The sequence below is a fragment of the Pseudomonas sp. R2-37-08W genome, assembly GCF_003851705.1.
Classification (GTDB): Bacteria; Pseudomonadota; Gammaproteobacteria; order Pseudomonadales; family Pseudomonadaceae; genus Aquipseudomonas.
Window position 1 is genome coordinate 1,329,316 of the sequence record NZ_CP027728.1, and the last position, 53,828, is coordinate 1,383,143.

General features: G+C 58.9%; 64 protein-coding genes and 4 pseudogenes (1 of these 68 running past the window's edge). 58 read left to right on the top strand and 10 right to left on the bottom strand.

Features of this window, described 5'->3' with window-relative positions; translation table 11 throughout:
• Positions 1–467: 467 nt before the first annotated feature.
• The 29 genes and pseudogenes from C4J93_RS05905 (at position 468) to C4J93_RS06040 (ending at position 24,379) form a co-directional block, all read left to right on the top strand.
• On the top strand, positions 468–812 hold the full coding sequence (locus C4J93_RS05905) for a phage holin family protein (RefSeq protein ID WP_124428830.1): 345 nt from the start codon (positions 468–470) through the stop codon (positions 810–812).
• Positions 813–1,017: 205 nt separating this feature from the next.
• Positions 1,018–1,619: pseudogene (locus C4J93_RS05910) on the top strand (terminase small subunit).
• A 3-nt stretch (positions 1,620–1,622) separates the two neighbouring features.
• On the top strand, positions 1,623–3,647 hold the full coding sequence (locus C4J93_RS05915) for a phage terminase large subunit family protein (RefSeq protein ID WP_124428831.1): 2,025 nt from the start codon (positions 1,623–1,625) through the stop codon (positions 3,645–3,647).
• A 1-nt stretch (position 3,648) separates the two neighbouring features.
• On the top strand, positions 3,649–3,855 hold the full coding sequence (locus C4J93_RS05920; RefSeq protein ID WP_059397074.1) for a phage head-tail joining protein: 207 nt from the start codon (positions 3,649–3,651) through the stop codon (positions 3,853–3,855).
• Entirely contained in the window at positions 3,855–5,336 is a 1,482-nt protein-coding gene (locus C4J93_RS05925; protein WP_124428832.1) for a phage portal protein, read from the top strand. The genes C4J93_RS05920 and C4J93_RS05925 overlap by 1 nt, the downstream gene beginning before the upstream one ends.
• The gene (locus C4J93_RS05930; RefSeq protein WP_124428833.1) at positions 5,333–6,475 is read left to right on the top strand and encodes a head maturation protease, ClpP-related; all 1,143 of its coding nucleotides are present in this window, start codon (positions 5,333–5,335) and stop codon (positions 6,473–6,475) included. The genes C4J93_RS05925 and C4J93_RS05930 overlap by 4 nt, the downstream gene beginning before the upstream one ends.
• Positions 6,472–6,810 carry a head decoration protein gene (locus C4J93_RS05935; protein WP_124428834.1) on the top strand — a complete coding sequence of 113 codons (339 nt, stop codon included), beginning with the start codon at positions 6,472–6,474 and terminating at the stop codon, positions 6,808–6,810. Before C4J93_RS05930 ends, C4J93_RS05935 begins: the two co-directional genes overlap by 4 nt.
• A gap of 62 nt (positions 6,811–6,872) precedes the next feature.
• A complete protein-coding gene (locus C4J93_RS05940; RefSeq protein ID WP_124428835.1) occupies positions 6,873–7,868 on the top strand; it encodes a major capsid protein in 996 nt (331 codons plus the stop codon).
• Between the two features lie 2 nt (positions 7,869–7,870).
• Complete coding sequence (locus C4J93_RS05945; RefSeq protein WP_124369982.1) at positions 7,871–8,191, top strand: hypothetical protein; 321 nt, start codon at positions 7,871–7,873, stop codon at positions 8,189–8,191.
• Entirely contained in the window at positions 8,188–8,847 is a 660-nt protein-coding gene (locus tag C4J93_RS05950) for a hypothetical protein (protein WP_124428836.1), read from the top strand. The genes C4J93_RS05945 and C4J93_RS05950 overlap by 4 nt, the downstream gene beginning before the upstream one ends.
• Positions 8,847–9,362: a hypothetical protein gene (locus C4J93_RS05955; RefSeq protein ID WP_078820565.1), complete on the top strand. Its 516-nt coding sequence runs from the start codon at positions 8,847–8,849 to the stop codon at positions 9,360–9,362. The genes C4J93_RS05950 and C4J93_RS05955 overlap by 1 nt, the downstream gene beginning before the upstream one ends.
• A gap of 29 nt (positions 9,363–9,391) precedes the next feature.
• A complete protein-coding gene (locus tag C4J93_RS05960) occupies positions 9,392–9,925 on the top strand; it encodes a phage baseplate assembly protein V (RefSeq protein ID WP_056783628.1) in 534 nt (177 codons plus the stop codon).
• Between the two features lie 57 nt (positions 9,926–9,982).
• Complete coding sequence (locus tag C4J93_RS05965; RefSeq protein WP_124428837.1) at positions 9,983–10,252, top strand: hypothetical protein; 270 nt, start codon at positions 9,983–9,985, stop codon at positions 10,250–10,252.
• 5 nt (positions 10,253–10,257) lie between these two features.
• Entirely contained in the window at positions 10,258–10,584 is a 327-nt protein-coding gene (locus C4J93_RS05970) for a GPW/gp25 family protein (RefSeq protein WP_078820567.1), read from the top strand.
• Complete coding sequence (locus C4J93_RS05975; RefSeq protein ID WP_046071194.1) at positions 10,581–11,462, top strand: baseplate J/gp47 family protein; 882 nt, start codon at positions 10,581–10,583, stop codon at positions 11,460–11,462. The genes C4J93_RS05970 and C4J93_RS05975 overlap by 4 nt, the downstream gene beginning before the upstream one ends.
• Position 11,463: 1 nt before the next feature.
• Positions 11,464–12,153 (top strand): phage tail protein I, encoded by a 690-nt coding sequence (locus tag C4J93_RS05980; protein WP_124428838.1) that lies wholly within the window; start codon positions 11,464–11,466, stop codon positions 12,151–12,153.
• Complete coding sequence (locus C4J93_RS05985; protein WP_124428839.1) at positions 12,150–14,036, top strand: phage tail protein; 1,887 nt, start codon at positions 12,150–12,152, stop codon at positions 14,034–14,036. The genes C4J93_RS05980 and C4J93_RS05985 overlap by 4 nt, the downstream gene beginning before the upstream one ends.
• 55 nt (positions 14,037–14,091) lie before the next feature.
• Positions 14,092–14,436, top strand: coding sequence for a phage tail assembly chaperone (locus C4J93_RS05990; protein WP_256657780.1), 345 nt, complete (start codon positions 14,092–14,094; stop codon positions 14,434–14,436).
• Positions 14,437–14,538: 102 nt separating this feature from the next.
• Positions 14,539–15,705 (top strand): phage tail sheath family protein, encoded by a 1,167-nt coding sequence (locus C4J93_RS05995; RefSeq protein WP_124428840.1) that lies wholly within the window; start codon positions 14,539–14,541, stop codon positions 15,703–15,705.
• Between the two features lie 12 nt (positions 15,706–15,717).
• Positions 15,718–16,221, top strand: coding sequence for a phage major tail tube protein (locus C4J93_RS06000; protein WP_056783396.1), 504 nt, complete (start codon positions 15,718–15,720; stop codon positions 16,219–16,221).
• 14 nt (positions 16,222–16,235) lie between these two features.
• Positions 16,236–16,463, top strand: a pseudogene (locus C4J93_RS27310) (phage tail assembly protein); the annotation flags it as partial.
• Between the two features lie 87 nt (positions 16,464–16,550).
• The gene (locus C4J93_RS27315; protein ID WP_059397108.1) at positions 16,551–16,835 is read left to right on the top strand and encodes a phage tail assembly protein; all 285 of its coding nucleotides are present in this window, start codon (positions 16,551–16,553) and stop codon (positions 16,833–16,835) included.
• Positions 16,836–16,985: 150 nt separating this feature from the next.
• Positions 16,986–20,135 carry a phage tail tape measure protein gene (locus C4J93_RS06010; RefSeq protein ID WP_124428842.1) on the top strand — a complete coding sequence of 1,050 codons (3,150 nt, stop codon included), beginning with the start codon at positions 16,986–16,988 and terminating at the stop codon, positions 20,133–20,135.
• 9 nt (positions 20,136–20,144) lie between these two features.
• Positions 20,145–20,990: a phage tail protein gene (locus tag C4J93_RS06015; RefSeq protein ID WP_124428843.1), complete on the top strand. Its 846-nt coding sequence runs from the start codon at positions 20,145–20,147 to the stop codon at positions 20,988–20,990.
• A complete protein-coding gene (locus C4J93_RS06020) occupies positions 20,965–21,171 on the top strand; it encodes a tail protein X (RefSeq protein ID WP_059397059.1) in 207 nt (68 codons plus the stop codon). The genes C4J93_RS06015 and C4J93_RS06020 overlap by 26 nt, the downstream gene beginning before the upstream one ends.
• An 81-nt stretch (positions 21,172–21,252) precedes the next feature.
• The gene (locus C4J93_RS06025; protein ID WP_124428844.1) at positions 21,253–22,299 is read left to right on the top strand and encodes a phage late control D family protein; all 1,047 of its coding nucleotides are present in this window, start codon (positions 21,253–21,255) and stop codon (positions 22,297–22,299) included.
• 48 nt (positions 22,300–22,347) lie between these two features.
• On the top strand, positions 22,348–22,911 hold the full coding sequence (locus C4J93_RS06030) for a glycoside hydrolase family 19 protein (protein ID WP_124428845.1): 564 nt from the start codon (positions 22,348–22,350) through the stop codon (positions 22,909–22,911).
• The gene (locus C4J93_RS06035; protein ID WP_124428846.1) at positions 22,893–23,435 is read left to right on the top strand and encodes a lysis system i-spanin subunit Rz; all 543 of its coding nucleotides are present in this window, start codon (positions 22,893–22,895) and stop codon (positions 23,433–23,435) included. Before C4J93_RS06030 ends, C4J93_RS06035 begins: the two co-directional genes overlap by 19 nt.
• 149 nt (positions 23,436–23,584) lie before the next feature.
• The gene (locus tag C4J93_RS06040) at positions 23,585–24,379 is read left to right on the top strand and encodes a DNA adenine methylase (RefSeq protein WP_124428847.1); all 795 of its coding nucleotides are present in this window, start codon (positions 23,585–23,587) and stop codon (positions 24,377–24,379) included.
• Between the two features lie 5 nt (positions 24,380–24,384).
• Here the strand turns inward: C4J93_RS06040 and C4J93_RS06045 are convergent, their stop codons facing one another.
• Positions 24,385–25,086 (bottom strand): SOS response-associated peptidase family protein, encoded by a 702-nt coding sequence (locus tag C4J93_RS06045; RefSeq protein WP_124428848.1) that lies wholly within the window; start codon positions 25,084–25,086, stop codon positions 24,385–24,387.
• Between the two features lie 100 nt (positions 25,087–25,186).
• On the opposite strand from C4J93_RS06045, the gene C4J93_RS06050 reads away from it, so the two are divergent.
• The gene (locus C4J93_RS06050) at positions 25,187–25,612 is read left to right on the top strand and encodes a LexA family transcriptional regulator (RefSeq protein ID WP_122749465.1); all 426 of its coding nucleotides are present in this window, start codon (positions 25,187–25,189) and stop codon (positions 25,610–25,612) included.
• Positions 25,605–26,882 (top strand): translesion error-prone DNA polymerase V subunit UmuC, encoded by a 1,278-nt coding sequence (gene umuC / locus C4J93_RS06055; RefSeq protein WP_124428849.1) that lies wholly within the window; start codon positions 25,605–25,607, stop codon positions 26,880–26,882. The genes C4J93_RS06050 and umuC overlap by 8 nt, the downstream gene beginning before the upstream one ends.
• 24 nt (positions 26,883–26,906) lie before the next feature.
• Here the strand turns inward: umuC and C4J93_RS06060 are convergent, their stop codons facing one another.
• The 3 genes from C4J93_RS06060 to C4J93_RS06070 all read right to left on the bottom strand — a co-directional run bounded on the left by C4J93_RS06060 (position 26,907) and on the right by C4J93_RS06070 (position 29,330).
• Positions 26,907–27,935 (bottom strand): hypothetical protein, encoded by a 1,029-nt coding sequence (locus tag C4J93_RS06060; protein ID WP_124428850.1) that lies wholly within the window; start codon positions 27,933–27,935, stop codon positions 26,907–26,909.
• Positions 27,936–28,477: 542 nt separating this feature from the next.
• Complete coding sequence (locus C4J93_RS06065) at positions 28,478–28,849, bottom strand: hypothetical protein (RefSeq protein WP_124428851.1); 372 nt, start codon at positions 28,847–28,849, stop codon at positions 28,478–28,480.
• A complete protein-coding gene (locus tag C4J93_RS06070) occupies positions 28,842–29,330 on the bottom strand; it encodes a Panacea domain-containing protein (protein WP_124428852.1) in 489 nt (162 codons plus the stop codon). The genes C4J93_RS06065 and C4J93_RS06070 overlap by 8 nt, the downstream gene beginning before the upstream one ends.
• Positions 29,331–29,593: 263 nt before the next feature.
• Between C4J93_RS06070 and C4J93_RS06075 the strand changes: the two genes are divergently transcribed.
• Positions 29,594–30,328, top strand: a complete 735-nt coding sequence (locus tag C4J93_RS06075; RefSeq protein WP_124428853.1) for an XRE family transcriptional regulator — start codon at positions 29,594–29,596, stop codon at positions 30,326–30,328.
• 43 nt (positions 30,329–30,371) lie between these two features.
• Here C4J93_RS06075 and C4J93_RS06080 read toward each other — a convergent pair whose 3' ends face one another.
• On the bottom strand, positions 30,372–31,703 hold the full coding sequence (locus C4J93_RS06080; protein ID WP_372238146.1) for an IS4 family transposase: 1,332 nt from the start codon (positions 31,701–31,703) through the stop codon (positions 30,372–30,374).
• Positions 31,704–32,353: 650 nt separating this feature from the next.
• Here C4J93_RS06080 and C4J93_RS06085 point away from each other — a divergent pair.
• The 22 genes and pseudogenes from C4J93_RS06085 (at position 32,354) to recX (ending at position 47,035) form a co-directional block, all read left to right on the top strand.
• Positions 32,354–32,692, top strand: a complete 339-nt coding sequence (locus C4J93_RS06085) for a phage holin family protein (protein WP_124357270.1) — start codon at positions 32,354–32,356, stop codon at positions 32,690–32,692.
• A gap of 19 nt (positions 32,693–32,711) precedes the next feature.
• A complete protein-coding gene (locus C4J93_RS06090; protein ID WP_124366020.1) occupies positions 32,712–33,227 on the top strand; it encodes a hypothetical protein in 516 nt (171 codons plus the stop codon).
• 3 nt (positions 33,228–33,230) lie between these two features.
• The gene (locus C4J93_RS06095; RefSeq protein WP_124366021.1) at positions 33,231–33,839 is read left to right on the top strand and encodes a phage baseplate assembly protein V; all 609 of its coding nucleotides are present in this window, start codon (positions 33,231–33,233) and stop codon (positions 33,837–33,839) included.
• Positions 33,840–33,851: 12 nt separating this feature from the next.
• Entirely contained in the window at positions 33,852–34,184 is a 333-nt protein-coding gene (locus C4J93_RS06100) for a phage baseplate protein (protein WP_124361531.1), read from the top strand.
• Positions 34,181–35,176, top strand: a complete 996-nt coding sequence (locus C4J93_RS06105) for a baseplate J/gp47 family protein (protein ID WP_124428854.1) — start codon at positions 34,181–34,183, stop codon at positions 35,174–35,176. The genes C4J93_RS06100 and C4J93_RS06105 overlap by 4 nt, the downstream gene beginning before the upstream one ends.
• Entirely contained in the window at positions 35,173–35,811 is a 639-nt protein-coding gene (locus tag C4J93_RS06110) for a phage tail protein I (RefSeq protein ID WP_124428855.1), read from the top strand. The genes C4J93_RS06105 and C4J93_RS06110 overlap by 4 nt, the downstream gene beginning before the upstream one ends.
• Positions 35,808–36,340: pseudogene (locus tag C4J93_RS06115) on the top strand (hypothetical protein). The gene C4J93_RS06110 and the pseudogene C4J93_RS06115 overlap by 4 nt, the downstream one beginning before the upstream one ends.
• A 26-nt stretch (positions 36,341–36,366) precedes the next feature.
• Complete coding sequence (locus tag C4J93_RS06120) at positions 36,367–36,987, top strand: hypothetical protein (protein ID WP_124366025.1); 621 nt, start codon at positions 36,367–36,369, stop codon at positions 36,985–36,987.
• A 12-nt stretch (positions 36,988–36,999) separates the two neighbouring features.
• On the top strand, positions 37,000–37,257 hold the full coding sequence (locus C4J93_RS06125) for a tail fiber assembly protein (protein WP_124428856.1): 258 nt from the start codon (positions 37,000–37,002) through the stop codon (positions 37,255–37,257).
• A gap of 87 nt (positions 37,258–37,344) precedes the next feature.
• The gene (locus C4J93_RS27080) at positions 37,345–37,518 is read left to right on the top strand and encodes a hypothetical protein (RefSeq protein WP_164484513.1); all 174 of its coding nucleotides are present in this window, start codon (positions 37,345–37,347) and stop codon (positions 37,516–37,518) included.
• Between the two features lie 2 nt (positions 37,519–37,520).
• A complete protein-coding gene (locus C4J93_RS06130) occupies positions 37,521–38,687 on the top strand; it encodes a phage tail protein (protein ID WP_124428857.1) in 1,167 nt (388 codons plus the stop codon).
• On the top strand, positions 38,687–39,193 hold the full coding sequence (locus tag C4J93_RS06135) for a phage major tail tube protein (protein WP_124366028.1): 507 nt from the start codon (positions 38,687–38,689) through the stop codon (positions 39,191–39,193). The genes C4J93_RS06130 and C4J93_RS06135 overlap by 1 nt, the downstream gene beginning before the upstream one ends.
• Positions 39,194–39,245: 52 nt before the next feature.
• Positions 39,246–39,827: a phage tail assembly protein gene (locus tag C4J93_RS06140; protein WP_124361539.1), complete on the top strand. Its 582-nt coding sequence runs from the start codon at positions 39,246–39,248 to the stop codon at positions 39,825–39,827.
• A gap of 128 nt (positions 39,828–39,955) precedes the next feature.
• Positions 39,956–42,175, top strand: coding sequence for a phage tail tape measure protein (locus tag C4J93_RS06145; RefSeq protein WP_124428858.1), 2,220 nt, complete (start codon positions 39,956–39,958; stop codon positions 42,173–42,175).
• Complete coding sequence (locus tag C4J93_RS06150) at positions 42,175–42,558, top strand: phage tail protein (RefSeq protein WP_124428859.1); 384 nt, start codon at positions 42,175–42,177, stop codon at positions 42,556–42,558. The genes C4J93_RS06145 and C4J93_RS06150 overlap by 1 nt, the downstream gene beginning before the upstream one ends.
• The gene (locus C4J93_RS06155; RefSeq protein WP_124361542.1) at positions 42,551–42,763 is read left to right on the top strand and encodes a tail protein X; all 213 of its coding nucleotides are present in this window, start codon (positions 42,551–42,553) and stop codon (positions 42,761–42,763) included. Before C4J93_RS06150 ends, C4J93_RS06155 begins: the two co-directional genes overlap by 8 nt.
• Positions 42,764–42,772: 9 nt before the next feature.
• Complete coding sequence (locus C4J93_RS06160) at positions 42,773–43,774, top strand: contractile injection system protein, VgrG/Pvc8 family (RefSeq protein WP_124428860.1); 1,002 nt, start codon at positions 42,773–42,775, stop codon at positions 43,772–43,774.
• Between the two features lie 21 nt (positions 43,775–43,795).
• Positions 43,796–44,353 (top strand): glycoside hydrolase family 19 protein, encoded by a 558-nt coding sequence (locus C4J93_RS06165; protein WP_124428861.1) that lies wholly within the window; start codon positions 43,796–43,798, stop codon positions 44,351–44,353.
• Positions 44,341–44,835: a lysis system i-spanin subunit Rz gene (locus tag C4J93_RS06170; protein WP_124428862.1), complete on the top strand. Its 495-nt coding sequence runs from the start codon at positions 44,341–44,343 to the stop codon at positions 44,833–44,835. The genes C4J93_RS06165 and C4J93_RS06170 overlap by 13 nt, the downstream gene beginning before the upstream one ends.
• Positions 44,836–44,916: 81 nt before the next feature.
• Positions 44,917–45,417, top strand: a complete 501-nt coding sequence (locus C4J93_RS06175; protein ID WP_124428863.1) for a CinA family protein — start codon at positions 44,917–44,919, stop codon at positions 45,415–45,417.
• A gap of 83 nt (positions 45,418–45,500) precedes the next feature.
• Positions 45,501–46,559: a recombinase RecA gene (gene recA / locus C4J93_RS06180; RefSeq protein ID WP_005785454.1), complete on the top strand. Its 1,059-nt coding sequence runs from the start codon at positions 45,501–45,503 to the stop codon at positions 46,557–46,559.
• 8 nt (positions 46,560–46,567) lie between these two features.
• The gene (gene recX / locus C4J93_RS06185) at positions 46,568–47,035 is read left to right on the top strand and encodes a recombination regulator RecX (RefSeq protein ID WP_124366036.1); all 468 of its coding nucleotides are present in this window, start codon (positions 46,568–46,570) and stop codon (positions 47,033–47,035) included.
• A 60-nt stretch (positions 47,036–47,095) separates the two neighbouring features.
• Here recX and C4J93_RS06190 read toward each other — a convergent pair.
• Both C4J93_RS06190 and C4J93_RS06195 read right to left on the bottom strand, forming a co-directional pair.
• A pseudogene (locus C4J93_RS06190) lies at positions 47,096–48,207 on the bottom strand (TIGR00730 family Rossman fold protein).
• Positions 48,208–48,491: 284 nt separating this feature from the next.
• Positions 48,492–48,926: a PA3611 family quorum-sensing-regulated virulence factor gene (locus C4J93_RS06195; protein WP_124428864.1), complete on the bottom strand. Its 435-nt coding sequence runs from the start codon at positions 48,924–48,926 to the stop codon at positions 48,492–48,494.
• 178 nt (positions 48,927–49,104) lie between these two features.
• Here C4J93_RS06195 and C4J93_RS06200 point away from each other — a divergent pair, with 178 nt between their 5' ends.
• From C4J93_RS06200 to C4J93_RS06210, 3 genes are all read left to right on the top strand, one after another.
• Positions 49,105–49,824, top strand: coding sequence for a tRNA-uridine aminocarboxypropyltransferase (locus tag C4J93_RS06200; protein WP_124428865.1), 720 nt, complete (start codon positions 49,105–49,107; stop codon positions 49,822–49,824).
• Positions 49,825–50,075: 251 nt separating this feature from the next.
• A complete protein-coding gene (gene erdR / locus C4J93_RS06205) occupies positions 50,076–50,726 on the top strand; it encodes a response regulator transcription factor ErdR (RefSeq protein WP_124361551.1) in 651 nt (216 codons plus the stop codon).
• 75 nt (positions 50,727–50,801) lie between these two features.
• Complete coding sequence (locus C4J93_RS06210) at positions 50,802–51,164, top strand: diacylglycerol kinase (RefSeq protein ID WP_124361552.1); 363 nt, start codon at positions 50,802–50,804, stop codon at positions 51,162–51,164.
• 3 nt (positions 51,165–51,167) lie between these two features.
• On the opposite strand, the gene C4J93_RS06215 is transcribed toward C4J93_RS06210, so the two are convergent.
• Positions 51,168–52,094: a LysR family transcriptional regulator gene (locus tag C4J93_RS06215; protein ID WP_010212678.1), complete on the bottom strand. Its 927-nt coding sequence runs from the start codon at positions 52,092–52,094 to the stop codon at positions 51,168–51,170.
• A gap of 124 nt (positions 52,095–52,218) precedes the next feature.
• On the opposite strand from C4J93_RS06215, the gene fpr reads away from it, so the two are divergent.
• On the top strand, positions 52,219–52,998 hold the full coding sequence (fpr, locus tag C4J93_RS06220) for a ferredoxin-NADP reductase (RefSeq protein WP_003189055.1): 780 nt from the start codon (positions 52,219–52,221) through the stop codon (positions 52,996–52,998).
• 120 nt (positions 52,999–53,118) lie between these two features.
• Here fpr and tsaA read toward each other — a convergent pair whose 3' ends face one another.
• Together tsaA and C4J93_RS06230 are read right to left on the bottom strand one after the other, a co-directional pair.
• Positions 53,119–53,814 (bottom strand): tRNA (N6-threonylcarbamoyladenosine(37)-N6)-methyltransferase TrmO, encoded by a 696-nt coding sequence (gene tsaA, locus C4J93_RS06225; RefSeq protein WP_124428866.1) that lies wholly within the window; start codon positions 53,812–53,814, stop codon positions 53,119–53,121.
• Positions 53,815–53,817: 3 nt separating this feature from the next.
• On the bottom strand, positions 53,818–53,828 hold the final stretch of the coding sequence (locus C4J93_RS06230) for a DUF1456 family protein (RefSeq protein WP_124361554.1). The gene runs 451 nt beyond the window's last position; only the last 11 of its 462 coding nucleotides appear in the window; its start codon lies beyond the right edge, outside the window; the stop codon is at positions 53,818–53,820.

Here is a 53,828-nt window from a genome sequence, read left to right on the forward strand (position 1 = left end):
CTGCCATATAGCGAAGTTGGACAGGCGCAGGCCGCGCCGTTGTTGGGCTGTCCTACCGTCCAACCTGCACACGCCCCACGCACACATGAGCATAGCGGGCACTTAGTCGCGCTCATGGCGCGCACGCGTGCTTTTAGCTTTCTCTCTATACACAAGAGAAAAGTAAAAAAGGTAGGACAGTAGGGCAGAGCCCCGAATTTAGGGGGCTGTAGCTGTCCTACTTCGATTCAGCATAGTGGGACAGTAGGACAGCGCCGGAGGCGCTTGAAGCCGAATAAAAGATATTCACCGACATTGCCAGGACGTTGACCAGATATTGGCCGGGTGGCATTAAAACAGGCTTGCTGCCACCGGAATCCGCCTGTAAAAAGTAGTCATCTTCGATAGGTGCGACCGCAAGCAGCGGGACACACCACCACACCAAACCCGGCCACTGCGCCGGGTTTTTGCGTTTATGGGGTAAGGCAATGACGAACGAGCAGCAAGCGCTTATTGAGATGCCGGTCTGGATGGTGATCCTTCTGTCCCTGGTCGGAGGAATTTCCGGTGAGGCATGGCGAGCCGATAAAGCGGGGGCAAGCGGTTGGTCCTTGGTCCGCCGTTTGGTGCTTCGATCCGGGGCCTGCGTTGTCTGCGGGCTTTCAACCATGATGTTGCTGCACGCTTCGGGCATGTCGGTCCTGGCAGCGGGTAGCATCGGGTGCCTCACCGCGATGGCCGGGGCCGACGTTGCCATCGGGCTGTACGAACGCTGGGCTGCCAAGCGGTTGGGCGTGTGCGATGTGCCGCCCTCGGGCAGCGGTCAGGCATGATGCGCTGGAGGCCACGTAATACGTGGTCTGTAGCGGGGCGCGTCAAAATGGTGCGCCGAAAGTTGCCGGGGACCCTGGCGGCATTCGAGGGACACGGGGCATGAAACCCGCGGGAAAGCGTTAGCGGCAGGGCTGCCAGCTTACTGAAATTCAATCCATTGAAATTGAAAGGTTTCCATTGAAAAGCCGTTGAAAAGGAGGGCTTATGACGGATCCATTGTTCCTGTCTAAAAGTGCTTTCGCGGCTCGCATCGGCAGGACGCCGAGCTACATCACCTGGCTCAAAGGCAACAACCGGTTGGTGCTGTCGCCGGACGGCAAGATGGTGGACGTGCTGGCAACCGAAGCACTGATCATCGAAACCGCCGACCCCAGCAAGACAGCCGTAGCGGCTCGACACCAACAGGACCGGATTCAGCGTGACGTTTACAGTCAACTGTCCCCCTGGCCGAGCCGACTAACACGGCTGCGCCGCAGCAGCCTAATGCTGTCGGCGCCAAGGGCCACGACTTCCAAAAGGCTCGCGCCATGCGCGAATACAACCTGGCGCAGTTGGCCGAGATCGAGCTGCACAAGGCGCAGGGCTCCCTGGTCGCCAGGGATGCCGTCGAGCTGGGCGCTTACAACGCCGGGCGCCATCTGCGGGACCAGTTGTTCGGCCTACTGCCTCAGCTGTCCCACAAGTTGGCAGTGATGACCGACCCCTGGGACATCGAAAAACACCTGACGGCGACACTCCGTAAATCACTGGAAGAGGCTGAGCGCATGTCCTCGTCCGACCTTGAACGAGCAATGACAACGAGCTGACCTATGACCACGGAATTTCCTGACGGGGACCGTGCGTACCGTGAGGCGTATTTCCGTGGGCTGCGACCCGACCCAGACCTCTGGATTGACGAATGGGCCGACGAATACATGCGCATCCCGCGTGATACCGGCGCCCCTGAACCGGGCCAGTACCGCACCGACCGGACGCCGTATGCCCGCGAGCCGATGCGTTGCCTGTCACCGGCCCACCCTTGCCGGCGAGTGGTCACCATGGTGGCTTCGCAGTTGATGAAAACGCAGATCGCCTTGAATTGGATGGGCGGGCTGATCCACATGGCACCGTCCAACATCTTGGCGCTGTTACCCAGCCTGAGCCTGTCCAAGCGCGTTTCTGGGCGGATCAGCAAAACGATCAAGGCAACCCCGGAGCTGGCAAAGCGGGTAGCGGCCAGCCGCTCGCGGGATGCCCGCAACACCATGGACACCAAGGAGTTCGAGGGCGGCGCCTTGTACGTCACGACTGCGGGCTCTGCGGCCAACTTGTCTGAGCTGTCGGCACGCTACATCTACGGCGACGAGGTTGACCGTTGGGAGAACGACGTCGGCCAGGAAGGTGACCCCATCGTGCTGGCGGAAACGCGTGCTACCAACTTTGGCCGCAACGCCAAGATCTACTTCTCCAGCTCGCCGACGATCAAGGGTGCCTCGCGGATCTCGGACCTGTTCGAGTCCAGCGACCAGCGTTACTACTACGTGCCATGCCCCACCTGCGGGCATATGCAGGTGTTGGAGTGGGAGCGGTTGCTCTACAGCAAGGACTACAGCACGGTTCACTACCAGTGCGCCGCGCCTGAATGTGATGTGCTGATCGAGGAGCATCACAAGACCGACATGCTCGCCCGTGGTGAGTGGCGAGCCCATGGCAGCGGCGATGGCAAGACGGTGGGTTTCCACCTGAACGCGCTCTATTCGCCGATTGGTTGGAAGGACTGGGCCTCCCTTGCCGAGGAGTTCGAGGACGCCAAGAAGGCCCAGGCCAAAGGTGACATGGGCCTGATGCAGGTCTTCTACAACACCCGCCTCGCCAAAGTCTGGGACAGCGCGCAAGAGCAAACCAAGGCAGAAGTGCTGGTCGCTCGGGCGCGGCTGGAGACCTACACCCTCGGCAGCATGCCGGTGGGCGTGCTGATGCTGACCGGCGCCGTCGACGTCCAGGCCAACCGCCTGGAGTTGATGGTGATGGGTTTTGGTGTCGGCATGGAGCGTTGGGTGGTCGACCACCAGGTGATCTGGGGCGACCCAGCTGATGAACGCACCTGGGCGGTGTTGGACGAAAAGCTCAAGGTTCGATACCGGCATCCATGCGGTGTGGGCTTGGCGATCCTGGCGACGGGCGTCGACTCCGGCGGTCACCACACCGACGAGGTTTACCAGTTCTGCCGGGTGCGGCGTTGGCGCAACATCTTCGCCATCAAGGGCGCGAGCAAGCCCGGTAAGCCGGTGATTGCTCAGCGGCCGTCCATGGTTGATGTGACCTGGAAGGGCCAGACCGAACGCGGCGGCGCCGAGCTGTGGTTTGTCGGTACCGACACCGCGAAGGACTGGATCTACAACCGCTATGCCTTCGAGGACGGCCCTGGTTCGCTGCACTTTGCCAACGACCTGCCGGACGAGTTCTTCGCCCAGTGCGTTGCTGAGCGCAAGGTCGCCCGATACGTCAAAGGCTACAAGCGTATCGAGTGGGTCAAGGGCAAGGCAGAGCGCAACGAGGCGCTCGACCTGATGGTGTATTGCCTGGCGATGGCGCATTACCTTGGCATCAACCGGTACCAGGAACACGACTGGGAGCGGGTAAGACAGGCGCTGGCTCAGTCCGGTTTGTTCGACGATGTGTTGGGCGTCAAGCCCGTGCAGGGCGAGCCCGTCGACGCTGACGAAACACCGGCACCAGTTGCGGCGCGTCAGTCGCTACCCGCACCGCCACCTGCTGCACCTGTCGCCCAACCGCGACACGCTGCACCCCCTCAACGCCGCAGCTCCACCAGCGGTTACCTGAAGAGACGCTGATATGTCGTTTACCCCGAAGCACCTCGAAGCCATCGAGCGCGCCATTGCACGCGGTGAAAAGACCGTGCGCTACAGCGACCGCACGGTGGAATACCGTTCCATCGACGAACTGCTCAAGGCTCGTGACGAGATCCGCACGTCGCTGAGTCAAGCCGCCGGGCCGCGCTCTCGCGTGGTTCGGCTCATGCATGGAGGCAAAGGACTCTAATGGCACGACACTATCCGACGCTGACCCGTAATGGATTCTTGCTGCCGTCGAACATCAAGGCCAGTTACGAAGGCGCGGGTGAGGGCCGACGCTCGGCCAGTTGGGAAGCCACCGACAACGGCATCAACAGCATCAACACCCCGGCTCTGCGTAACCTGCGGGCGCGTTCACGGGCGGCGGTGCGCAATGACCCGTACGCCTTCAACGTCATCGACAAGCGCGTCAGCAACCTGATCGGCACAGGCATCACGCCCAGGCCGACCACGGATGACGCGGAACTGCGCAAACTCCAGCAGCAGTTGTGGGAGGACTGGGTTGACGAAGCGGACGCTGATGAGCTGACCGACTTCTACGGCATGCAGGCCCTGGTGGCGCGCACGGTTGAAACGGCCGGTGAGTGCTTTGTGCGGTTGCGGCCGCGCAGCCTCAGTGAGGGGTTAGCGGTGCCGCTACAACTGCAGGCGCTGGCACCTGAGTTTGTCCCACATGACAAGTTCGAAACGGCCAAAAACGGCAACGTCATCCGCGCCGGGATCGAGTTCAATCCGGCCGGCAAGCGTGTGGCGTACTGGATGTACTTGTCGCACCCACGCGATTCGTCGTCGTTAAACGTCGGTTACAACCAGCTGGTGCGCGTACCGGCGACACAGGTGCTGCACATCTTCGAACCGATGGAGCCTGGGCAACTGCGCGGCGTGCCGCGTCTGGCGCCGGTACTGAAACGCCTGCGCAGCCTGGACAACTACGATGACGCGGTGTTGTTCCGCCAGGAGGTGGCGAACCTGTTTGCAGGTTTCATCAAACGACCGGCACCGGAAACGGGGCAGCAACCACGCGACCCTGTCACGGGGCAACCTCTGACCACCGACCGCGACGGCTTCACACCGATGGTGGCCCTGGAGCCCGGCACCATGCAGGAGCTGGGGCCAGGTGAGGAGGTGGAATTCTCCAAGCCACCGGACGCCGGCAACAACTACCCGGACTTCATGCGGCAGCAGTTGATGGCAGCGGCGGCGGGTTCGGGCACGCCGTACGAGATCCTCACCGGCGACATGCGCGAGGTCAACGACCGGGCGCTGCGGGTCGTGCTCAACGAGTTCAGGCGGCGGCTGGAGCAGCTGCAATTCGGCGTGTATGTGCATCAACTGTGTCGCCCGGTGCGTGCCGCCTGGATGGACATGGCGGTGCTATCCGGTGCCCTGGTGCTGGAGGACTACGCCCAACGTCGGCGCGAATACCTGCGCACACGCTGGGTGCCACAAGGCTGGGCCTACATTCAGCCGGTGCAGGACGTTCAGGCGCGGCGGATGGAAGTGCAGGCGGGCTTCGGTTCGCGCAGCGAGATGTGTCTGCGCAACGGCTACGACGCGGAAACCATCGACGCGGAAAACGCGGCCGACCTCGCCAGGTCCACGGAACTGGGCCTCAACTACACCACGCTTGATGCCATCGAGCCGATTGATGACAAGGAACAACCATGAGTAAAAAAACGATCCCGCGCATTTATGACAAGGCTGGCAAACAGGTAAAAGTCGCGGATAAAAGTTGGTACACCTTCCAGGCCAGCGGCGAAGCCGAGCAACAGACCATTGAGGTGTTTGTATACGGCGAGATCGGCACCTGGGGTGTCAGCGCTAATCAGTTTGTTCAGGACCTACGGGCCATGGATGACGGTACTTCCCCGGTCGTTGTGGCGTTCAACAGCATCGGCGGCGACCTGTTCGACGGACTGGCGATTCACAACGCGCTGTCGCGCTTGGGCGAGCGCTGTACCGGGCGCATTGATGCGCTGGCGGCCAGCGCGGCCAGTGTCGCCGTGTGCGGCGCTCACCGGGTGGTGATCGCGGCCAATGCCATGCTGATGATCCACAACCCCTACACCTTTACCGGTGGTGATGCCGAGGACTTCCGGCGTGTCGCCGACGTGCTGGACCAGACGCTGGAAGCGATTATTGCGGCCTACAAGTCCAAAGCGCCGGACATTGATGAGGCCGAGCTGCGGCGCATGGTCAACGCCGAGACCTGGTTGACCGCCAATGAGGCGGTGGCGCTAGGCCTTGCGGATGAAGTGGGCGACGGGCTGAAGGTGAAAGCCTGTCTCGGTCAAGGCAGCGTGTTGCAGCGCTTCCAGAATGCCCCGGCTGAATTGCTGGCCCAGTTGGACGAAGAGCCCGAAGTCGAACCGGCTGATCCCGTAAACCTTCCGGATCCAGTACCCGTATTAGACGCTGCCGGATTGGCGTTGATGGTCACCAAGGGGTGTGCGGCGGCAGGCATCAGCAACCTGGTGGACCCGATACTCGCTTCGACGAAGCTGGAAAGCGAAGCGGTAGTCACTGCGGCGCTGACAAAGGCGAAAGCGCTGCACGGCTTGTGCGTCGCAGCACGATTGCCGGAACTGACCGGTGAGTTCCTGGCCGCTGGCCTGGATGAAGCAGCTGTCAGGGCGCGCCTGTTCGACAAGCTGGTCAGCAGCGGCGGCGGTTTTGAAATCAACAACAGTCTGCCGCTGGACAATGACCCGGCACCCACTATCAAGGCCAAACAGGTCGACAGTAATTCAATCTGGGCAAGCCGGCAGGCGGCACAGAACGGAACCTCGAAAGGAGTAAGAGCATGAAAATCGAATCGATGCACGCAGGCGAGTTCCTGCTGTCTGAAGGCCCAGGCACTATTTCACGTGAAGCAATCAACGTCGCCGCCGGGCCGGCGTTGGAGCCGGGCCAGCTCCTTGGGCTGGTGACTGCTACGGGCGAGTTTGCACCCTATCAGCCGACAGCTGAGGACGGCTCTGAAAACGCCATGGCGATCCTCTACGGTCCGCTGGGGCAGTCTGATGTGGTACGTCGCGGCCGCGCCATCGTGCGTCAGGCCGAAGTCAGCGAAGTCCATTTGACCGGCCTCGACCCCGCCGCCGAAAAGGCCCTGGCCGCCCATTTCGTGATCGTCCGTTAAGACGCTCACCTCATTTATCCATCCCGCCGAGTGCGGGATTTTTCGTTTCTGGAGAGTACCCCATGGCCGATATCGCCATTTTTGAAGACGATGCATTCAGCGTCTCCTCGCTGACCGCTGCAATCAATGAACAGGAATACCTGCCGGGCCGCATCAGCAGCCTTGGCCTGTTCCGCGAAGAGGGCATCAGCACGCTGACCGTGCAGATCGAGAAAGACGGCGACACGCTGGCCCTGGTGCCATCGGGTGAACGTGGTACTTCTGGTCTGGTGGTCGGTGCGACTAAGCGTCAGTTGATCCCGTTCAATACCGTGCACCTGCCGGAACGCTTCACCATCAAGGCCGATGAGATTCAAGGCATTCGCGCCTTCGGTACCCGCAGCGAACTGCAGGCCGTGCAGGATGTGGTCAACAAGCGCCTGGCAAAGGCCCGACGGCAACTGGATGCCACCCACGAATTTCAGCGCATGGGCGCGTTGAACGGGCAGGTGCTGGACGCCGATGGCAAGACCGTCCTGTTGGATATTTATAAGTCTTTTGGCGTGAATCGCCAGAAGCTGCCGATGGGCTTGAACAGTCCAGATACCGAGCTGCGGGTTAAATGCGGTGAAGCGCTGGATATGCAAGAGGAAGCCCTCGGTAGCGTCACCAGCAGTGGCTCCCGCGCTTTGTGCGGCAAGAACTTCTGGAACAAGCTGATCGTCCACAAGTCGGTCAAGGAGACCTACCTCAACACCATGCAGGCCGCGTCTCTGCGTGGCGATGCCCGTGAAAGTTTCGAGTTCGGCGGGATCGTCTGGGAGCGATATCGCGGCAAGGTTGCCGGTGTTGCGTTCGTCCACGACGACAAGGCGCTGCTGGTCCCCGAGGGTGTCCCTGATCTGTATATCTCGTCCTTCGCACCGGCCGACTACATGGAAACGGTCAACACCCAAGGCATCCCGTACTACAGCAAGATCGAGCCGCTGCCTTTCAACAAGGGGGTCGCCGGCGAAGCCCAGTCCAACCCGCTGCACCTGTGCACGCGGCCTCGCGCGCAGATCCTGCTGGAGATGTGATCGTGGCCTTCCGCGATCTGATCGACGACATCGACGAAGTGGTCTTCGAAACACTGGGCGATAGCGCACGGATCGAGGGCCGCGAAGAGCCTGTGCTTGGTATGTTTGCCGCGCCCTGGTTGCAGCCGAAGCTCGGCAAGCTCAACACCGGCTTGCGTGAGCCTCGGTTTGAGATCCGCGTCAGCGATTCGGAAGGTTTGAAACGCGGGCTACTGGTTAGCGTCGACTTGCCCGCCCTGGACGGCGGCGGCGATTACGACTTGCTGCAGCTGGAGCCGAGCGGCGACGGTCTGGTCGCCTTGATCCTGAGGTTACGCCCATGAGCATCGGTAGCTACGTCAAACCCTCGGCCGGCGGCGGGATGATCTCGATCCAGTCGTCAGCTGCAGATCTCCAGGCGTTTCAGGACTTCGCCAAGTTGGTGCCCAAGGCAGCTGCTGCGGCCCACCGACGCGCGATCAACAAGACGTTGGGCTGGTTGCGCACACATATTGCCCGTGCAGTCAGCAGGCAGGAGCGCATTGCTGTCGCGGCAGTGCGTCAACGGTTGCGCAGCTACCCAGTGTCCGGCGGGGCATCGAGCGGCAAGCTGTGGTTCGGCTTGAATGCCATCGAGTCCAGCCGGATTGGCCGGGCGCGGCAAACTAGCAGCGGTGTTTCGGTTGCGGGGCGGCGCTATCAAGGCGCGTTTCTCAAGAAGGTCTACGGCAACAAGCCAGACATTTGGATTCGTACTGCGAGCAAGCACTTCAATGCTGATGATTATCCAGACAGCACGGTGTCACCTGGTCGCGGTGCAAGTTCTGGATGGGTCGCGGAGCATGGCAATCGTTTCCCGTTAGCCAAGGCCAAGGTGTCTCTGGAGCAGGCCCGTCCGCATTTTGAGACATGGGTGCAAAAGGCGGATGAACGCTTGCTGGAGATCCTGAAGCAAGAGCTCAACTTCGAACTACAGAAATACTTGAAGAGGATCGGGTAATGGCTGACGAACCTTTTAGCCTGGACCAGCTTTACCGGGCGGTCGAGCAACACCTGGTGAGCCATCTGCCAGGGGTTCAGACGGTAAGTGCCTGGCCTGACATTCAGGATCGCATCGCTTTACCGGCGGTCTTTCTGGAGCTGGCGGAGATCGAGCCCGGTATCGATATCGGCACGGGTGAAACCACATTGGTGTGTAAGTTCGAGGCACGTATCGTCGTTGACCCGATCTATCCTCTGCATCAGCAACAGGCGGTGCAGCTGGCTACCCAACTTGCGGTCCTACTCCGGGCTCAGACCTGGGGGCTGGAAGTCGAGCCGGCAGAGTTCGTTCAGGCACTACAGGACTGGACCCAGCCAGTGTTGGATGGTTACACCGTTTGGCTGGTGGAATGGACGCAGCAGGTGTATCTCGGCCCTGAAGAGTGGCCTTGGCCCGATCAGCCGCCCGGCATGCTGTTGTTTGGCTTCAACAACGACGTCAAAGAGGACTTTGTTCCAGCGGAGGACTTGTGAGCGGCTATGTTGCTGCCCAGCACGACCGCATGCTTGCGGGGGTGGTCAAGGATTGCTTTGTGGTGGCGGTCGATCTGGCTGCCTCCCCGCCGATGTGTCGGGTTTCGGACGGCGAATGGACTAGCGCCTGGGTGCGTTGGCACAGCATCGCCGCCGGCAAGGCCAGGCATTGGAGGGCTCCGTCGCTGGGCGAGCAGGGGACATTGGTCAGTGCCAGCGGTGACGTGTCACAGGGTACGTTCATTCCGGGATTGTATGGCAACGCGGGTCCGCCACCGGATAACCGGGATCATGTGGAAGTGTGGCGGTTTGATGATGGCGGCTCGCTGATTTACGACTGGCAGGCCAAGAGCTACAGCATCACCCTGCCGAGCGGTACGGTGACCATCAAAGTCGCCAGTACCGAGGTGGTCGTGACGGACAGCGCTGTGAACGTGACCACCGGCAACATCAATCTGAAAGCAGCGGTGATGATTGACGGGGCGTTACACGTCACGAAAGGCATCACCAGTGCCGGTGCGATCATCGACGCCGGTGGGAACAGCAATCACCACACACATTAATTTCAACCCACATATAGCCCGCCCAGCGCGGGCTTTTTCATATCTGGAGTTTGCCTTATGAGTAAGTCTAGAACTGATGGCGATTCTGCCGAGGCCATTGTGGTTCCGGGGTTGAAGCCGGCACCGCTGGGTTTTCCCGTTACTGGTGACGCGGTTGAGTCCATCGGAGCCGCGCGTGTTTTTCGCGACAAGGTTTTCACCTCGCGGACATTGATCCTACCCGGCGGCGGGACGCTTCCTGTTGTTGCTGGTCGAGTTACGGCATGTGGTGATGATCAATTTGCGTTCTTGAAAGCGCATCCAGATCTGGAGCAATTGAAGGAGTAATCACAATGATCGGAATGGATCGCCATACCGGCCAACCCATTTCCGGCATCGCACACTTGCGGCAATCGGTTCCAGACATATTGGGCACGCCGTTGGGAAGCCGGCGGCATCGGATGGCTTACGGCAGCAAGCTACGGCGATTTGTTGACTTGCCCGTCACCGAAGGCTGGAAAAGCGCCGTGCAGGCGGAAGTCGCCCGCGCACTGGGTCGCTGGGAGCCGCGTTTGAAGCTGGATCAAGTGCGCGTCATTTCCGTTATCAGCGGGCAAATTAACCTGAAGATCGTCGGGCAGTACCTGGGCGACAGCGTCACGCTGGAGGTGGCCGTATGAGTATTGTGGACCTGTCGTCGTTGCCGGCGCCGACCGTGTTGGAGCCGCTGGACTTCGAAGAGGTTTTTCAGGAGGGGCTGGGGGTCTTTCGCGGATACATGGGGGGCAACTGGACTGCTGCGCTGGAGAGCGATCCGGTGCTTAAAGTGCTGGAGGTTGGCGCTTACATCAAGGTCGGCAACCGCGCCCGAGTCAATGACGCCGGCAAAGCGGTATTGCTGGCGCACGCCATACGCGGTGACCTTGATCACCTTGGGGCCAACGTAAACCTCAAGCGCCTGGTCATTCAAGCTGAGGACCTGCTGGCGTTTCCGCCGGTTCCAGAAGTCAAAGAAGACGATGATGCGTTCCGAGAGCGCATCCAGCTGGCCTATGAGGGACTGACAACGGCCGGCCCGCGTAACAGCTACATCCTGCATGCACGTAACGCCTCGGGGCTGGTGGCGGATGCCACGGCCGAAAGCCCTGCGCCTTGTTACGTGACGGTAACGGTGCTTGGATTGGACGGGGAAGGGGAGGCTTCACCTGAGCTGCTCGCCACGGTGGCAACTGCACTGAATGACGATGATGTGCGGCCGGTGGGGGATAGAGTGACGGTTCAGAGCGCCCAGGTGATCCGCTACCAAATCAAGGCGATCCTGCACATGACCAGCGCGGGCCCAGAAGCTGATGCCAGTTTAGCCGAGGCGAAAAGTCGACTGGCGGCGTGGATCAATCCGCGCAAACGGCTTGGCGTTGAAGTGGCACGTTCCGGTGTAGACGCTCAGTTACACGTTGCCGGCGTTTCTCGGGTTGAGTTGGTCGGCTGGCAGGACTTGGCCCCGACCAAAGCTCAGGCGGCGTACTGTACGGGCTACACCGTGACGCTGGCGGCTTGACATGAAAAGTCTATTGCCGATCAACAGCACGCAACTTGAGCGGGCCATGGAGGCTACGTTTTTCGAGAAAACGATTGTCCCGCTTCGCGACCTCTACAACGCTGATACCTGCCCGGTGCATTTGCTGCCGCATCTGGCATGGGCATGGTCGGTGGATCGCTGGGATTACCGATGGACCGAGGCGACCAAACGCGCCGCCATCAAGGCTTCTTATTACATACATGCCCACAAGGGCACCATCGGCGCGTTACGCCGTGTGGTAGAGCCTCTGGGCTACCTGATCGAGATTATCGAGTGGTTCAACATGAGGCCCGAAGGGACCCCAGGCACCTTTGCGTTAAAGGTCGGGGTGTTGGACACCGGTATCACTGAGGAAATGTATCAGGAACTGGAGCGGCTGATTGATGACGCCAAACCCGTCAGCCGTCACCTGACTGGTCTTGCGATTAGCCTGGAATCCACCGGGGCTATAAACATTTTCGCAAGCATATCTGACGGAGAAGTTATTGATGTTTATCCGCCGGTACTTAGTGACATCGAGGTGACAGGTTTTATCGGAAGCGGGATTCGAGAGTGTTCCATAGATGAAATAGAAGTTTATCCTCCTGCGCCCGAACCTATCTCGGTTGACTGCCATGTCGGGGTGCCTGGTCGCGAACATTCCATAGACCATTTGGACGTATACACATGATTGATGCTAATTCGAAGTTTTTCGCGTTACTGACGGCGGTTGGCGAGGCAAAGCAAGTTAAGTCAGATGCAGGGCTGCTAACTTGGAAGCTGACCCATATGGCTGTAGGGGACGCAAACGGTACTGACCCTATCCCTGATCGCTCACAGAAAACACTGATTAATGAGCGCCGCCGGGCTCCATTGAATAGCCTGGAGCCTCATCCGACTAACCCTGGGATCCTAGTCGCCGAGCAGATTATTCCGGCGGATGAAGGTGGGTTCTGGATTCGTGAATTGGGGCTTTTCGATTCTGACGGAGATTTGGTTGCCGTAGCTAATTGCGCGCCAAGTTACAAGTCGCTGCTAGCCCAAGGGTCTGGTAAAACACAAGTTATACGGATGAACTTTGTTGTTTCAAGTTCTACTAATGTTGTGTTGTTGATAGACCCGGCTGTTGTAAACGCTACTCGAAAGTATGTTGACGACTCGGTAGCGAATGCGGTCAACAGACTTGATTTTAAACATTCGGCATTAGTTGCAACCACGGGCCCAGTGGTCCTGGCGGGCGTTCAAGCTATCGACGGTTTCGCGGTGCCAGCGGGTTCGCGGGTGCTGGTTAAAGATCAAGTTCAGGCAAAGGACAACGGGCTGTACCTGGTCAGCGCTGATTCGTGGGTGCGCACGGTTGATGCGGACACCAGCGATAAGGTTACGCCTGGTTTGCTTGTCACAGTCGAGCGGGGTACAGCCAACGCTGACACTATCTGGCAACTGATCTCCGATGGTCCGATAGTTCTTGGAACTACACCTCTGGCCTTTCAATGGTCTGCGGGGCAAAACGTTCCAACGCCGCCCGTTGATGACAGGTCTAAACGTAGCTCCAATACCGAGTCGGTACGAGCTCAGATCGAAAGCCCCAAGCAGGTATTTCCTGTGCACGTCTTCCGAAAAAACCGGTTGATCAATGGCGCCTTCCAGATTTGGCAGCGAGGCAAGTCCGGCGTCGTCGGAAAAGCCAATGGTGACCCAGAAAGCACGTTCGGCCCGGACCGCTGGATGATCTACAGCCCCAAAAACGCCACCTGCAATTGGAGCCAGCTGCCGCTCGAGCAGGATGCCAATATCAACGAGGCAAAGTTTGCTCTGAGACTTTCGCGCCAGGGTGAAGGCCAGGGCTGGAACCTCAGTCAGCGTATCGAGAACGTCGAAACACTGGCCGGCGGGAAGGTCACCGTCTCGTTTTATATGAAAACCAGCGTTCCACATACGTGTGCGGTGATTCTTCGCCAGAACTTCGGGGTGAACTCAACCGAGCCGAACGTCGATGTGGGCACCTCAGTGGAGTTGACGACGGTATACAAAAAATACGTAGTGACCCTCGACCTGGGCGGCGTAGTGAACAAGAACAAGGGTGTTGCGAACGACTTCCTGGAAGTCATCTTTGCCAGCTGGGGAACGGGTGCCCACTACACGGACATTACCAACGTTCAGGTCGAGTCCGGCAGCGTGGCGACGCCATACGATTACAGGACGCACCAGGAGGAGTACCGCGCGTGCTTGCGCTACTTTGAAAAGTCTTTCCTGCAGGATCATCCCCTGAAATCCAACAACGGTCCGTCGACCTGTATTGCCACCTTCACGCAATCCGCAGCAGCACAGGCCTCACAGTCAGCCTTGCGTATGGACTTCCGGGAAGTGAAACGCGTTGTTCCTACGTTGAAATTGTTTTCACCTGGTGATAACTCGTCGGAGATCTGGGCACAGTCCTCCGCCAAACCCTGCACCTCCACGAATATCCAGAGCTTATGGGCAACAGGCTTTGCGCTTTCATGCCTGCCGCCGGCTGGGTCCATTCCTGGCTACACACTGCAAATTGAGTGGACCGCCGAAGCGGAACTCTGAGGTGATGACTATGGATACAACTGAGTACAGATTCACCCCAGCCGGCGTCCGGCGGATGAGTGACCGCGTGTTCATCCCGGAAGATATGGGCAACAAAGACTGGGTAACTTACTTGGAGTGGGTCGCCGATGGCGGCCAAACCTTGCCAGAGAAGACCGTTGAAGAAACGGCGAATGAAGAGCGGCGCTGGCGAGACCTGGAACTTCAAGGTGTCGCATGGCTGCGTGAGCGTCACCGTGATGAGGTTGAGTTAGGCAGTGCGACTTCATTGACCTCGGATGAGTATGGTGAGCTGCTGGCGTATATGCAGCTGCTGCGCGACTGGCCTCAATCAACAAAATTTCCAGTTCAGAAATACCGACCCAAGAAACCTAGCTGGATCGCGCTACAAACCCAATAACGCCCCGCACTGTCGGGGCGTTTTGTATTCCGCGACACGTAACAAAAACACCCACCCGGCCTCGCTTATGCGGGGCTTTTTCGTTTCTGGAGCATTCGCTTTATGAGTTTCTTTCACGGCGTTACTACGACTGATATCAAGACAGGTGCGCGTACTATTTCCTTGCCCTCGTCTTCCATTGTCGGACTTTGCGACACCTTCACCCCAGGCGTCCTCGGCGGCGGTACCGCCAAGGCCGGCGAGCTCAAGTTGATCACCACCGAGCGCGAGGCTATTGCTGCCTTCGGCGCTGACTCGGCTATCACCAGGGCTTGTAAAGCGATCTACGCGAAGGCTAAGGCGGTGATCGTTGCCATCGGCGTGCCGAAGCTCGAAGACGCGGCGCTGCAAACCTCGGCGATCATTGGCGGCGTTCTGGCCTCGGGTCAGCGTACCGGGCTACAAGCCTTACTCGATGGCAAAAGCCTGTACAACGCGCAGCCGCGGCTGTTGATTGCGCCGGGTCACACGGCCACTCAGGCGGTCGCTACCGCGCTTGATAGCGTGGCGCAGAAGCTGCGGGCAATCGGCATTCTTGATGGCCCTGGCACCACGGATGAGGCAGCGATGCTTTATGCCGATAACTTTGGCAGTCGCAACCTGTTCATGGTCGATCCGGGCGTTCAGTACTGGGACACCGAGTCCAGCAAGACAGTTGATGCGCCGGCCTCGGCCTGGGCGGCGGGCCTGTTCGCCTGGACCGACGCTGAATACGGCTTCTGGGCCTCGCCGTCTAACAAAGAGTTTACCGGTCTCACTGGTACAACCCGAGCTGTCGAGTACCTGGACGGCGATGAGACGTGCCGGGCCAACCTGCTGAACAACGCCAATATCGCGACGATCATTCGCGACGACGGCTATCGCTTGTGGGGTAACCGCACGCTGTCGAGCGATCCGAAGTGGGCGTTTGTCACGCGCGTTCGCACACTGTTCATCCTTATGGATGCTGTGCAGGCCGGCCATAAATGGGCTGTTGACCGCTCGATCACCAAGACCTACGTCAAGGACGTTACGGATGGGCTGGATGCGTTCATGCGCGACCTCAAAGCCCAGGGCGCGATTATCAATTTTGAGGTGTTCCCGGACACCGAGCTGAACACTGCCAGCCAGATCGGCCAGGGCAAAGTTTATTGGCGCATCCGCTTCACCGACGTGCCGCCGGCAGAAAACCCGAATTTCCTTTTCGAAGTCACCGATCAGTGGATGACCGAAGTTCTTGAAGCAGCCTAAGGGGCCTAGTCGATGATTCCTCAAACTTTGTTTAACACGAACCTGTTTGTCGACGGCGTGAACTTCGCTGGCGACGTGCCGAGCCTTACGCTGCCAAAGCTGACCACCAAAACTGACGAGTATCGTGCTGGCGGCATGGCCGGTGCGATCGAGATGGACCAAGGCCTGGAAAAAATGGAGGCGTCCTTTGTTACCAAGGGCGTGCGCCGAGAGTCGTTGAAGTACTTCGGTCTGGCCGATGGCACCGCTTTCAATGCGACGTTCCGGGGTGCCTTCAAGGGGCAGAAAGGGGCTGTCACGGCGGTTGTCGCTACCCTGCGCGGTCGCCTCAAGGAGCTCGACCTGGGGGACTGGAAAGCCGGTGACCCTGCTGAGATCAAGCACGCCGTGGCAGTCGCTTATTACAAGCTCGAAATCGACGGGCGCCTCATGTACGAAATCGACATGGTCGCAGGTGTTCAGGTGATCGATGGCAAAGACCAACTCCTTGAAGTGCGCACCGCACTCGGCCTCTAAGGGAATAGATCCAAATGAATAAAGCAACGTCTAAAGCAGTACCGGCTTGGCTATCACTCACTGCGCTTGCAGCCGTCGTAACGCTCACGCGACCTAGCAATGCCAACGGCGTGCTGGTCGAAACATTGACCTTGCGGGCTCCGGTAGTACGGGAAGTCCGAGCAGCCGACCGCGCCTCTAACGGCGACGATGAACAGCGTGAGCTGATGTTGTTTGCGGGTTTGGCAGAGGTGGGTGTTAAGGATCTTGAAGGCCTGAAGCTGGCGGACTACCGCCGTGTTCAAGCCGCTTATTCGCACCTGGTGCCTGATACCGACTATTCGGACTCGATGCCGTCGTGGCTGTCGGTCAACACTGATCGGGCCCAGGTCACCCTTACCTGCCCGAGCGTAATCAATGGGGTATCGGTTGATACCTTGGCCCTGCGCTCCCCGACAGTGGGCGATGTGCGTGCGGCTAATCGTGACGCGGGCGGGGACGACGAACAGCGGGAATTGATTTTGTTTGCCTCGCTTGCCGGTGCGCCTGTCGCGGATCTGGAGGGCCTGAAGCTGGTGGATTTTAACCGCCTGCAGGCCGGCTATTTTCGTCTGGACCAAGACGACGGGGTTTAACCCTCACGTCATGAAAATGGCCGCGAAACGTCTGGCGGCGGAAACAGGATTTTCCGCTGCTGAGATTTTGTCGATGCCGTTTGCAGAAATGGTGTGGTGGCTCACGGACTGAGCCGCCTTCGATAAGGCTATCTAAATGAGGGCCGCGACATGGCAAACAAAATTGCCCTCGGGCTGGTGATCGGCGGTGCCGTCAGTTCGACAGTCGGTGCTGCGTTTAAAGATGTAACGGGGCGCATCAAGCGTCTTGAGGCCGAAGGCAACAAGGCGCGTGTCCTGCAGCGCACTATCGGTGACACCATTCGCCTGCGCGACGAATGGAAGAAAGCCCACGACAGCGGATCAGAGGGCGCGACCAAGTTGTTGGGCCGGTTGAATTCCAACCTCGATAGTTTGAAAAAACAGGGAATCGAGGTCGGCCGACTGGAGAAAGCTTATCGCTCTATGGGGCAGACAGCCATCAAGGCGGAGCTCAAAGCAAAAGGGCATCAGCAGATCGATGCTGGAAAGACTGGCATGAAAAGCGCGGTTGGAGCCGCTGTCGTCGGTGTCGGCATGCTGGCTGTTCCGACCAAGGTCAGTGCGGATTTTGGGGCCATTGTTCGTGATATCGCGATCAAGGCCGGCATTGCCAACAAACCGCAAGAGCAGGAGATGTCTCGAAAGATCATTGATACGTCGCGCGACACGGGCATGGCCCGTAACGATGTAGCCGATGTGGTTAACCAATTGGTTGGCGCCGGCATGGACTTGAGCAAGGCCTTGGAATATGCGCCAGTCGCGGCCAAGTTTGTCGTGGGGCAAGGGTCGAGCGGTGTTGATACAGCAAAGATGATCAACGCGCTGGGGCAGAATGCCAAGATCACAGATCCTAGGCAGATGCAGCAGGCCTTGGAAGCGATTGCCTACCAAGGGCAGGCAGGTAGCTTTGAAGCGGCCGACATGGCTAAGTGGTTTCCTGAGCTGTTGGCGAACATGGGCAGCCTCGGCATTACCGGCATGGATGCGGTTACACAGTTGGGTGCCATGCTGCAAGTGCAGATGAAATCTGCCGGCGGCGCCGATGAGGCGGCAAACAATCTCAAGAACTGGATGGGCAAGATCGGCTCCGGCGACACCGTCAAGGCGTATGCAAAGGCTGGTATTGACTACAAGGGTTCGATGCAAACCGGTTTGCAAAACGGTATGTCCACCCTTGAAACCAGTATGTCGCTGGCGCAGAAGTACATTCAGGCCACGGATCCGAAGCGCGCGGCGGCGATGGCTGAGGCGACGGCGAAGATCAGCAAGGAGTCGGACCCGGAGAAAGCCAAGGCCATGATGGCCTCGCTGGAGGAATCCTTGCGCACTGGCGACCTGTTCGCTGACATGCAGGTCAAGGCCGCGCTGTCTGCCTACATGCAGAACAAGGCGCTGTATAGCCAGCTCAAAAACGATTCACGCGATGCAACTGGCATTCTCGACAAGAACCTCAGCGAGCGACGTGAGGCGTCGTCGCAGAAGTGGGCCGAAATGGCCCAGTCAATGGATGACGCCATGCGCAGCGCCGGGGACGCCCTGCGGCCGGTCACAGACACCGTGGCGCAAGCCCTGACCAAAGTCACCAAGGGCATTACCTCGCTGTCTGACAGCGCACCAGGTGTGGTGACGGGCATCGCGGCGGTCGGTGGGGGGCTTGTCGCGCTCAAGGGGCTGCTCAGTTCGTTCAAAATCGCTAAAGGTTTGCTCAACATCGCGCGGGGATCGTTGGGTGGCAAATCCGGCGAAGTGCAAAAGGTCTTTGTGACCAACTCCAAGGATGGCGCTGGGGGCGTCGGAAAGGGCGGCGAAGCTAAAGGCAAGACCGGCAAGGCCCTGTCGTTAGTTGAGACTGGGCTCAAGGCAGTAGCCGCTCTCAAGGGTGAATCGACTGATGGGGAGGGAAAGGATGAGAACAAGACCGGCAAGTTAGACATTGTCGCGACTGGCCTCAAAGTGGTTTCGCTAGCTAAAGAAGCGGTATCTGACGATGACGGCGCGAGAGGTGAAGATGCTGCGGCGAGTGGCGACGGCGTCCAAAAGGTTTTCGTCGTTAACTTGAGTACGATGAGGGGGCCTGCAGGGGGGCCAGGTGAAGGCCGCCGACGTGGTCGCGGATCAAGACGTATTATCCCGCGACGTCGGCCGACCTCGCTGCGTGCTCGGGTGCCGGCGCCGCGTCCGCCTGTACCACGGCCAGCCACACCGGCTCCGCGTCCGCCGCTGCCACGGCCTGCCGCACCGGTCCCGCGTTCGCCGGTACCACGGCCTGCCGCACCGGTCCCGCGTTCGCCGGTACCACGGCCTGCCGCACCGGTCCCGCGTTCGCTGGTACCACTGCCTGCCGCATCGGTCCCGCGTCAGCCGTTGCCACTGCCTGCAGCACCGGTTCCGCGTCCGCCGCTGCCACGGCCTGCGGCACTGGTTCCGCGTCCGCCGCTGCTAGGGCCTGCAACACTGGCTCCACGTTCACCGGTACCACTGCCTGCAGCACCGGTCCCGCGTCCGCTTATCCCGCCAGTTTCTATCCCAAGCGGGGCGATAGCGAAACTGGGCGGGGTTGTGCAAGCGGTCGGTAAGATCGGAAAAGCCGCCAAGGCAATACCTGGTGGCTCGCTCATCGAGGCCGGCGCCATGGCCTTTGACACCTACGAGAATGCTAAGACCAAGGACGAAAAGGCCGAGGGTTATGGCGCTGCCGCCGGCAATCTCGCCGGCACCATGGCCGGTGCTGCTGCAGGGGCGGCTATTGGCTCGGTGGTGCCTATCATTGGCACTGCTATTGGTGGGCTGGTAGGCGCTTACTTAGGCAGCATGGGTGGTTCGGCGCTGGGCGGCGCTGCAGGTAAGTCGTGGTTCGGAGGGGAGGACGAAAAGCCCGCGCCACCGGTGACGCCGTTGCTGATGGCGCCTCGACCGGGCCCAGCCATTCCGAGCTTGGCCGCTATGGGCAAGTCATTCAACCGGGCGGACGGTTCGGGTGCATTGCTGATGGCACCTGCACCGCAAGCGCCGGTCCTGGGTGATGTCGCGCGCTCTCTAGCCGTGTCAGCGCCGACCAAGCCAGCGGCTGTAGCAATCCAGCCCAAAGAGCCGGAAAAGCCTGCCCCGGCCAAAGTGGATCAGCAGTTTCAGTATTCGCTGAATATGCCGGTTACGGTGCAAGGGGATGTGAAGGACCCGCAACGCTTGGCGCAAGACCTCATGCCGCACATGCGATTAATGATGGCTGATGCGGCGAAGCAAAACGCCGCGAAGCTGTACGACGAACCGCACCTGTAAGGAGGGCCTATGGCTTATATGGAACAGATGCAGTCGGGCTTCAAGTACCTGGTAGAAGCCGGGGAGGCTGGTAGACGTAGTGCTGAGGGCATGCTTGGGCCCGTCAACGGTGCAATAAGGGAGATAACGGGTGCAGCGGCCGAGCTGGAAAATATCCCGTTCGTGGGGCCTGCTGTCGGTGCCAAGCTCCAGCGGGTGATGCGCGGCGTGGATGCGGCACAGGCCAAGGCCGGCCAGGTGCTGGCAGTGTACAGTCGTGCGACACGGGGCGCCGCCGAAGTGCAGGAGCGAATGGGGGCGCTGAAGGAGCAGGCGGGAAAAGCTGCGACGGCGATCAACAAGGTCGCCGGAAAGGTCAATCCGTCGTTGGCAAACATCGTGCCCACCAGCGCATTTGCCGTGGATGCCACACCGGCGCCGGAAGCGGTGAAGCCATTTCCGCACCTGCTGATCATTCAGCCCAGGGATCCTAAAATTCAGCCGTACTACTTCAACTTGGATACAGCGGCCTTCGACGAATTGAGTCGCTCGACTGAATTCCGCTGGGCTTCACAGGAGCGACTATCGCGGCGCCCGGCGCAGCAGGCCGTGGGCATGGGCGATGAAAAGCTCACACTCAAAGGTACGATTTACCCAGGCTTCAAAGGGGGGCTCAAGCAACTTGACACATTGCGCACCATCGGCGGCCGGCTACAGCCGCTGACTCTGACCACCGGCTATGGAGAGGTGATCGGCACCTGGTGCCTGAAGTCCATCAACGAGGAACAGGGCGCGCTGCTGCACGGCGGTATTCCGCGTAAACAAGTATTCACTCTGGAGTTCACGCGCTATGGCGACGACATGCAGAACGTCTGACGGGGACATGCTCGACGTCATTTGCAATAACGTTTATGGGCACTTGAACGGCAGTGTCGAGGCCGTGCTGGATGCCAATCAGGGGCTGGCAGACGAGCCCCAGCCTTTCCGCGCAGGTGTGGTGATCGTGCTACCGGATCTGCCAGTCCCGACTGAGGAAGGGATTAGCTTGTGGGACTGACTCCGTGCGGCCCGTTGCGTTAAGCGTAAGAACACTTTGTATCCAGCCCGCCCTGTGCGGGTTTTTCTTTGGAAAAAAAACATGACCCCCACTTTTCGTATCGTTGCCGACGGTGCCGATATTACATCCAAGATCAATGATCGATTGTTGTTGCTTAGGACTTCTGACAAGCCGGGTATGGAGTCCGACGAGTTTGAATTGCGTATCGATGACCGTGACGGCCAGGTGCAGTTGCCCCGGCGCGGTAGCTCAATCGAGATTCACCTGGGCTATGCCGAAACGTCTTTGATGCGCTTAGGGCTTTACGCGGTCGACACGGTCGAAGTTTCCGGCCCGCCGGACACGATTGTGATCAAGGGTAAAGCCAGCGATATGCGCGGCAGTGGTAAGACTATCCGCAGCGGAAGCTGGGAGGATGCGCCGTTGTCGAAGATCGTGGCCGACATCGCGGCTCGAAATGGCTGGCAGGCAGGCTGTCCGGTGGCGACGAAGGTCGCTCGTGTAGATCAGCTCAACGAGTCCGACTTTAATTTCATCACGCGTCTGGCTAAGCAATACGACTGCACAGCCAAGGTCGCGGATGGCAAGCTGTTGGTGATGCCGCGCCAGGGAGGGCAGACAGCCAGCGGCAAAACGTTCGGCGCGATCACGTTGACCCGCAGCGATCTCAGTCGCTGGCAGTTCAGCTTAGGGGATCGCAATTCGCACAAGGCCGTGGCGACTAAGCATCAGAACAAAAAGGACGGCAAATTGGCGGTGGTCACCATCGACAACGAGGATGCGCCGGACGGCTTGCCGGCGGTGCACACGGATCGGCATATCTATCCGAACAAGACCGCTGCTGAGTCAGCAGCCAAAGCACGGTTAGCTGCATTTAATCGCTCGACCGCCGACGTGCGTTTCGAGATGCCAGGCCGGACTGACATTTTTGCCGAGCGCGTGATCAACGCCCAGGGCTTCAAGGTCGGGCTGGATGGCGAATACCTGGCGGATTCGGTGGAGCAGGTGTTTACCCAATCTGGCTGGTCGACCACGGTCGAGTGCAATGCCGGCAAGCAAGGCAAATCCAAGGGTAAGAAAAAGAAAGAAACGAAGCCGCTCAAGGTCGTGAGCGTCGAGAAGCTGTAATGCAATCCACCGCCGCCTAAGTGCGGTATTTTTTTGTCCGGAGTTTTTATGACCATCACTGAACAACAGCTACAACGCATCATGCCAAACGCCCGCCGCCAAGCGGGCGTTTTTGTATCTGCCCTGAACGCGGCAATGGCGCATCGGCAGATCAATACACCGAAACGTCAGGCTGCTTTCCTGGCGCAGCTTGGTCACGAGTCCGGTCAACTGCAGTACGTCCGCGAACTGGGCGGGGATCAATACCTGAGTAAATACGATACCGGCACTCTGGCTGCCAAGCTTGGTAATACCCCAGCTGCAGATGGTGATGGTCAACACTATCGTGGCCGAGGGTTGATCCAGGTAACCGGGCACGATAACTACCTGCGCTGCAGCCTGGCACTGTTCGGCGATGAGCGATTGTTGCGCACCCCCGAGCTGCTCGAGCAGCCGCAATGGGCGGCAGAGTCGGCGGCGTGGTTCTGGTCTGTAAACGGGCTGAACGCGCTAGCGGATCAAGACCAGTTCAACACCATCACTCGCCGGATCAACGGCGGCCTTAATGGCCTGGAGGATCGGCTGCAGTTGTGGGCCAGGGCGAGGGCGGTGTTATGCGTCTCTTCGATCTGATCCCCGCGCAGTTTCGTATCGCCGCTATCAGCTTGCTGTTAGTGGCGGTGGTCGCAGGATCTGCAGCATTGGCCTGGACTGCTCAGGACTGGCGTTATGGCAGCGTGCTGGAGCGGCAAGCCCGCCTGCAGGCGGAAACCCTCAACGAAATATCCAAAGCGTCTGCTGCTCTGCAGCGTACCGAGCAGGACAAGCGCCGTGCCCTGGAGCTCCGCCTGCAGAACAAAGACGAAACCCACTACAAGGAATTGACCGATGAGCAAATCAAGCAGGCTCGTCTGCGTGATCGCCTGGCTACTGCTGATCTGCGGCTGTCAGTCGTACTCGCCGCCGCCGAAACCACCGGCAGCTGTTCAGTGCCAACCACCACCGCCACCGGCCGCGTGGTTCATGGCCCCACAAGAGCCCAACTTGACCCAGCGCATGCTCAACGAATTATCGGAATCACCGATGCCGGCGACCGAGGATTGATCGCCCTGCGGGCCTGTCAGGCTTACGCAAAAGAAGTTTCTACACCGAAATAAAAGGAGCGGCCAGGCAGGATGCGTCAACATCCAACCCGGCCACCTTCCCCGCAGACCATCCCTGCAAGTCCAGCCAAGGCTCCTGCTTCGTGCACAAAGCGGAGCGAGCCTAGCACTGTTTATCCATACAGCAAAGGTCTTGCTTTTTTATGTCTACACCTATCATCCCTTGGATGGGCGGCAAACGCCGCCTGGCCGACCGCCTTATCCCGCTTTTCCCGCCACACGAATGCTATGTTGAAGTCTTTGCTGGCGGTGCCGCGCTCTACTTCATGCGTCCCCAGGCAGCGCCTGTTGAAGTTCTTAACGATATCAACGGCGACCTGGTGACGCTGTACCGTGTCGTGCAAAACCACTTGGAGGAATTCGTCCGCCAGTTTAAATGGGCGCTCAGTTCCCGCCAGGTGTTCGAGTGGCAGAAGATGACCCGTCCGGAAACCCTCACCGACATCCAGCGCGCCGCCCGATTCTTTTACCTGCAGCACCATGCCTTCGCCGGCAAAGTGACGGGGCAAACGTTCGGCACTGCAACGACCGGCCCGGCCATTAATCTGCTGCGGATCGAGGAAAACCTGTCTGCAGCGTGGCAGCGGTTGTCCGGCACGTATGTTGAAAACCTGAGCTGGCTTGAATGTGCCGAGCGCTACGACCGTGCCCATACGTTCCATTACATGGATCCACCTTACTGGCAGACGGCCGGCTATGGCGTGGACTTCCCATTTGAGAATTACGAGCGCATGGCCGACTTTATGCGGCGCTGCAAAGGCAAGGTGATGGTCAGCATCAACGATCACCCTGATATCCGGCGGGTGTTTGAGGGGTTTCACTTTGAGATGGTGGACATTCGTTACAGCACATCCAACCAACGGCAAGGAAAGAGTGAGGTTAGTGGTGAACTGGTGATCATGAACTGGGAGCCAGCCGCATTGGGAGGACTGTTCTGATAGCATCAAACATCCTTGCATGGCACTGGCAGCAGTAAGTCAGCCCCCTGGTTTTTCACACTTCCCACTGCTTTGCCAACCGCATACCACTCAAAGTCCTCCACAGGCTGGCAACATTCCTTTGCTATTTCCTCGGCGCGGGCTGGAGTAAGGTCGGGGTCGATCCATTCCCTAGCGTGCTCTGGCGTCAGCACCAGCGGCTTGCGGTCGTGTATGTCCACCATGCCCTGATCACTGGCGGCGGTGATGATCACGAACCCGTCGCCGTCGTGTGGATCCAGGCCAGGATGAACTTGGGCAAGTGCACCAAAGAACATGGGTTTCTGACTCTTCAGGCGAATGAAGTAGGGTTGCTTTCTCCTCGGATCGTCAGGGTCTTTGACCCACTCATACCACCCTTCACTCGGCACCAGGGCTCGGCCATTCGGCCAAAGTTGCTTGAAGAACTTTCCCGTGGTGACCGTCTCTACGCGTGCGTTAATCGGGTCGGGGCGTTTGCCCTTGGCCCAGAACGGCGCCCATCCCCATTTGACTGCATCGATATGCAGCCCATCCTTTGCGGCGTGCAACAACTGAACCCTTGTCGACGGAGCGACGTTGTAGCGATCAATTGGCTGAGCGTCATAGCCGCTGAATAGCTCTATTTGGGGGCTCAGTTCTTCAATGAAGATCGCCATCCCTTCGTACTGCACAAATCTTCCGCACATAGGCCTTCTCCGTCTGTCGAAATCCCCTACAGAAAAATTGACCGCACGCGTCCTACAAAGTTAACTGTACATTCGTACAGTGCATGTAAAAGGCCGCATCATGAGCTTCACCATTTTAGGTCCTATCGCCGAGGCAGGCGTGAAGCTGCCTATGTGTTCGTTCCAGGTTCCAGCTGGCTTCCCTTCGCCGGCGGCGGATCATATTGAGCAGCACATCTCATTGGATGAGGTCCTGAATATCCGCGCACCGCATGTGTACCTGGTAGCCATCACCGGGGAAAGCATGCAGGGGATTGGTATCTTCGAAGGTGATCTCGCGGTGGTGGATCGTGCCATCGAGCCGGCGCACGGGCATGTGGTGGTGGCTCTGCTGAACAATGAGCCCGTCTGCAAGCGCCTATGTAAGCGCGGCCGGGAGGTCGTCCTTCTGTCAGAAAATCCCAAATACCCGGCGCGATACGTTCTCGAAGGGGATGAGCTGTCAATCTGGGGTGTGATCACCAGCACAGTGCGCAGCCATGTCTAAGCCGCAACCGACCTTTGCGCTTGTTGACTGCAACAGCTTCTATGCCAGTTGCGAGCGGGTTTTCCGGCCGGACTTGGCAAAGGTACCCATTGTGGTCCTTAGCAATAATGACGGCTGTGTCATCGCGCGCAGTTACGACGCGAAGCCGTTCATCAAGATGGGCGAGCCGTATTTCCAGATCAAGCACAAGCTCAAGCAACACGGCATTGTGCCGTTCTCCTCCAACTATGCACTGTACGGCGACATGAGCGAGCGCGTGATGAGCCTGATCGAGGCGTTGGTGCCGGCAGTTGAGGTTTACAGCATTGATGAGGCTTTCGCCGATTTGACCGGTATCAGTGGGTTGGATGCGTTAGGCCGACAGATCCGCGCCCAGGTACTGCGCTGCACCGGCATACCTGTTGGTGTGGGTATCGCTCATACAAAGACGCTGGCGAAGCTGGCAAACCACACCGCGAAGCGTCTGCAATCGCAGACCGGTGGTGTGGTCAATATCACCGACCCGGTTAAGCGAGACTGGGTGCTGCGTAATACGGACGTGGCGGAGGTGTGGGGCGTTGGGCGAAAGATGAAACTTCACCTCGATGCGATGGGAATCAAGTCTGCAATGGATTTGGCTAAGGCCGACCCATGGACGCTCCGCAAGAAGTTCAGCGTTGTGATCGAGAAGACGGCCAGGGAGCTGGGCGGCACGCCTTGCTTGGAGCTGGACGAGCCTGACCCGCCAAAGCAGGAGATTTGTTGCAGTCGCATGTTCGGCCAGCGGCTGACGGAACTGCCGCCTATTAAAGAGGCGGTGGCCACCTACATGATGCGAGCATCTGAGAAGCTTCGCGCCCAGAACTCGCTGTGCAAGAAGGTGCGCGTTTGTATCCGCACTGGGATGTTCAATCCTGAAGAAGCGAAATACGCCAACGGTGTGGTGGTAGATATGCCGTACCCAACTGACGACGTTCGTCTGCTCACCCAGGCGGCGATTGGCGCGCTCGAACGAATATTCCGGCCAGGCTTCAAGTACAGCAAGGCAGAGGTGATGCTGCTCAACTTATGCCAGCCCGGAGAGTTTACCGATGATCTGTTCGCTGCATCGCAATCTGCCGAAGCCACAAGAGTGATGACCGTGTTGGATCAGATCAACGGGCGGTGGGGAAGGGGCACTTTGCGCTCTGCTAGTGTACCTGCGTGCCCCGAGTGGGGGATGCGTAGAGAGATGATGAGCCAGAGTTTCACTACGCGCCTCAATCAATTATGGGTTGTCGACTGTAAATAAAATGCTAGTTGAATAATGTGCGTATCACCTGTTCTGAAGGAGCCACTCGTCCTCAGAGCATCGATCACATAATCCCCCTCCATGATCCTTTACAAGTGCGCTAACTGGCCTAGAGCAATGATGACACTTAGGCCATTCATTTGTTGCGCCACACCAGTGACATAAACTGTCATCGATTAAAAACATACGAATGTAACAAGAGTTACATTCACGAATTAATTCGTAATCGTCATCTGTAGCGAATACGGGCTCGTGCGCTAAGGCGAATTCTGCTTCTAATATTTCAATCAATGATTCAGTCTGGTGGCATGCGAGACATTCATATCGAAATTCTGAAACATTGATAGGTATGCTGGCGTCTACGTCAGCTTTACAAGGCTGTAGCAGTGACGACCCACATGCTCGGCATTCAACGCTGTTTAGCAGAATGCGTGCCGATTCCGGAAGTTTCAGAGCGTCCCATTCCATCTCTATACGTGTACGATTGGACTCTAAAAAGTCGTGCGTTTCTAGCATTTTGGACCAGGAGCGTCCAAGAAGCGCCGCCGGAGCTTCGTAGAGTTCCTCCGTGATGAATTTTTGGAGCATAGGAAACAAATCGGCAATTAGGGCTTGGATCTTACTCGTTGGATCTGTTGGGTGAAGATGTTCTAACGCATTCCTGCTGTTTCTCAAGCGGGTTACTACATTCCAGTCATGGTATATAGATAAACTTTCCAGGCGCGCTTTGATCATAGAAGTATCAATGGTGTCCTTTGCGTGAGGTTTAGGTTTCCATTTGATGTCGCCACTACTATCAATGCTTGGTAATATAGATTGAGGTTTGAATATTAATTCGATAGCTTGTTCTTGTGTTTTTGCTAATGATGCGATTTTGTATTTGAAGAGTAATAGCACGCCTGCATAAATGTTTCTGGCAGCTGAAATTGCTCTTGCGGGTGTAGTACGGCTAGTTTCATAGTCTTCGATCCCTAATTGGATCGAGCTGACAGCGTTGTTGAGTATTTCCCCAATTTCAAGTCTGATGGAATTCTCTTTTTTGGGGGGTGCCATGTAGGCTCCTAATGCGAGTTTTCGAAATCGAGAGTAGACCAGCGATGTCAGCAAGGGGAGGGACTGCGAAGTAGTGTAGTGTAAAATCGACTTGGCCGCAGAGAGGCGCGCCTGTCGCTGCACTGGCAGTGCTCCGTTTGCAGTTGCCGATGGGTTCGAAGAACGATAGGGCGGCCCTTATGGGGCAAAAATGGGGCAAACCATACGCCATTCTATGCCATCCAATGCCCATTATGCATTTGTGCAAACTGTCTTGAACGAGCGTCACGGCCCGCAACCACGGGCCTATCCCTCAAAATCCCCCACATACCCCTACACAATTGGGGTGTGGGAGGACAGATCGGAGGCGTTTTTACTCATTGGGTAATAGGCAGATTCGTTGAAAGTGATGGGGCAAAGGGCGCGCTTGGCCCAGCATTTTTGCGATGGCGGCAAGGTTAACACGCGAGGTCGGGGGTTCGCAGGTTGCAAAAGGCTAGGTAATACGCGGGAAGAAAAGCGGCTGTGCATTAAAGGTGCATGAAGTGCCGTGTGTAGAGGCTTTACTTTGCCCTGCGACCGCTGGCAGGAAACAAACCTCTGATAACACCCAGGAACGCTGCAAACAGATTGATCGAAGTTGCGGTGGTGATGGCCATTAATACGTTATCCGAGAACGGCGCTTTACCGGAGTAATACGTCGACCAGCCATTCCACACGAGGAGGACCGCCCAGAAGATCACGCCGCAGGCGGCAAACCAAAAGGCCCGCCCCGCGTATTTCTTGCGCAGCTGCCTTTCGGCCTTTTGGTCTTTCAGGTTCTGGTTTCTTTCATCGTCGGTGCCTACGGCCTGCTCGCCACCGGCTTGGGAGTCCTGGTCCGGCCCTGCCACGGGGGGCAGGGTGAGTTCCAGGTTGTCGAGTTCCTCACTCACGGATGCGGCTCTTTGGGTGAATGAGTGCTGCCATGTCTTCCCAGTCAATGGCGGAACCGTCGGCGCCCCTGAGTGCCCAGGCCGTGCCGTCCTCGTGCGAGAGGTTGGACAGTTGGGTGCCGGACCAGTTGCCGTATTTGCTGATGATTCGGTCAATCAGGCGATGGGCATAGGTGTCGCTGTCGGGAATCCTCGGTGTAACGAAAACGATGTCTTCGTCGTCGGGCTTCAAATTGCTGAGCAGCGAAGTCACCGGGCGGCTGCCATAGGATTTCAATTCATGATAAAGCGATGGAATGACCGGGCCATATTGCCAGCGGGCAAAGTGATCATCCATAAGCGGCTGATCCCGCTCGCGCAGATGCCAGGACTGGGTATAGAACAGCAGTTTTTGCAGCTTCATCGGCGTCAGGCCTGAAAGCTTGCCTTCCTTCGCGCGTTCAATGAAGGCGTTAGCGACAGCTAGAGCTGAATAAGCCATGAGCACCTCCGTCGTTGCTGGCTAGGTTGTTACAGAGTTTATACATAGGCTTTGAATTGTCGATAAGCAAGTGCAGGTGTCAATCTGTGCCCTGTTATATCCCGTTACCCTGGGGGTACATCGAGGTGCAAGGGATAATAGAGTCTGATTGACTGTTCGTATATACAGTATTTTGTTTCAGGATCGCCGGATCAGGTTGTTTAATGCATAAATATGCAAATTAGCATTTGCCATCCGCAAAAACTCTCGTCACTATTCCGGTTATGCAAAAACGCAACGTTTCTATCGTCTTGAAAGAGCTGCTGGATCGCGACCGAATCTCTCCCACGGAGCTTCATCGGCGCACTGGCGTGCCTCAATCCACACTGTCCCGGATCCTCAGCGGCAAGATCGTTGATCCGTCGGACAAACACATCTCTCGCATCGCCGAATATTTCCGCGTCAGCACCGATCACCTGCGCGGGCGTGCCGCAGTGGGGGCGTTGCGTGATGATGGGCGCGACCCGATGCATTCGGAACTCAAGGACATAAGCCTGTGGGACGACGACACCCCCGTTAATGATGACGAGGTGTCGATCCCCTTTCTGCGCGAGGTTGAATTGGCTGCTGGATCAGGAAGATTCGTCATCGAGGAAAGCGAGAAGGCCAGCCTGCGCTTTGGAAAGCGCAGCCTGCGGCATAACGGCGTGCAGTTTGACCAGGCCAAATGCGTGACGGTACGTGGCAACAGCATGTTGCCGGTGCTGCGCGATGGCGCGACGGTGGGAGTGAATGCCGGCAAGAGCGGGATTGGCGACATCGTCGATGGTGACCTGTATGCCATCAATCATAATGGCCAGCTGCGGGTGAAACAGCTCTACCGCCTGCCGTCCGGGATTCGTCTGCGCAGTTTCAATCGTGACGAGCATCCGGACGAGGACTACAGCTTCCAGGATATCCAGGATGAGCAGATCAGCATCCTCGGCCATGTGTTCTGGTGGGGCATGTATGCCCGCTGACCTACTTACGTAAGACAAAGCCCGCCAACGAGCGTAATGCTGTTCACTTAAGCGGAGCAGCCTTACGGTCCACTGGGTACCGGGTTTTGGAAATCTTCACCGTCCTTGGCCTTCCCGGCCTTGGGCGGTGATCCAGAAACATTCCTCCTACTCCTCCCCTCAGCTCGCTTAGCCTCCTTCCTGTTGCCGATACCGGATTAGCGGCTGCCATCACTATCAACTGCACCGCTATGTACTGGCAGGCAGGCTTGAACCGTATATCCGAAGGTGCGCGGCCGAACGCTACAGCGGCTTGGCTGGCCTCTCGACGAATAATGTTATAAGCCAGCAAAAGCCCCCAGACCTCCTGATAAATCAGCTCGACTTTCTTACTGCGCAGCGTTACCGCGTTCTGTTGCATCGAGCTTTTGATATCCCTGAAGCCCAGCTCAATCTCCCATCGCTCCAGGTACAGCTCAGCCACAGCTGCGGTGTCGTAGTCCTCGACAGGCAAAGAGGTAAGCAGCGATCTGACTTTTCCATGGCTTTCATAGCTAACTTCACGCACTTCCCAACTCAGGGGCAACTCAGGATTTCGTTTACGTGCCTGAGGGGAAACCTTCATCCGGACGAGACGGTCGTGCTCGCCGTAGCGCTCTACTTCCTCCATGACCAAATTCTTGCGAGCAGGTGTCAGCCAGTGTCGGTTCGCGCCGCCGCCCACCACGCTTAGCAGTAGATCCGCGCCCCAGAAGCCTTTGTCGAACAAGGTGATCGAATTGTCCGGAATTTGCCCCAGAAACGTTCCGGCCAACCGCATTTCACTGCCCCGATAAGGGCTGAGCTGCGCATCGAGGATGACATGCGAACGGACATTCATCAGCGCAACGAGCCGCAGCATCGGAAACGGGGTCTGACGGTCGGTGCCGGTATTACCGGAGCCAAAATGTTCTCTGAGCTCAGGTGAGTCAGCAGTTCGCAGTAGTGCACCGTCCACCGCGAAGACCTGTAGACCGTTCCAGTCATCTCCCTCGTAGCGCTCGTTGCCCCAATGTTTACCGGTCTGACGGAACAGCGATTCAACTGGGTCAGCGCCCAGCCTTTTGCGAGCTTCAGTTACCCCGCTTCGGGCCAGCAACTGATCAGAAGCCAAGCCTTGCGCGCAGATATTCAAACGCCTGGCGACCTCATGAACAGGCTCATCGCGGAACAGAGCCATGCCCAAAACTAGCCAAAGAACTTGATCGCTCGGCAAACGGCGCCGTCGTATCGTAGCTTGCGCCGAGAGGTTCAGCGCACTCGCTACCCACTCGATAGGGATGTTCTGAGTGAAGGTGCTCAGGTCAGAAAAATTGAAGAGATCGCCGAGGTCGAGCAACTGCTGCTGAATGGGCATAAAAAAATCCGATGCCAGGGGTCTGACATCGGATTCTCTAGAAAGCCCGGCTTGGACTCAAATGCTTAAGTGAACAGCATTACGCCAACGAGCGGGTTTTTTTTCGTCTGCAGAAAACCGGCAAACCTCCGGCTCGTCAGGCTTTTCATGCATGAGCGCATCCGTGTGATAAAAATAAATGCATTTGTGCATTGACTGTATATGCATACATGCATATTCTTCATCTCAAGCCAGCCAACAAGGCCTGGTGGAGGCGGCAAGGATGCTGCCAAGGAAGACAAGGAAGGCATGTAACACCGGCAAGGACGCCATCGAAGCGATGGCAAGGATGCCAGGCAACACCGGCAAGGATGCCGACGCTCTTTAGTGGTAGCGCTTCAAAAACAGGCAGCGATGAACCGGCCTTAACGGTTCAGAGGGTTGGCAACTGACCCGGGTGTGCAGCGTAAAGCACCAGAAGCAGTTATCCGGCAGACAGGGATCGTGGTCGGAAAAACATTGAGGAAAGGACCGTACCGCGCCAGTAGCGCCGAAAGTCCGCAGACAGCATTACTGAAAAGCCTGGGCAACCGGGCTTTTTGGAATGCCTACCTATCGAAGTATGTGTAATTGAAAAACGGACTATTCAGTGCTCAGCCAGGAGGCGTGACATGACAAACGAACAACAAGCGTTAGCGGAAATGCCTATCTGGCTGGTGATTATATTGGCGTTGATCGGCGGGGTGTCCGGCGAAATGTGGCGCGCCGACAAGGAGGGCGCCCGCGGCTGGTCGCTGATTCGGCGCCTGGCGCTCCGGTCCGGGGCGTGCATGGTCTGCGGGGTTTCGGCCCTGATGCTGTGCTACGCCGCCGGGATGTCGATCTGGACCGCCGGCGCCATTGGTTGCCTGACCGCCATGGCCGGTGCCGACGTGGCCATCGGCCTTTATGAACGCTGGGCGGCCAAGCGCATCGGGATCAATGAAGGTTCCCGTCAGGACCCGCAGTAACCGCAAGGACGCTACTCAAATGACCCTTATCGAAAAGCCATCCCAACTCCCCCAGGCTATCGGCGTGGCGCTGCATGCAGCCTTCCCCGACCTCAGGGTCGGCAGCCACCAGGACTTCCAGAACGACGCAGAAAAAACCGGTGTGATGGTCACCGTTGAAGGCAATGGTCCCGGCATCCGCTCTCGCGAAGGCCGCAAGGCCCATGCCCTGGCCATTTCGCTCACCGTCATGGTTGCCCCCGGCGCATTGCCGTTCGATGCCTGCGACCTGGCCAGCCAGTTGATGGACTTGGTGCTGGACAACCGTTGGAGCCTGCCCCAGTCCCAGTGCGATTTGCCAATGAATATCGTCGCCGCTCCCTCTGGGCGTACGACCGCAGCAACGGACTACGACACCTGGACAGTGTCCTTCACTCAAACCCTCTACCTCGGACCCGTGTTGCTCGATGATCCTACAGGCCAACCGCTGTTTGCCTCTACCTGGGACGTCCTGGATATCGATGACCCCGATCAATACAAACCCTTGGCGGAGTAGCCCATGTTCGACACGCTGTTACGCATGCAACTGGGGCCGATTGTCGAGCGCCTGGCGGAGATGGAGGCGCAACTCGAAGACCTCTACCGACGCGCTGAAAGCTTCTGCCGCATTGGCGTTTGCCAACAGGTCGATGCCGCCAGCAATACCTGCAGGGTCAGCCACGGCGAGTTGCTTACGCCGGCCATCCGCTTTTTCAACCCCAGCGCCGGTGCGCAAACCGAAACCCGTATTCCATCCGTGGGCGAGCAATGCCTGCTGCTCAACTACGGCGGTGGGGAAGGGGGCTCACAGTCTGTGGCGCTGTTCGGCCTCAACAGTAGTCGCTTTCCGCCTGTTTCCACTGTGCCGTCCTTGACCCGGCGGCGCCATCAGGACGGCACACAGAGCGACTACGACGACGCCAGTCATACGTTCAACTGGGTCAACGGGCCGACGACGTTCAGCGCTTCCCGCGAACAGGTCGACGTCAAGGTCGGCGCCGCCAGCCTGACCCTCAGCCCGCAGGGCATCACCTTGCAAATCGGCGGCACCGCACTGCTGCTGGATGCCGGCGGCGCTCACTTCAGCGGCCCGGTGATAGACCACCAAGGTCGAGTCATCAGCCCCTGATAAGGACATTCCATGATCGGCATCGATCGCAATACCGGGGCAGCCGTCGATGACTGGCTGCAATTTGTGCAGCGCGCCACCCGAGCGCTGACCACACCCGTCGGCACGCGGCAGAAGCGTCCGCTGTATGGCTCGCTGATCCCGCAACTGCTCGGGCAGAACCTTGGCGATGACCTGCTGCTGCTCGCTCAAAGCCACGCCGCCCAAGCGTTTTATAACGCGCAGAACGGCATCGGCGATTTCCAGCCCGAGGTCATCGTCGCCACCCGCCAGGGCGCCGGGCTGCTGCTGCGCTTTGCCGGCACCTGGAAAAACCGCCAACAATCCTTCGAGGTCGTGACATGAGCATGCTGATCCCTGGCCAGAACCAACTGGCCGAGCCGGCGATTATTGCAGTCGATGAGTTCGAGCCGCTGCTCGCCGAATTCAAGGCGTTCGTGGTCGATTACGTCGCCACCCGTGCACCGCAAAGCGCGGCCAAACTCAAGGTCAGCCTCGACAACGAAAGTGAACTGCTGACGTTGGCGCTCGAGGCCTTTTGCGTGCGCCTGCAAACCCATGAGCGCAAATACAATGCACGCATCAAGCAGATGCTGGCGTGGTGGGCCACCGGTAGCAATCTGGATGCGCGCTTGGCTGACATGGGCCTTGAACGCCAGGTGCTCGATCCCGGTGACCCGGCGGCCTTCCCGCCCGTGCCGCCGACCCTGGAAAGCGACGACGACGCTCGCTTGCGCTACTACCTGGCGCCCCACGCTCCGGCTGCCGGCTCGCGGATGCAGTATCGCCGCGAAGTGTTCACCCTCGGCGAGCGACCCACGGTCAAGGTACAGAGCGCCTCGCCGGGCGTGGTGACCGTCAACTACACCTTCGACCCGGACGGCTATGCGGCACAGGTCAAGGACGGCAACGGCCGTCGTATCGCGCCCGGCGAGGTGATGGTCACCGTGTTGTCTCGTGAGGGCGACGGTACCCCCTCTGCCGATTTGCTTGACGGTGTACGCCGACATTTCGCACGGACGGATGTACGGCCGGAAACCGATCTCGTCACCGTGCAGGGCGCACAGATTCAGCCCTACAAAATTCGCGTCATCGCCAAGATCAACGCCGGCCCGGACTCGGGCCTGACCCAAGTGGCGGCGCAGCAACTGCTGCAGACTTACGCGGACTCCTGCCATCGCCTGGAAGGGCGCGTCGACCCCAGCTGGATCGACTACGCCATCCACAGTGCAGGGGCGGCGCAACTGCAAATCCTTGAACCGCTGGCGCCGATTGTCAGCAGCGCGTTCCAGGCCCCGTATTGCACGGGTGTCGAGGTGGAGGTGCGTACGCTATGAGTGAACCTGACGCGAGTTTGTTGCCGGCCAACAGTTCACCGCTGGAAAAGGCCCTGGACTTGGGCTTCGGCCAGTTGCTCGAGCGAGTCACGCCGCCGTTTCCTGCGTTGATGAACCCACTGCAAACCCCCAGCGAATTTCTTCCTTACCTGGCCGCCGACCGCGGCGTCAGCGAATGGGATGCCGACGCCAGCGAATCGGAAAAGCGCCTGACGGTGGCCCTGTCCTGGCAGATCCAGCGCCAGGCCGGCACACCCAAGGCGCTGAGCTATGCGGTGGAGTCACTGGGATTCACCCCCAACATCAGCGCCTGGTATCAGCAGCGGCCAATCGGTACGCCGTATACCTTCGACGTGCAGGCGATCATTGGGCGCAGTTGGTCCAGTGGTGACCACAACCGGCTGATCCGCCGCATCAACGCAGCCAAGAGCGAGCGGGATCAGGCGACGATTACGGTTGTTCACGAAACCGAAGGTCGGCTTGCGTTGACGCAGGTCCTTCATGCCCCGCTAAGCGACGGCGAGCTGTATTTAAACGGTGCGCTGCCGGAGTTGGCATTGGCTGCTCGACTTAACAGTGTCGGCGTTGCCCGGCACTACACCATTAACGACTACGACCTCAGGGCGCAGCCATGACAGATGAAATCACGCGCCTGGTGCGCTTCACTTCCAAGGGTTTGGATGAAGTGCTGCAGGCAAAGAACCAGGGCCTCAAAGCCGAAATCACCCACATCGGCGCCGGTACTGGTCGCTACAACCCTGATGGCACGGAAGTGGTCTTGCGCGATGAGCGCCAACGGGTCGCCATCGTGGATTACGAAGACCTGGGCGAGCGCCAACTCAGGATGGCCGCGCTGTTTGACGGCGACGGTGAGTATGAGATAGGCGAGTTCGGTTTTTACCTCGCCAGTGGAACCTTGCTGGCGGTGTATTCCGTGGCAGGGAAGTTGCTGACGTATAAAGCGGCGGCGGCGCGGGTACTGCAGAAGTTTACGTTGGATATTTCGCCGTTGCCGGTGGATAGCGTGACGATTGTGGTGGGGGAGATAATCTCAATATTTTGTTGGCGGAGGATATTGCGGTACTTGCCACTGCGAATATTGACAATATGGCGCGTCAAACCGAGTTGTTGTTTCGTGTGATAACGCTGGAAGCGAGCCGTTAGGGCATTAACAAATTAAGGAGTTACACGTGAGTTTAGAATCGACTATTACATCGCTGGTGACAGCAGCGAATAATTTGACCGCTGCGGTTAATGGGAAAATTGGAAGTATCAATGCGACGATGGCAGGTGCGCTAGCTCAGTTCAATGAGTGGCGCGGCCTAAAAGATGTCGAAGGTGATCCAAATTATCCGGGCACCATCCGCAGTACAATTTTCCAAGGACACGTCTATGGTACCGGTGGCGTATATGAGGCTTTAGCTATAGGTGATTTTAAGCCAGCCGACTTGGGAGCCAGTGCCAACGTTTATATGCATTTTCAGATCCCTCTGAATATCAATGTCAATTCTGAGATGTTTTGGTTCAACATCAAGGGGTATAGCTACGGTACGGCAAAGATTATCGACGAAACACTCGTTGGTTATTGCTATCAGCCGAATCGGACGCTGCACAATGTGTCCACGTTCGGAAATATGACTCCAGCTGTTTACGTAGACGCAAATGGCAATATTGTTATGCGGGTTTTGATTCCAAATATTTACTACACCACCATCCGTATAGACACCATGCGTGTAGGCAATGGTCGTCTATTTAATCTCGGTGATCTTAAAACCAAAGTTTCGTTGGCCGACACTGTGATTTTTAGCTAAGGAGAAATGGAAATGTCTGAACTATCTAACGTCGAAAATCCAACATTTAAGATTGCTACGCCGACACCTGAAATTGAATGGGCTGCCATTCGTGCGCGTCGGGATCAGTTGCTAAGGGCTACCGATTTCACTCAACTGCCCGATTATCCCGCTTCCGATGCGCAACGAACTGAAGTGGCGGCCTATCGCACAGCATTACGTGATATTCCTGAACAGGCAGCTGAACCATCGGCGCTGGAATGGCCCGTGCTGCCCACGTTCCTGAAATAACCCCCACCGCGAAAGCGGTTTTTTTTCGCCCTCCCAAAGCCCCTCCCCGCAGGGGCTTTGGCGTTTCTCACCCGGAGAATCCTACCCATGCCCACCCGCCAAACCTACACCGTCCTCATCCCTTTCCCCATCGGTAACGGCCACTGGTCCACCGCTGGCGAGGAGCTTGAATTGCTGGACGTCGAAGCATCCGCCCTGCGCACCGCCGGTCGTCTGGAACTGACCAGCGTCCTCAACTCCACCCCCAAGAAGGCTGACTAATCATGGCTGAGGTTTTGAACTTCGAGCACAACGGCATCACCGTGAATGCCACCGAATCCCCCGAGGCCATGGGTGGCCTGGGTGATAACGTCATCGGCCTGGTGGGCACCGCCCCCAACGCCCATGCCTCGATCCCGAAAAACGCTCCGTTCCGCATTAACAGCTTTACCACCCAGGCGCTGCTGGACCCTACCGGTACTGAGTCGGGCACGCTGTTCCAAGCGGTGTACCAGATCCTCAAAGTGGTGAAGGTGCCGATCTATGTGGTCATCGTCGAAGAAGGCGCCACCCCGGCCGACACGGTCAACAATGTGATCGGCGGCAACGACCCCGTCACCGGTCGCAAACTCGGCCTGGCGGCCCTGGGCAGCGTGCCTGAAGACCTGACCATCATCGGCGCCCCGGGCTTTACCGGCACCAAGGCTGTGGCCGGCGAGTTCGCCTCCTTCGGCAAGCGCATCAAGGCCCGTGTGGTGCTGGATGGCAAGGACGCTTCGGTTGCCGATCAAGTGACCTACAGCGGCGAACTGGGCGGTGCCGACCTCGGCTTCGACCGTTGCCTGTTGGTGCACAACATGCCGTCGGTGTATTCCAAGGCCGCGAAAAAGAACGTGTTCCTGTCGCCGTCCTCGTTGGCCATCGCCGCGCTTGCCAAGGTCAAGCAATGGGAAAGCCCAGGTAATCAGGTGACCTTCGCCGAAGACGTTTCCCGCGTCGTCGAGTACAACATCCTCGACACCTCCACCGAAGGCGACCTGCTCAACCGTTACGGCGTGAGCTACTACGCCCGCACGGTGCTCGGCGGTTTCTCGCTGCTGGGTAACCGTTCCATCACCGGCAAGTTCATCAGCTACGTCGGCCTCGAAGACGCCATCAGCCGCAAACTGGTCAAGGCCGGCCAGAAGGCCATGGCCAAGAACCTCACCAAGTCCTTCATGGACCAGGAGGTCAAACGCATCAATGACTGGCTGCAAACCCTGGTTGCCGACGAAACCATCCCTGGCGGCAGCGTCTACCTGCACCCGGAGTTGAACAGCGTCGAGAAGTACAAGAACGGCACCTGGTTCATCGTCATCGACTACGGCCGCTACGCGCCGAACGAACACATGGTTTATCAACTCAACGCCCGCGATGAAATCATCGAGCAGTTCCTGGAGGACGTTCTCTAATGTTTACCAACCGAGTCAGACAGGCCATTGCGGCCACCCTTCAAGGCCTGCCGTTGTCGGCCACGGTCGATTCCTTTACGCCGCCGAAGATCGAGTTCGAAATGGACCCGATGACCGGCGGGCGCTTCATCGCCGAAGAGGTGGCCAAAAGCGCCAAGGTGCTGGGCGCAACCCTGGTGTTGCAAGGGGTTGGTGCAGAAATTCTGCTGGCGCTTGGCGTCACGCAGGGTGATGACATCCTGTTGAACGTGCGCGAAGCCGGCCAGGACCAGGATGGCAAGACCTACTTCACCTACCACACCGTCGGCGGCAAGTTGAAGTCTCTGGCCGAAACCGCACTGACGATGAACGCCAAGCCGGTCACCACCCTGGAACTGTCCTGCCGCACCTACAGCCGTCTGGAAAACGGTATTCCGGTGATCGACATCGATGTGCGCACCCAGAAGTTCGTGCTCAACGGCGTCGACATCCTCGGTGACGCGCGCCGCGCCGTGCTGATGCCTTAATCCCCCTGGGGGCGGGTCAGCTCGCCTCCATACCCCATCAAGGAATTGCCCCATGGCCTGGATGCCTCCGTTACACATCCTGCTGTCCCCGATCACCGCCGACACCGGCGTCGTGATCGAGCAGATTCAACTGAAACCATTGTTCTACGCGCCACAGAAAGAAGCCCTGGCACGCGCCGGCGACGATGAGGATGACCAGTTTTTCGAACTGGCGAAGCTCGCCACCGGCCTGTCGGAAAAAGAGCTCGACCAACTCAAGCGCCCGGACTACGTCAGCATCGCGCAATACGTACACGAGATGTCGACTCAGCCTGCATCGTTCTTCCTCGATCAAGCCGATGCGCCACGCGAATCGTTGACCTGCGAGCAGGTCGCGCTGCTGCTGCCCCTTGAGGCCAGCGGCCGCACGCTCACCCACGTCACCCTGGAAATGCCCGCCCTGCGCGCCACCAAAGTGATGAAAAAGCTGCCCACCAATAAAGAACGTGCCGAGTTCATCACCGCGCATTGCGCCGGCCTGATGATTCCCGATCTCGCCGGACTCACCGTGCCCGACTGGACAGAGTTGCAGGGGCGCATTGACGATTTTTTAAACAAACCGGCGGACTTCTTTCGGAACGCGACATCGAAGTGATCCTCGATGTAGTACCGCTGGTTTACTCGGTAAGCGAAGCGGAAATCCTCGATTGGAATGCCGGGAAAGCAATGCGCCGCTATGACATCGCGATCAGTCGCCTTGGGCTCAAACAGGAGTAGAGCGGGATGGCAGACAGTAACTATGCGGGCGGGTCGGCGATCGTCAAGGACGGCTGGCTGACTCAAGGCTCACTGGCACAGGGTGGCGGGCAGGCCAGCCTCAACCCGTTCGCGCAAACGCTGACGGGTCCGGCTGAGGCTGGGCCGGGGAGTGCTGCGAACCTGGCATTGGCATTGGCCGATGCCAGCCTGCAGATCAATCATCTGGCCGAAGGCCAGAGCCGCCTTGTGGAGACGCTCGAGCTGTTCAACGTCTCGTTGCTCAAGGTGATGGACGCTCGGCAAGCCGACGCCGAGCCGGCGGGAGCGAGCGATACAACTACCAGCACGACGGCCAATACAGGCACACCGTCGCAGGCACTGGATGCCGCGATGAGCGACCTGGGCCAACTGTTGCAGTTCGTCGGACGCGAGCGCAAGTCAATGCGTGAAGCCAACCTCGCCATGGCGTCGGAGCCTGTGGTGGCGGCCAGTGGCGCAAGCGCCGTTGACCTTGCGAAGGTCGAGTACGTTGCCGCCAAGTCGGGTATCGGCAGCGACCGAGTTGACGCTTCAGGCAATATCGACCAGGCCGGGCGCCAGGCTGACCTGCAGCAGTTTGCCCGCGACGCCGCGATCATGGCGACGGCGTTCAAAATCGATGTCAAGCACGCCGGTGAACTCATGGGCGGCTGGCGCGAGTCAATGCATCTGGACCGCGCACAAACCCTGGACTTGGCCGACGCGACAACGGTGCTGGGCAATGTTGTCTCGCTCAAGGCCGAATCGGCGGATATCGCGGCCATTGTGCAACATCAGGGTGCTGCCGCGACGGATGCGGGCATGAGCCCCGCGCAGGCGGCGGCACTGTCGGCGGCGTTGCTGAGTGCGGGTAATAGCAAAGGCGCTGCTGGCCTCGGGCTGGAAAAAATCAGTGCCGCCCTGGCTAAAGGCGACAGCGCTTCCCCTGGGCAGCGTAACGCTTGGGCAGCGCTGAAGCTTGACCCCGAAGTGTTGGCCGGCGGAATGAAACAGGATGCTGCGCAGACCCTGGTCACCGTGCTGGAGGCACTCAAAGCGCAACCGGCCGAAAGACAGGCGGCGCTGGCGACGCAACTGTTCGACGGTAACCAGGCGATTCTGAGCCTGGTGCCGATGATCGACACTGTGAAGCTGGCCTTTTCGCAAGTGGCCGACACATCCAGCTACGCCACATCGGCGCTGGGGGATCATGGCGCTCTCCTGCGCTCGGCAGCGGTTCGCGCCGATTCCGCCCAGGCCCGTCGACAGGCCTACGAGGCCAGTACTACACGTTTGCAAACCGCTTCCGACACCGCCCTGGCGCCCGTTGTGGATACCTCGCTGACGGCGATGACCAGTTTGGTCAATGGTGTGAGTTGGTTGGCCGAAGCCCTGCCTCAGGCCACCGCCGCCGTCACGCTGGTGGGTGCTGCGCTGGGGCCGTTGATTTCCGGCGTTTTCGATGCCGTGAAAGACAAGGTCTTTGAAAAGGTCGCCGGGAAAATTCTTGGCGAAGGCGGCGCCATCGACTCATCCGCTCGTTCGCAGCAATCTCAGAGTAACGAAACACCCGCAGGCAATCGTACGCCGGGTTCGGCGCCGGGCGCTGGTCGGTCGCGCAGAACGACGAAGGCCAGCAAAGTCGCCAAGGGGGCTGCGTTGGGGCTGGTGCTGGCGAACGCCGGAGTCGATGTCGCCAAGGGCGCGCTGTCGGGGAATCTGGGTGAAGCGGTTGGCACCAGCGTGGGCTCGGTAGGCGGCGGGGTCGCCGGGGGTTTTGCCGGTGAGTTCGCCGGCATGGCGATTGGCCGAGCTGTCGGTACGCTGGCGGGGGCGGTGATCGGTTCGGTTGTGCCGGGTGCTGGCACGCTGCTGGGTGGCGTCATGGGCGGCGTTGCCGGCGGTGCCATCGGCAAGGTGGTCGGCGGTGCCGTCGGGACGTTCGTCGGCAGCGACGTTGGCGCCTGGCTGGCTGAAAAAGTGATGGGGACCGAGGATCGCTTGCCGCCCCCTTCGCAGGTCAGCCACAACCTCAACACCCCTCAAGCCGATAACCGCCAAATCAATTTTGCCCCGCAAATCACTATCAACGCGCCGGAGCAAGCCAGCTATCAGCAATTGGCGACACTCGTGGTGCAACAGATCGAAGCGCAATTTACCCCGCTGTCGATGGACAACCTGCTGGCGACGCGACGTGGCGCAGCACTCACCGATGGAGCTGTGTGATGCGACAACAGATGGTGTTGGGCACGTTTATTTTCGGGCTGTCGCGCGGGTTCGCCTACGACACCCTGGATCGTGGAAGCACTGGTGGCTGGGTCAGCCTGAACATCATTGCTGGCAAACCCAAGTCCAGCCAAGTGGGGCAGGATCTGGAAACACTGGCCTTTGGTGGCAAGGCAGCGCGTGCCAAGGGCATGCAGCGCCTGGATGAGTTGCGCGCCTTGCAAGACCTGCGGGCACCGTTGCCGTTGGTAGACGGCCTGGGGCGTAACTGGGGTTTGTGGACCATCAAGTCGATCAGCGAAAAACAAACCAGCGTGATCGACGACGGTACGGCGATGGCGATCGGTTGGTCGCTGGTATTGGAGGAGTTCGTCAATGCGTAGGGTTCGAAGTATCGCTGGCGACTCGGTGAACCTGCTGCTCTACCGAGAGCTGGGGCGTTGTGATGATGCCGCAGAAGAAGCGCTGTGGCGCTTGAATCCGGAGCTTGGGGAAAAGGGCGCGGTATTGCCGGCAGGCGTCAGCGTGCTGGTGCCCGAATTGGATGCGCAACCTGCTGCGAGCCGGCCGGTTTCAGCCTGGGATTAAGGAGCGATCATGGCACTTGGATTCACACCTGTAGTGGAGCTGTATGGCGCCAATGCTGCGCTGTTCAACGAGCGGCTATTGGAATGGGAGCATGTCGACGCGGCGGGTTTTGTATCCGACCAGCTCACGCTGACCCTCGATATCGAGGGCCTTGAAGGGTTGCCCGAGCTGGGCGGGAAGATCGGCTTGCGCGTGGGGTACCTTGAGTCCGGCCTGGTGGATAAGGGCGTATTCAAGATCACTCAGCGTACACCGTCCCTGTTCCCGATGCGCTTGGCGCTGGTGGCCACGGCAGCGCCGTTCGATCAGCACGAATTCAAGCAGCGCCGTACCGCCAGCCATGGGCCGATAACCTTGGGCGCACTGTTTCGCCAATTGACCAGCCGTTACGGATTTTCGCCGCGTGTGGCGCCTGAACTCGAGCGCGAGCAGATCGCGCACATTGATCAGACCAATGAAAGCGACATGGCCTTTCTGACCAGGCTGGCCAAACGCTTCGATGCGGTGGCCAAGCCTGTCGACGAGCTGTATGTGCTGGGGCGTAAAGGCCAGATCAAGTCACTATCGGGCAAGGCACTGCCGGATGTGCAGTTGTCCGTTACCCGTAACAATCGCCCGGGTGACCAGGCCTTTATCAGCGCCAGCTTCACCGAAGCCTGCCGTGCCAAATACAACGGCGCGCAAACGTCCTGGTGGGATGCGGCGGCCGGCAAAAAGCATGTCGTGGAGGTGGGCATCGCGCCGTTCAAGGTGGTGACGCAACGCTACCAGAGCGAGGACGAAGCGCGCTCAGCGGCGCAGGGAGAAATGCGGCGTGTGGAGCGGGAAGGGATGCAGATCAATGTGGTCTGCCCCGGTAATCCCTCGTTGGCCGCTGAAGGCTTGCTGCTGCTGGACGAGTCGTGGCCAAGCTTTATGCAGGGGCGCTGGTCGATCAAGAAGGTAACGGCCAGCGGTAAACGAGCAGACGGCTATCGGTGCACGATCCAGGCCAGCGGTTTATCGGTGTAGACACTTTTCAGAGTAAAACCAATGCTGATGACACTTGCCCAGCTTCTGGGTGTGATGCCTGAGGCCCGCCTTCGAGCGGGCATTTTTTTGTCTCCTTTAAATGCAGCTTTCGTCCGGTACGACGTTAACAGTGCCAAGCGCATCGCCGCCTTCCTCGCCCAAGTCGGCCACGAATCTGCCGAATTGCGCTACGTACGCGAGCTGGGCAGCGATCACTACCTCAGCAAGTACGACACCGGCACCCTGTCCGCCCGCCTGGGCAATACCCCGGAGGCGGATGGTGATGGGCAGAAGTACCGGGGGAGGGGGCTGATTCAGGTCACGGGACGGCGCAACTACCTGGCATGCAGCCAGGCACTGTTTGGCGATGATCGCCTGCTGCAGCAACCGCAGCTGCTCGAACAACCCCAATGGGCCTGCGAATCCGCCGCCTGGTTCTGGCAAACCAACGGCCTCAACGAATTGGCCGACAAGGACCAGTTCACCACGATTACCCGGCGTATCAACGGCGGCCTGAACGGCCTGCAGGACCGCGTGCAGTTGTGGGAGCGGGCGAAGGCAGTGCTATGCGTTTCCTAGGCTGGTTGCGCTGGGTCGGCGTGTGCCTGCTGCTCGCGCTGGTGTGGCAAGTGCAGGCCTGGCGCTATGGTGCGCAGCTTGAGCGGCAGGCGGCGGGTCATGCGCTGGCGCTGAGCCAGCAACGCCAGGCCGCGTTCGAACAGCAACAGGCAGAACAACAAAAGCGCCTGGCCCTGGAGCAACAGCTCAACGCCAGTGACCAACAACACACCCAGGAGTTGAGCGATGCCCAACGTAACCAAGCTGCTCTGCGCGACCGCCTGGCCACTGCTGATGTGCGGTTGTCAGTCCTTCTCGACAGCGCCGCCACTGGCTGCACAGTGCCTGCCACCTCCGCCCCCGGCGACGTGGTTCATGCAGCCCCACGAGCCCGACTTGACCCGGCGCATGCTCAGCGAATTATCCGCATCACCGACGACGGCGATAACGCCCTGATCGCCTTGCGTGCCTGCCAGGCCTATGTGCGAGCCGTCGCGCGTTAGTCTTTTGATGCACTCTGCAACTTGCATGACCGATGGGCTGCTGTAGGGTAGGCGAACCACCGCCCATTCCTGGAGACGACCGTGAAGGAAATCACTCAACTGGCTGCTGAACTGGGGCGCCGTTTGCAGGTGCTCAACGCCCATGTCACCACCGCCGAGTCCTGCACCGGCGGCGGTATTGCCGAAGCCATCACGCGCATACCGGGCAGTTCGGCGTGGTTCGAGGCGGGCTATGTCACCTATTCCAACCGACAGAAAACCCGGCAATTGAACGTGCCGGAAGAACTGTTTTCCAAAGTTGGCGCCGTCAGCCAGGAAGTGGTCGAAGCGATGGTGCGAGGGGCACAGGAAAAAAGCCTGGCGCGGTTTGCCGTGGCGGTCAGCGGCGTGGCGGGCCCGGACGGTGGTACGCGGGACAAGCCGGTGGGCACGGTCTGGCTGGCGTTCGGCGTGGGCGATGAGGTCACGGCCGAGCTTGCGCACTTCCACGGTAACCGCGATGAAGTCCGCCGACAAACGGTAAAAGCCGCGCTGGAGGGCTTGTTGCGACGAGCTGCAGCAAAAATAGACAATCAGGGGTAGGCGATCTTCGATCTTTGTGGAACAATACTGTCTACTTATACAGGTGTTGGCCGTCAGGCCTTATTGATTACGTGAGGACTTTAATGGACGACAACAAGAAGAAAGCCTTGGCTGCGGCCCTGGGTCAGATCGAACGTCAATTCGGCAAGGGTGCCGTAATGCGTATGGGCGATCACGACCGTCAGGCGATCCCGGCTATCTCCACTGGCTCTCTGGGTCTGGATATCGCGCTCGGCATTGGCGGCCTGCCAAAAGGCCGTATCGTTGAGATCTACGGTCCTGAATCTTCCGGTAAAACCACCCTGACCCTGTCGGTGATCGCCCAGGCTCAGAAAATGGGCGCCACCTGCGCATTTGTCGATGCCGAGCACGCCCTGGATCCTGAATACGCCGGCAAGCTGGGCGTCAACGTCGACGACCTGCTGGTTTCCCAGCCAGACACCGGTGAGCAAGCCCTGGAAATCACCGACATGCTGGTGCGCTCCAACGCCATCGACGTGATCGTGGTCGACTCCGTGGCTGCCCTGGTACCCAAGGCAGAAATCGAAGGCGAAATGGGCGACATGCACGTGGGCCTGCAAGCCCGTCTGATGTCCCAGGCGCTGCGTAAAATCACCGGCAACATCAAGAACGCCAACTGCCTGGTGATCTTCATCAACCAGATCCGTATGAAAATCGGTGTGATGTTCGGCAGCCCGGAAACCACCACCGGTGGTAACGCGCTGAAGTTCTACGCTTCGGTTCGTCTGGATATCCGTCGTACCGGCGCGGTGAAAGAAGGTGACGAGGTTGTCGGTAGCGAAACCCGCGTCAAAGTCGTGAAGAACAAGGTAGCCCCGCCTTTCCGTCAGGCAGAATTCCAGATTCTTTATGGCAAAGGCATCTACCTGAACGGCGAGATGATCGACCTGGGCGTGTTGCACGGTTTTGTCGAGAAGTCCGGTGCATGGTATGCCTACAACGGCAGCAAGATCGGTCAGGGCAAGGCCAACTCGGCCAAATTCCTGGCAGACAACCCGGATATCGCCGCCACGCTTGAGAAGCAGATTCGCGACAAGCTGCTGACCCCTGCGCCAGACGTCAAAGCCGCCGCCAACCGTGAGCCGGTTGACGAGATGGAAGAAGCCGACACTGACATCTGAAGCAAACGATGACTGTTGTACTGGATACACTCGTTGCCGTTCGGCGCACTGCAATGGACCTGCTCGCACGGCGCGAGCATGGTCGAGTCGAGTTGACGCGCAAATTGCGTCAGCGCGGCGCAGAGCCCGAAATGATCGAAACAGCCCTCGACCGCTTGACGGAAGAAGGGCTGCTATCGGAAGCCCGCTACCTCGAAAGCTTTGTGTCCTACCGCGCGCGCTCCGGTTATGGCCCTGCGCGGATTCGCGAAGAGTTGAGCCAGCGTGGTCTGCAACGTGCCGATATTGACCTCGCCCTGCGTGAGTGCGGTATCAGTTGGCAGTCGCAGTTGGAAGAGACTTGGCGCCGCAAGTTTTCAGGGCATCTGCCAATTGATGCCAGGGAGCGTGCGAAGCAAGGCCGCTTCCTTAGCTATCGCGGTTTTTCGATGGACATGATCAGCCGCTTGTTAAGCGGTCGGGATATGGACGACTGAACGCCACAAAACGAAAGGCCCACTATGAAAATAGTGGGCCTTTTTTTTGCCTGCAGAAAATCACGCAGGCTGTGGCGCCACTCGCTGCTGCGTCTCGCCCTGAGCCTGGGCCCAATTTTCCGGCAAGTTGATGTAATCCACCAATTCGCGCAATCGCCCTTGGTCGCGGCCATTGAAGTTGAAGACCAGTCGCGTCAGGTGACTGAACCTTGGCTCGTCATGGTCTTCGCCTGTGTAGGCAAGCTGCTGGAACGCTCCGCTCAGCCGCAGGCTGGCAAACTCATCCTGCAAATGCGCCAGGGCTCGATCACTGAGGGGATGATGCATACGCACTACGAACTCACGCTTCAGCCAGCGCGTTGAATGGAAATTGGCATAAAACCGATTGATCTCGTCCACGGCTTCTTCTGCGCTGTATACCAGGCGTATGAGCTTGAGGTCGGTCGGCAGGATATAGCGATTAGCCTCCAGCTGGCTGCGGATAAAATCCAGAGCGCCTTGCCAGAAGCCGCCGCCGGGTGCGTCCAGCAGTACTACCGGCACCAGCGGGCTTTTGCCGGTCTGGATCAGGGTCAGCACTTCCAGGGCTTCGTCCAGGGTGCCGAAACCACCTGGGCACAGGATCAGTGCGTCGGCTTCCTTGACGAAAAACAGTTTGCGGGTAAAGAAGAAGTGGAAGGACAGCAGGTTGTCGGTGCCATCGATGGTCGGATTGGCATGCTGTTCAAACGGCAGGGTGATGTTGAACCCCAGGCTGTGCTCCAGGCCCGCGCCCTCATGCGCCGCAGCCATTATGCCGCCGCCGCCGCCGGTGATGACCATCAGGTCGGAACGCGCCAACGCCGCGCCTGTCTCTCGAGCCAATGCATACAGGGGGCTTTCCACTGGCGTACGTGCCGAGCCGAACACCGTAACCTTGCGCCGCCCCTTGAACTGTTCGAGCACACGGAAGGCGTGGTCCAACTCACGAATGGCGCGCAAGGTGATCTTGGCGTTCCAGCGATCGCGGTCGTCCTGGGCCATGCGCAGAACGGTGAGGATCATGTCGCGATACAGGGGATATTTGCACTGTTGGGGGCGATCAGCTGGAGTTGCGCGTCCACCTGTTGCGTGAGGTTGGTGCCATTTTGTTCAAAAAGCTGGAGCAGGGAGTCATTCGATTCATAAGGCATTCAACTTCTCCTTCTTCACAGGGCCTGGGTAGCCGACGAGCGTCGGCAGGGGCCACGACACTGCATGTGTCGTTGCTTGCCGCAGGAGGGCAGGCCTCTTTTGCCCTGAAAAATGTTGCAGAACAGCCGTGAATGCTGCTGCGGGCGGGCGGATGGAATGATGCGATCATGGGCCGAAAAACCCTTGGCTGGCAACCGCTTATTGGTCACTTGTCTTGGCGTTAGGCGTTGGAGCGGGGGGAGTGCGCGTCGCCAGGCAGCCACGCGCGAAAGGCAAGCCGGGGTTACTTTTTCTTCTTGGCTGGAGCCGGGCAATCGGCTTCGGCGAACTTTACCGAGGCTACAGGACGGTTGGTCTTGTTCTCGGTGATTTCGTAGCGCATCACCGCGCCCTTCGCCATCAGCTCGCGGTAGCCTGGGTTGGTGCAGACACTGCGGCCCAGTTGGAAATATACCGCCTTGGGATTGGCACGCATCTGTTCGGCGCGGTCAGGCTGCACGCTCAGATGATCGATCAGTTGCGTGCCTTCAACGGTGTAGGCCACTTCCAGGGTTTTTTCATCGATTTCCCGGGGCAGGTCCTTGTTGCTTTCGGTCGCGACGCTTTGCAGCTTCCGGTTCATTTGCGCCTCCAGCAGCGAGGCTGCATGGGCGCCCACAGGCAAGGCCAGCGCAATAGCGACGGATGGGGCAACGAGGCGCAGCATGGAACGCAGCATCAAACTCTCCTGATTCGGTTACTGGTGCATAGACCAGCCACTGCGCTGTGCGTTCAGTGGCGCGCAATTATAGGTGAGCGCTTGCCACTACAGCCAGGCGTATCGCTGGTAAACTGCGCGCACTTCAATTGCTCTTGAGTGACCCTGTGTCGATTTACCCGTCTGTATGGCGCATCCGATGAGCCACGCCGTCTCCCGCTTGCGTACCCAGCGCCTGGCCCGAGCCGTCAGGCCTTTCCTTAATCGGGGATCGCGTGCCGAGCGGTGCACCGGTTGCCGAGTGATTCCCGACTATTGCCTGTGCGCATGGCGACCAACGGTTCAGGCTAACGCTGCCATGTGCCTGTTGATGCACGACGTCGAACCGATGAAACCCAGTAACACCGGCTGGCTGATCGCCGACGTTATCGACGACACCACGGCGTTCGCCTGGTCGCGCACCGAAGTCGATCCGGACCTGCTCACCTTGCTGGCCGATCCGCAGTGGCAGCCGTACATCGTGTTCCCCGGCGAATTCGTGGCGCCCGAGCGGGTGGTCAGCGCGGTGAATACCCAGGCGGGCAAGCGCCCACTGTTCATCCTGCTGGACGGCACTTGGAGCGAAGCGCGCAAGATGTTTCGCAAGAGCCCCTACCTTGAGCATTTGCCTGTGCTGAGCCTGGCGCCGGAGCAGCTGTCACGCTACAAGTTGCGCCGCTCCAAGCGTGATGATCATTTCTGCACCGCCGAGGTTGCCGCGCTGTGTCTGGAGTTGGCCGATGATCAGCTCGCCAGCGAAGTCCTGGACGCCTACCTCGATGTATTCAGCACGCATTATCTGGCCGCCAAGTTTCAGTTGCCTCTGGACGCGACGGACAGTGTCCACACGCGTTTGGCGCCTTATATCCCGGCGGCCTGACCCCTCGACGTTCGCATGATGGCACCTTAATCGCGTAACCCGCTAAAATCCCCATGGGCGTAGCGCTTGACCCCCCAGGTTGCGCTGGGCATGCTGGGCGCCGATTGGGGCGCTAGCTTGGTTTTTCGACGTTGTTTCGCGTGTTTTTGACGTTGAGCGTGCCCCGTGGCGATGGCTGCCTGGCTGTTGCTTGTGTACTGGCGGACCCTGAACCCATCAGGGCTCCCCTAAAAAACAGGATCATTTAATCAATGGCCACATACGAAATCCTGATAGCCGATGACCACCCGCTGTTTCGCAGTGCGCTGCATCAGGCCGTAACCCTGGGCCTTGGCCCGGATGTGCGACTGGTCGAAGTCGCCAGCATTGCCGAGCTGGAAGCCCGCCTGACTGAAAAATCCGACTGGGACCTGGTGCTGCTCGACCTGAACATGCCCGGCGCCTATGGTTTTTCGGGATTGGTGCTGCTGCGCGGGCAATATCCGCAGATTCCCGTGGTGATGGTCTCGGCCCAGGAAGACGCCGATGTGGTGGTGCGCTCCAAGGAGTTCGGCGCCAGCGGCTTCATTCCCAAGTCCAGCGCGATGGAAGATATCCAAAAGGCTGTGCGTGCCGTACTGGACGGCGATGTGTCCTGGCCACCGCAAGCGTTTGAAGAAATCAACGTGTCCGAGGAAGCCAAGGCGGCCCGTGATGGCTTGGCCAGTTTGACGCCCCAGCAGTTCCGGGTGTTGACCATGGTCTGCGAGGGCTTGTTGAACAAGCAGATTGCCTACGAGCTGAGCGTGTCGGAAGCGACCATCAAGGCCCACGTCACGGCGATTTTCCGTAAGTTGGGGGTGCGAACGCGCACCCAGGCGGCGTTGCTCTTGCAACAACTTGAGTCAATTTCGCAGCATTAAGTTACAACCGGTTCACGCTTTTTTGACTTTGCGTGATCTAGCTTCCCCACTTCTTTGGTTCAGTTGCCTACATCTATGTCGCCTTTCAAGGGTCAAACCGGTATCAAACGTATCTTCAACGCAGGGGGCTATTCCCTGGATGGCCTGCGCGCGGCTTTCACCGGCGAGGCGGCGTTCCGCCAGTTGGTACTGCTGAACGTCATCCTGATTCCGTTGAGTTTTTTCCTGCAGGTCAGCCGCGTCGAACGGGCGTTGCTGATTGCCGTGTGCCTGCTGGCGCTGATCGTCGAATTGCTCAATTCTGCGGTGGAAGCGGCGATCGACCGCATTTCCCTGGACCGCCACCCGCTGTCGAAAAACGCCAAGGACATGGGCAGCGCCGCGCAGTTCGTGGCCTTGACCATGATCGCGCTGGTGTGGGCGGTCATTCTGATCTAACGATCAGGCGATGCTCGGCAATACGATTTCGTCGCTGCGCTGAACCCCGGCGGTAAAAGCGCGGCACAGTTCCAGGAACTCGCGCATCGCCGAGGTCTGGTACTTCTGCTTATGCCAGATAAAGTAGAACTGCCGGGCCAGGTCCAGGTCCGGGGTTTCTACCGGCACCAGGCTGCCACGCCGGAACGCATCGCGCAGTGCCAGTCGCGAAATGCAACCAATCCCCAAACCCGACTCCACTGCTCGTTTGATCGCCTCGGTGTGTTCCAGCTCCAGGCGGATATTCAGTGCGCTGCGATGATGGCGCATAGCCTGATCAAATGTCAGGCGCGTGCCTGAGCCTTGTTCCCGCAGGATCCACGCCTCATGGGTCAGCTCATCCATGCTGGCCACGCCACGCTTGGCCAAGTGATGCTGGGGCGCGCAGAACACCACCAGCTCATCCTCCACCCAAGTCTGCACCTCGATGTCCGGATGGCTGCAATCGCCTTCAATCAGACCCAGATCAATTTCGTAATGCGCCACCTGATGCACGATATGCGCAGTGTTTTGCACATGCAGTTTCACCTGACTCTCGGGGTGCTGCTGCATGAAGCTGCCGATCAGCAGGGTGGCCAGGTAATTGCCGATGGTCAGGGTGGCGCCCACGGCCAGTGAGCCAAAGCCGGACTTGCCGTTGAGCAGGTCCTCGATCTCCTTGGCCTGGTCCAGCAGTGCCACCGCTTGAGGCAGCAATTGATGCCCGAGCGCATTGAGGCTCAGGCGTTTGCCGGCGCGGTCGAATAATTGGCAGCTGGATTGGCGCTCCAGCTCGGTAATCGACGTGCTGGCGGCTGATTGGGATAAGGCCAGAAGGCCAGCAGCGCGGGAGACGCTTTCCTGCTGGGCGACGGCGACGAAGACTTGCAGTTGACGGAGAGTGAATCGCATATCGATATAACCGATAACCCTTATCTTAATAATCCAGTTAACAGATATTGTCGCCGCCATTAGAATGCTGTGCAATTGCGCACTTCACCTGTGGCGCAGGCCCATTTCCAGGAGTCCCCCGTACATGAGCAACATGAACCACGAGCGTGTCCTCAGTGTTCATCACTGGAACGACACTCTGTTCAGCTTCAAGTGCACCCGCGATCCGGGTTTGCGCTTCGAGAACGGTCAGTTCGTGATGATCGGCCTGCAACAGCCCAACGGCCGCCCGCTCATGCGCGCCTATTCCATTGCCAGCCCGAACTGGGAAGAGCATCTGGAATTCTTCAGCATCAAGGTGCCGGATGGCCCGCTGACTTCCCAGTTGCAGCATTTGAAGGAAGGCGACGAGATCATCATCAGCAAAAAACCGACAGGCACACTGGTGCTTGACGATTTGAAGCCGGGCAAACACCTGTATCTGCTCAGCACCGGCACGGGCCTGGCGCCATTCATGAGCGTGATCCAGGACCCGGAGACCTACGAGCGTTTCGAAAAAGTGATCCTGTGCCATGGCGTGCGTTACGTCAACGAAGTCGCCTACCGCGAATTCATCACCGAGCACTTGCCGCAGAACGAATTCTTCGGCGAGGCCCTGCGTGACAAGTTGATCTACTACCCGACCGTGACCCGCGAGCCGTTCGAAAACGAGGGCCGCCTGACCGACCTGATGCGCAGCGGCAAGCTGTTCAGCGACATCGGCCTGCCACCGATCAACCCCGAAGACGACCGCGCCATGCTGTGCGGTAGCCCAAGCATGTTGGACGAGACCAGCGAAGTGCTGAACAGCTTCGGTCTGAAAGTTTCGCCGCGCATGCGTGAGCCGGGGGATTATCTGATCGAGCGTGCGTTCGTCGAAAAATAAAACGCGATAAAAAATGTGGGAGGGGGCTTGCTCCCGATAGCAGTGTGTCAGTCAACTCATCTGTGACTGAACCACCGCCATCGGGAGCAAGCCCCCTCCCACATTTTGTTTCCGGTCCATTCAGTTGGCTGGAAGTACTTCCAGCACACAAATAAGCCCCGCCTCGGGATAGTGCCAACGCACATCCACATCCCAGAACTGCACACCGTACTCGCGTTCAGGCCCGGGCGTCTGGTAGGCAGGGCGCGGGTCCTGCGCCAGGCACTGATCGATCAACTCCACTAACGGCTCGCCAAGACGCTGCGCATGGCCCTGGGCCTGTTGCAGTGCAGTCTTGAGCCACTGCACGCCAATCAGCTGCGGCGCACCGCTGGCGATGCTGTTGGTGGCGGTATCAACGCTGTCGGCATAGGGCACATACGGCTTGATATCCAGCACCGGCGTGCCGTCGAGCAAATCGATCCCGGAAATCCACAGGCGCCCCGGTTCTACCTTGTCCAGCTTTACCACCGACTGGCCGATGCCATTGGGGCGATGGGTCGCGCGGGTGGCGAATACGCCCATGGCGGTGTTGCCGCCCAGGCGCGGCGGGCGCACTTTAAGGCGTGGCTTGTCTTCCAGCGCCTGGTGGAACAGAAACAGCAGCCACACATGGCTGACCTGTTCCAGGCCCTGCACGGCTTCGCCGCCATCGAACGGCGCCACCAGCTCCAGCACACCGCGGGCGGCCGGCGCCAGTTGCGGCTGGCGCGGGATAGCGAACTTCTCCTTGAAGCAGGAGCGTACGAAGCCGACGGGCGCGACCTGATAACTCATGGCTTACGCGCGAA

What these genes read in the sequence shown, in the direction of transcription:
- C4J93_RS05905 (WP_124428830.1), top strand. Translation starts at nt 468, where the DNA reads ATGACGAACGAGCAGCAAGCGCTTATTGAGATGCCGGTCTGGATGGTG.
- C4J93_RS05915 (WP_124428831.1), top strand. Translation starts at nt 1,623, where the DNA reads ATGACCACGGAATTTCCTGACGGGGACCGTGCGTACCGTGAGGCGTAT.
- C4J93_RS05920 (WP_059397074.1), top strand. Translation starts at nt 3,649, where the DNA reads ATGTCGTTTACCCCGAAGCACCTCGAAGCCATCGAGCGCGCCATTGCA.
- C4J93_RS05925 (WP_124428832.1), top strand. Translation starts at nt 3,855, where the DNA reads ATGGCACGACACTATCCGACGCTGACCCGTAATGGATTCTTGCTGCCG.
- C4J93_RS05930 (WP_124428833.1), top strand. Translation starts at nt 5,333, where the DNA reads ATGAGTAAAAAAACGATCCCGCGCATTTATGACAAGGCTGGCAAACAG.
- C4J93_RS05935 (WP_124428834.1), top strand. Translation starts at nt 6,472, where the DNA reads ATGAAAATCGAATCGATGCACGCAGGCGAGTTCCTGCTGTCTGAAGGC.
- C4J93_RS05940 (WP_124428835.1), top strand. Translation starts at nt 6,873, where the DNA reads ATGGCCGATATCGCCATTTTTGAAGACGATGCATTCAGCGTCTCCTCG.
- C4J93_RS05950 (WP_124428836.1), top strand. Translation starts at nt 8,188, where the DNA reads ATGAGCATCGGTAGCTACGTCAAACCCTCGGCCGGCGGCGGGATGATC.
- C4J93_RS05955 (WP_078820565.1), top strand. Translation starts at nt 8,847, where the DNA reads ATGGCTGACGAACCTTTTAGCCTGGACCAGCTTTACCGGGCGGTCGAG.
- C4J93_RS05960 (WP_056783628.1), top strand. Translation starts at nt 9,392, where the DNA reads ATGCTTGCGGGGGTGGTCAAGGATTGCTTTGTGGTGGCGGTCGATCTG.
- C4J93_RS05965 (WP_124428837.1), top strand. Translation starts at nt 9,983, where the DNA reads ATGAGTAAGTCTAGAACTGATGGCGATTCTGCCGAGGCCATTGTGGTT.
- C4J93_RS05970 (WP_078820567.1), top strand. Translation starts at nt 10,258, where the DNA reads ATGATCGGAATGGATCGCCATACCGGCCAACCCATTTCCGGCATCGCA.
- C4J93_RS05975 (WP_046071194.1), top strand. Translation starts at nt 10,581, where the DNA reads ATGAGTATTGTGGACCTGTCGTCGTTGCCGGCGCCGACCGTGTTGGAG.
- C4J93_RS05980 (WP_124428838.1), top strand. Translation starts at nt 11,464, where the DNA reads ATGAAAAGTCTATTGCCGATCAACAGCACGCAACTTGAGCGGGCCATG.
- C4J93_RS05985 (WP_124428839.1), top strand. Translation starts at nt 12,150, where the DNA reads ATGATTGATGCTAATTCGAAGTTTTTCGCGTTACTGACGGCGGTTGGC.
- C4J93_RS05990 (WP_256657780.1), top strand. Translation starts at nt 14,092, where the DNA reads ATGAGTGACCGCGTGTTCATCCCGGAAGATATGGGCAACAAAGACTGG.
- C4J93_RS05995 (WP_124428840.1), top strand. Translation starts at nt 14,539, where the DNA reads ATGAGTTTCTTTCACGGCGTTACTACGACTGATATCAAGACAGGTGCG.
- C4J93_RS06000 (WP_056783396.1), top strand. Translation starts at nt 15,718, where the DNA reads ATGATTCCTCAAACTTTGTTTAACACGAACCTGTTTGTCGACGGCGTG.
- C4J93_RS27315 (WP_059397108.1), top strand. Translation starts at nt 16,551, where the DNA reads ATGCCGTCGTGGCTGTCGGTCAACACTGATCGGGCCCAGGTCACCCTT.
- C4J93_RS06010 (WP_124428842.1), top strand. Translation starts at nt 16,986, where the DNA reads ATGGCAAACAAAATTGCCCTCGGGCTGGTGATCGGCGGTGCCGTCAGT.
- C4J93_RS06015 (WP_124428843.1), top strand. Translation starts at nt 20,145, where the DNA reads ATGGCTTATATGGAACAGATGCAGTCGGGCTTCAAGTACCTGGTAGAA.
- C4J93_RS06020 (WP_059397059.1), top strand. Translation starts at nt 20,965, where the DNA reads ATGGCGACGACATGCAGAACGTCTGACGGGGACATGCTCGACGTCATT.
- C4J93_RS06025 (WP_124428844.1), top strand. Translation starts at nt 21,253, where the DNA reads ATGACCCCCACTTTTCGTATCGTTGCCGACGGTGCCGATATTACATCC.
- C4J93_RS06030 (WP_124428845.1), top strand. Translation starts at nt 22,348, where the DNA reads ATGACCATCACTGAACAACAGCTACAACGCATCATGCCAAACGCCCGC.
- C4J93_RS06035 (WP_124428846.1), top strand. Translation starts at nt 22,893, where the DNA reads ATGCGTCTCTTCGATCTGATCCCCGCGCAGTTTCGTATCGCCGCTATC.
- C4J93_RS06040 (WP_124428847.1), top strand. Translation starts at nt 23,585, where the DNA reads ATGTCTACACCTATCATCCCTTGGATGGGCGGCAAACGCCGCCTGGCC.
- C4J93_RS06045 (WP_124428848.1), bottom strand. Translation starts at nt 25,086, where the DNA reads ATGTGCGGAAGATTTGTGCAGTACGAAGGGATGGCGATCTTCATTGAA.
- C4J93_RS06050 (WP_122749465.1), top strand. Translation starts at nt 25,187, where the DNA reads ATGAGCTTCACCATTTTAGGTCCTATCGCCGAGGCAGGCGTGAAGCTG.
- umuC (WP_124428849.1), top strand. Translation starts at nt 25,605, where the DNA reads ATGTCTAAGCCGCAACCGACCTTTGCGCTTGTTGACTGCAACAGCTTC.
- C4J93_RS06060 (WP_124428850.1), bottom strand. Translation starts at nt 27,935, where the DNA reads ATGGCACCCCCCAAAAAAGAGAATTCCATCAGACTTGAAATTGGGGAA.
- C4J93_RS06070 (WP_124428852.1), bottom strand. Translation starts at nt 29,330, where the DNA reads ATGGCTTATTCAGCTCTAGCTGTCGCTAACGCCTTCATTGAACGCGCG.
- C4J93_RS06075 (WP_124428853.1), top strand. Translation starts at nt 29,594, where the DNA reads ATGCAAAAACGCAACGTTTCTATCGTCTTGAAAGAGCTGCTGGATCGC.
- C4J93_RS06080 (WP_372238146.1), bottom strand. Translation starts at nt 31,703, where the DNA reads ATGCCCATTCAGCAGCAGTTGCTCGACCTCGGCGATCTCTTCAATTTT.
- C4J93_RS06085 (WP_124357270.1), top strand. Translation starts at nt 32,354, where the DNA reads ATGACAAACGAACAACAAGCGTTAGCGGAAATGCCTATCTGGCTGGTG.
- C4J93_RS06090 (WP_124366020.1), top strand. Translation starts at nt 32,712, where the DNA reads ATGACCCTTATCGAAAAGCCATCCCAACTCCCCCAGGCTATCGGCGTG.
- C4J93_RS06095 (WP_124366021.1), top strand. Translation starts at nt 33,231, where the DNA reads ATGTTCGACACGCTGTTACGCATGCAACTGGGGCCGATTGTCGAGCGC.
- C4J93_RS06100 (WP_124361531.1), top strand. Translation starts at nt 33,852, where the DNA reads ATGATCGGCATCGATCGCAATACCGGGGCAGCCGTCGATGACTGGCTG.
- C4J93_RS06105 (WP_124428854.1), top strand. Translation starts at nt 34,181, where the DNA reads ATGAGCATGCTGATCCCTGGCCAGAACCAACTGGCCGAGCCGGCGATT.
- C4J93_RS06110 (WP_124428855.1), top strand. Translation starts at nt 35,173, where the DNA reads ATGAGTGAACCTGACGCGAGTTTGTTGCCGGCCAACAGTTCACCGCTG.
- C4J93_RS06125 (WP_124428856.1), top strand. Translation starts at nt 37,000, where the DNA reads ATGTCTGAACTATCTAACGTCGAAAATCCAACATTTAAGATTGCTACG.
- C4J93_RS27080 (WP_164484513.1), top strand. Translation starts at nt 37,345, where the DNA reads ATGCCCACCCGCCAAACCTACACCGTCCTCATCCCTTTCCCCATCGGT.
- C4J93_RS06130 (WP_124428857.1), top strand. Translation starts at nt 37,521, where the DNA reads ATGGCTGAGGTTTTGAACTTCGAGCACAACGGCATCACCGTGAATGCC.
- C4J93_RS06135 (WP_124366028.1), top strand. Translation starts at nt 38,687, where the DNA reads ATGTTTACCAACCGAGTCAGACAGGCCATTGCGGCCACCCTTCAAGGC.
- C4J93_RS06140 (WP_124361539.1), top strand. Translation starts at nt 39,246, where the DNA reads ATGGCCTGGATGCCTCCGTTACACATCCTGCTGTCCCCGATCACCGCC.
- C4J93_RS06145 (WP_124428858.1), top strand. Translation starts at nt 39,956, where the DNA reads ATGGCAGACAGTAACTATGCGGGCGGGTCGGCGATCGTCAAGGACGGC.
- C4J93_RS06150 (WP_124428859.1), top strand. Translation starts at nt 42,175, where the DNA reads ATGCGACAACAGATGGTGTTGGGCACGTTTATTTTCGGGCTGTCGCGC.
- C4J93_RS06155 (WP_124361542.1), top strand. Translation starts at nt 42,551, where the DNA reads ATGCGTAGGGTTCGAAGTATCGCTGGCGACTCGGTGAACCTGCTGCTC.
- C4J93_RS06160 (WP_124428860.1), top strand. Translation starts at nt 42,773, where the DNA reads ATGGCACTTGGATTCACACCTGTAGTGGAGCTGTATGGCGCCAATGCT.
- C4J93_RS06165 (WP_124428861.1), top strand. Translation starts at nt 43,796, where the DNA reads ATGCTGATGACACTTGCCCAGCTTCTGGGTGTGATGCCTGAGGCCCGC.
- C4J93_RS06170 (WP_124428862.1), top strand. Translation starts at nt 44,341, where the DNA reads ATGCGTTTCCTAGGCTGGTTGCGCTGGGTCGGCGTGTGCCTGCTGCTC.
- recA (WP_005785454.1), top strand. Translation starts at nt 45,501, where the DNA reads ATGGACGACAACAAGAAGAAAGCCTTGGCTGCGGCCCTGGGTCAGATC.
- recX (WP_124366036.1), top strand. Translation starts at nt 46,568, where the DNA reads ATGACTGTTGTACTGGATACACTCGTTGCCGTTCGGCGCACTGCAATG.
- C4J93_RS06195 (WP_124428864.1), bottom strand. Translation starts at nt 48,926, where the DNA reads ATGCTGCGTTCCATGCTGCGCCTCGTTGCCCCATCCGTCGCTATTGCG.
- C4J93_RS06200 (WP_124428865.1), top strand. Translation starts at nt 49,105, where the DNA reads ATGAGCCACGCCGTCTCCCGCTTGCGTACCCAGCGCCTGGCCCGAGCC.
- erdR (WP_124361551.1), top strand. Translation starts at nt 50,076, where the DNA reads ATGGCCACATACGAAATCCTGATAGCCGATGACCACCCGCTGTTTCGC.
- C4J93_RS06210 (WP_124361552.1), top strand. Translation starts at nt 50,802, where the DNA reads ATGTCGCCTTTCAAGGGTCAAACCGGTATCAAACGTATCTTCAACGCA.
- C4J93_RS06215 (WP_010212678.1), bottom strand. Translation starts at nt 52,094, where the DNA reads ATGCGATTCACTCTCCGTCAACTGCAAGTCTTCGTCGCCGTCGCCCAG.
- fpr (WP_003189055.1), top strand. Translation starts at nt 52,219, where the DNA reads ATGAGCAACATGAACCACGAGCGTGTCCTCAGTGTTCATCACTGGAAC.
- tsaA (WP_124428866.1), bottom strand. Translation starts at nt 53,814, where the DNA reads ATGAGTTATCAGGTCGCGCCCGTCGGCTTCGTACGCTCCTGCTTCAAG.